We start from the raw sequence: 57,671 nt of genomic DNA, 5'->3' as shown, positions 1-57,671 counted from the left end.
AACGCTTCCGTCGCGGTCTGACTTCTTTTCTCCTCGAACATTGTTCGACACGAAATTTGCGAAAGGACAACTCACGTGAAGAACGCGGTGGTTGTAGGACACGGCATGGTAGGTCACCGATTCGTGGAGGCGCTCCGCGCGCGAGACACCGCGTCCGACTGGAAGGTGACAGTGCTCTGCGAGGAGGCATTGCCCGCCTACGACAGAGTGGGGCTTTCGTCCTATGTGGGCGCCTGGGATCACCGGGAGCTCGCACTGGCGGGCAACGACTATCTCGACGACACAGCCGTCGATCTGCGAATCGGTGTGCGAGCCGAGCACATCGACCGCGCAACGAAGACGGTCACGACATCGACCGGAGAGACCGTCGACTACGACGCCCTCGTATTCGCTACCGGTTCCTACCCTTTCGTTCCTCCGATTAACGGGCACGATCGCCCGGAGTGCTTCGTCTACCGCACGCTCGACGACCTGGACCGGATCAGGACCTGCGCGGACGCCGCGGGTCCAGGCGCGGTGGGTGTCGTGGTGGGGGGAGGTCTACTCGGACTCGAAGCAGCCAACGCGCTGCAGAAGATGGGCATGTCACCCCATGTCGTCGAATTCGCTCCGCGACTGATGCCGCTTCAGGTCGACGAGGGTGGTGGCGCGCTGTTGGCACGTCTGGTCACCGACCTCGGGCTGACCGTCCACACCGGTGTCGGCACCTCGTCGATCACCGAGAACGCCGATGGGGCAGGGCTTTCGGTGGAGTTGTCCGACGGCAGTGTCATCGATGCAGCGTTGCTGGTGTTCTCGGCCGGTGTGCGGCCACAGGATCGACTTGCTCGGGACTGCGGCCTCGAACTGGGTGAGCGCGGCGGAGTTTTGGTGGACGTCGGTTGCCGCACGGTCGATCCCGATGTCTATGCCATCGGTGAATGTGCCGCGGTCGAAGGGACTTCCTACGGGCTCGTCGCCCCTGGCTATTCGACGGCAGAGGTCGTGACCGACCGCTTGCTCGGCGGTGCAGCGGAATTCCCCGGTGCCGATATGTCCACCAAGCTCAAGCTCATGGGTGTCGACGTCGCCAGCTTCGGCGACGCCATGGCTCTCACGCCGGGAGCGCTGGAGGTTGTCTTCAGTGACGCTCCGAAAGGGACGTACGCCAAGTTGGTCGTGTCCGACGATGCGAAGACTTTGCTCGGTGGAATCCTCGTCGGGGATGCTGCCGCGTACTCGATGCTTCGCCCGTTGGTCGGACGGGAACTTCCCGGCGATCCAGCATCGTTGATCTCTCCTGCTGCCGAGGAAGTCGGGATCGGTGCGTTGCCGGATGATGCGGAGATCTGTTCGTGCAACGGCGTGAGCAAGGGTGCGATCTGCAACGCGATCGCGGAGGGGGCCGGTGATCTTGCGTCGGTGAAGAGTTGCACGAACGCCGGCACGACGTGTGGGGGATGCCTTCCGTCGATCAAGGCGCTTCTTGCCGCATCGGGTGTGGTGATGTCGAAGGCGCTGTGCGAGCACTTCGGTCAGTCTCGTGCCGAGCTGTTCGAGATCGTTCGGGCGACGAACACCCGCACGTTCTCCTCGCTGATCGTCAAGTACGGCAAGGGGATTGGATGCGACATCTGCAAGCCGGTCGTAGCTTCGATCCTGGCCTCGACGTCCTCGGACCACATCCTCGACGGTGAGCAGGCATCTCTGCAGGACACCAACGATCATTTCCTGGCCAACATTCAGAAGAACGGCACGTATTCCGTTGTTCCACGTATGCCGGGAGGGGAGTGCACGGCGGAACAACTCATCGTCATCGGTGAGGTGGCACGAGATTTCGGTCTGTACACCAAGGTCACCGGCGGTCAGCGAATAGACATGTTCGGAGCCCGCGTGGAGCAGCTACCTGCGATCTGGAAGCGGTTGGTGGACGCCGGCATGGAATCCGGCCAGGCTTACGGTAAGTCGTTGCGCACGGTGAAGAGCTGCGTCGGATCGAGTTGGTGCCGTTACGGCGTCCAGGATTCGGTAGGGATGGCCGTTGACCTCGAGAATCGATACCGAGGTCTGCGCTCACCCCACAAGATCAAGTTCGGTGTCTCCGGTTGTGCTCGCGAATGTGCGGAGGCACGGAGTAAGGATGTCGGCGTCATCGCTACCGAAGGTGGTTGGAATCTGTACGTCGGCGGTAATGGTGGCCAATCGCCGAAGCATGCGCGGTTGCTCGCATCGAATCTCGACGACGCCACCCTCGTCAGCTACATCGACCGGTACCTCATGTTCTATGTCCGGACCGCGGACCGTTTGCAGCGGACGGCGCCGTGGCTCGACGCGCTCGATGGTGGTCTCGAGCATCTGAAGGCCGTCGTCTGCGAAGACAGCCTGGGGATCGGCGCCGAACTCGAGGCCGATATGGACCGCCATGTGGCCGGTTACAAGGACGAATGGGCAGGCGTTCTCGAGGACGAGGAGAAGTTGGGCAGATTCGTCTCGTTCGTGAATGTGCCCGAGGCGATCGATCCGACCATTGCGTTCGACGAGTCGGGTGAGCGCAAGGTTCCGGTGCTGATGGGGATGCCGACATCCGAACGGATGTGCACATCTGAGTAACCGCTACTTAACGACCAAGAAACACGGGCAACGTGCAATAGCACCAGGAGGTACGTGATGACTGTCATCGAGTCTCGAACCAGCACCACCAGAAACAGGAACCAGCAGCTGCCCACGACATCGGGCACCGAATCCGCGCGCTCGTGGACTGCCGCGTGCACTGTCGACGCGCTCGTTCCTGGACGAGGCGTCGCCGTTCTGCTGAGAGGAGGCACCCAAGTGGCGTTGTTCGCCTTGCCCGATGCGCGCGTGTTCGCGGTCGGCAACATCGATCCGTTCGGCCGGGCAGCAGTCATGTCCAGGGGTCTCGTCGGCGACCGGAGCGGTGAACCCACCGTGGCCTCGCCGTTGCTCAAGCAGGTCTTCTCTCTTCTCGACGGGCGATGCCTCGACGTCAGCGACATCTCGCTCGGATCTTTCGAGACCAAGATCTCGGGCGGCGTGATTTTCGTGCGTGGCGCATCGACATGAGCTCGACTGCCGAGACCGGGGAACCTCTGGCAGGATTCGCCGTCGGTATCACCGCGTCGCGGCGCGCCGAGGAGTTCGCGACGCTACTCGTTCGGCGTGGGGCCTCGGTAATGCACGCACCGGCCATCCGGATCATTCCGCTGTCCGACGACGCCGAACTGGAACGCGTCACCGCCAGCATCATCGCCGATCCGCCGACGATCACCGTCGCAACGACGGGAATCGGATTTCGAGGCTGGATCGAGGCAGCCGACGGTTGGGGGCAGGCCGAAAGCCTTGGAGCAGCACTTGCGTCGTCGCGACTGCTGGCTCGTGGGCCGAAAGCCAAGGGGGCAATCCGTGCAGCCGACCTACGCGAAGAGTGGTCACCGGCATCGGAATCTTCGACAGAAGTGCTCGAACATCTTCTCGCAGAGGGAGTCGAAGGCAAACGGATTGCGGTGCAACTCCACGGCGCAACAACGGAGTGGGAACCGGTTCCGGACTTTTGTAAGGCATTGCGTTCCGCCGGAGCCGAAGTGGTGCCCGTTCCGGTGTACCGCTGGATCGCACCGGACGACAGCGTTCCGATGGACCGCATGATCGAAGCAGTCATCGTCGGAGATCTCGACGCCATCAGCTTCACGAGTGCGCCCGCAGTGGCGTCCCTGCTGATGCGAGCACACGAGAACGGCGTTCTCGAACCTTTGCTGCAATCGATGCGTACCCGAGTGCTGCCGGTATGTGTAGGACCCATCACCGCCGCGCCTCTCGAACAACTGAACGTCGCGACGACGCAACCGGCCCGTGCTCGCCTCGGGGCGCTGGCGCGTCATATTGCGGAGGAACTACCGCGACGCGCCCAACTCATGAGGGCGGGCGGCCACATGCTGAGCGTGCGCGGTAAATGTGTCGTGGTCGACGGCGAGGTGCGTTCGGTATCCCCGGCGGGCATGGCACTGCTCAAGACTTTGTCGACGCGCCCTGGGCGAGTGGTATCCCGGGAAGATCTACTCGCATCGCTACCCGGCGGCGGGGGAGATACTCACGCCGTCGAAACGGCCATGACTCGGCTCCGCTCTGCCCTCGGCGCACCGAAGGCCATTCACACCGTGGTCAAACGAGGCTACCGGCTTGCGGTCGACGAACCCGAGGTCAGCGAAAAGCCCGAGATGCCCGAACGAACTTCCATGTCCGCCATGCCCATCTGCGAAGGGAGCAAGTACTAGATGAAATCAGATCCTGCCCTCGTCCTGGTAGCCCACGGGACCAGAAATCCGCGCGGCGTGGAGATGATCGCCGAATTGGCCGATGCCGTGAGCGGACAGGTCGGCCCGTCGAGGGTTGCTTTCGTCGATGTACTCGGACCCTCTCCATCCGAGCTTCTTCGCGAGGTCCATGGTCCTGCCGTCGTGGTCCCGGCATTTCTGGCCTCGGGTTACCACGTACACACCGACGTACCCCGTGAGGTCACCGACAGCGGTCACCGGAGCGTGAAAGTCACTCGCGCACTCGGACCGGATCCGGTGCTCGCCAGGGTGCTGCTGGAACGACTGAGCGACGCAGGATGGCGCCCAGGGGACGCCGTCGTCCTCGCCGCAGCAGGTTCGTCCGATGCACGGGCACAACTCGAGCACCGACGTGCCGCTGACATGCTCGCGCGGATCGCCCGCGTCGAAGTCGCCGTGGCCCATATCGCCATCGCGTCCCCCGCAAACAGGGTCGTCCCAGACACAGTCACCGCCCTGCGTGCACAGGGACACGGCCGAGTGTTCCTGGCCTCGTATCTACTTGCGCGCGGCCTCTTTCACAATCGACTCGCCGAGGCAGGCGCCGACGGCGTCGCCGAACCGCTGGGTGTGCACCCCGCCATCGTCGACCTCGTCGTGGATCGATACCACGAAGGTGCTCGGCAGTTCAACGCACGATCGGCAGCAGTTCCACCGGTTCGGTCGAGCTGACGTCGGCCGGCACCACGGCCAAAGCGTCGTGATCGATCAGGTGGAGCAAATGTGCTGTGCGAACAGCGGTGTCCGCACGCCATCCGGTGCCGTCGCGCATCACCGGAACGATCCGAGCCGTCGGCGAAGCTATGGCTTCCGGATTGGTCAGGTAACCGAGGCGAGGGGCGCTCGGAGTACGTCCGGTCAGTGCTTCGACCACAGTGGGTGCGATGAGCAGCAGAGTTCCGATGGCAGCCAACGGATTACCCGGTAGCCCCAGCACCACTCGCCCGCTCGGCAGTACCGCGGTAATCTGAGAGCCGCCCGGGCGCAACAGGATTCGACCGACCACAGTGTCGGCATCTGCGTGGACCAGTGCCGTGCGGAGTTGATCCGCGGCACCTGCTCCGGTCGCTCCGACGACGATCGTGATGTCCGCTACCGTCGACGTGGTCAACAAATCCTCGAACGCGGTCGGTGAATCGGGGAGGTACACGGTGTCGACGACCGTGATGCCGCACCCGTGAAGAAATAGGGGCAGAATTGGTCCGAGCGCGTCGCGGGTCTGCCCCGCGTCGAGTGGCCCGGATGCTTGTATCTCGTTGCCGCTCAGCACAATCTGCGCGCAAACCGGGCCGCGGACCGTCAGTTCGGCGACCTCCGCGCTCAAGGCGACCGACATGACTGCAGGCGACACGGAGGTGCCGGCAGGCGCCAGCTCGGCACCGGTGTGCCAATCCTCACCGCGGCGTCGCGTGTCGTCCTGCTGCGTGACGTTCGGTGACAGTCGCAACTGTCCGGCAGAATCGAGCTCGACGAATTCGTCGCGGACCACCGAGGTTGCGCCTGCGGGAACGTGTGCGCCGGTGGCGATTCGAACAGCGTGGCCCTGCGCAATGGCCGCAAGTCCACTGGTTCCCGCATAGGCGATGTCCCCTCGAACAGTCCACGGGCCGTTGCCGGACACCGCATAACCATCCATCGCCGATATATCGACGTAGGGGAGTGGACGGGTAGCGATCATCGGTGAGGCCAGTACCGCGCCAAGCGCCTGCAACGGTGGTACTCGTCGGGGCGCGCCAGGGGCGATTCTTTCCCGAATCCGCTTGCGGGCCTGGCCGACGGTGAGAGCCGGCGGTACGGAATCGGCGACGGCGCGTTGTGCTCGTGCCCGGTAGAGATCCTCGACGGTGTCGCAATCGGCGGATACTCCGGAAAGGTCGAGGACTGCATGGTCGTCAGGGGCGATCGATCTCATGGATCGGTTCACAAGTGTGTCTACTCGGGCTAGTGTCGCGACCAACTTCGAGCGATCCCATGCACCGAAAAGGTATTGGGTTCGGCCTGTTTCGTCACTGGCGAACATCGCACTCGCCGAGTTGATCAGTGACGCAGCGAGAAGGGCGTCGACGCTGTTCGCGTCGACGAACGGCAGGTCGGCGGCAAGAATGACCACCACATCTGACGATGATTTCTGCAGTGCGCTCAGACCGGCTGCGACCGCAGCGACCGGCCCCGATCCGGCCGGCGACTCCTGTGTCTGGTGGACACGAGAATCCAGGTCGTGCCGCGTCGGTCCCACCGTCACGATCAGATCGGCCCGCTGCACGGCCTCCACTGCGATCCCGATCATGCTTCGGCGTCCGACGGTCAACGCAGGTTTGTCGACCCCACCCATCCGCGAGCCGCGTCCGCCGGCCAGGACGATCGCGTCGAATTTCGGATCCTCGCTGTTCACGCCGGTAGTGGGACGTTCTGCAACCGAACCTGGCCACGTGCAATTGCTTTCCCGCTGTCGGATGCAGTGATGGTGACGAGCCACAGTTGCTGAATTCTGCCTTGCTGCAACGGTTCCGCCAGTACATCGACGCGGCCGCCCTTGCTGGCGCGAAGGAAGTCGGTTGCGTTGTGGACCCCGACGGCGAACTCGCCTCGTTCTTTGACCGCTTCGCTGGCTCCGATACTCGCAGCCGACTCCACTGCGGTCGTGTAGACCCCACCGTGCACCACACCCCATGGGGTGAAGTGTTCCGGGGTGAGCTCGATATGACCCACGACGCGTGTACCGGAGACCTCGTCGACGACCAATCCGGCGCTCGCGACGAATCCACTCGCAGTGGCAAGTGCGTACTTCGCGGTCGGACGCGGATCGAATTGTCCCAGGTTCATTCTGTCAGGTTAGTGCGCGAAGTCGATTCGGGTAGCCGATGACTACGGGGTGGGCCGTCGAGACCGCACCGGCCACCACTTCGCACAATGACGGGGAGCCAGGCCAACGAGGCAACAGGGATCATCAGAAGCAGTCCTATTATCAACATGACTCATTATTGGACTGTGATAGGCGAGATTTACTAGGGCCTGTGTGTGAAACTGGACTGATGTCATCCCGAGTCGGCTCGTCCTCCAATTCCGCCGATACCCAATCCGAGGTTGATGCGCGCACGCTGGCGGGACTGATGGGATCGGTCAAGATCGAGGGGATGCCGCTCTACCGTTCGTTGGCCGATCAGCTGCGGAGAATCATCGCCGACGGCACGGTCCCGGCGGGCAAGAGACTGCCGCCCGAGCGGGTGATGTCGGCCCAACTCGGCGTCAGCCGTGTGACGGTCACCTCCGCGTACCGGGAATTACGCGAGCAAGGTTGGGCGGCAGCGATACGCGGGGCAGGCACCTTCGTCGCGGTCCCCAGTGACGGGAGTTCCTGGGTATCGATGATGGGCTCGGAGGGTTCGAGCGTCCTCGATTTCGTCAATGCGGCGCCGGAGGCCTCGCCGTTCCTTGCGGACGCTCTCGTCGATGCGGTGTCGTCACTGGCGAAGGCCATGGCAGGGCACGGCTACGCCCCACCGGGCACCTCCGATCTACGCAGAGCGATCGCGGACAGATACTCCCGTCGTGGCCTGCCCACCACGCCGGATCAGGTGTTGGTCGTCTCGGGTGCGGGCGACGCAATGCATCTCGTACTGGATACGTTCGTCAGTCCCGGCAACCGCGTCTTGATAGAGCACCCGACATATCCGGGGGCACCGGAACTATTGGAGAGCTTCGGCGCTCTTCCCGTCCCGGTGGCGGTCGACGCGGGGAACCCCGACGCGTTGGTCGACGACGTGGACCGTGCCGCGCGGCAGAACGCCCCGACACTTGCCTACTTCATGCCGGACTTCTCCAACCCGTCGGGCAACCGGATGACAGCCGATGGCAGGCGCAGACTGGCGGCGACGTTGGCTCGGCACGGCGTGTTGACCATCGTGGACGAAGTCGCCGCCGATCTGACACTGGATCATTCGGATCCACTAGAGCCCTTCGGAGTTCCCGTTCCAGGTACGGCAACCATTTCGATAGGCTCGTTGAGCAAGACGGTGTGGGGTGGGCTCCGGGTCGGATGGGTCAGATCGGATCAGCAGCTGATCTCCCGCATGGCTCGGGTGTACAACCGCCGCCAGTTGTCGGTCTCCATGGTCGAGCAAGCCACCGCTGTCCGATTGTTCGCGGTGTTCGACGATATTGTGGCCGAGCGTGTTGCGGGGTTACGCGAGCGCAGAGATCTGCTCGTCTCCCGGGTGGCTACCCAGTTGCCCGACTGGACATTTCGCGTTCCCGATGGGGGATTGTCGCTGTGGTGCGGACTGCCGCAGGGGTTGTCCTCGCAGGATCTGGTTCGTCGTGCGGCCACCCGCGATCTGCTTCTTGTCTCGGGAACCCGATTTGGAACCGGCTATGCCTTCGACGACAGGCTGCGCATTCCCTTCACCCGATCCGCTTCGGAAATCGTTGCGGCGGTGGACGTACTGGCCAAGGTGGTAACAGGAGATGTCGGCCTGCGGGCCGACGCGCCTGCCGTCGAGCACATCGTCTGAAGTTGTTCTACCCCAGATCGAAGCGGGCAGTTCGCAGGTCGACACGGCCGTCGCGAATCTCGACTCCCTCACCCTGTAGTTCGGCGAGTTGCCGTGTCGCCAGATGCGCGGCCGGTCTTCCGTCGGCGGGCACGACGCGGTGCCAAGGCAGGTCCGCCGAGTCGGTGCGCATGATCCACCCGACGGTTCGAGGACTCGACAATCCTGCGGCCGCTGCGATATTGCCGTAGGTCACAACCCTTCCCGGCGGAACCGAGGCAACGATCTCGCGTACCCGCTCGACGTGTTCCTCCGTGATCGCAGCCATCTACAGCAATTCGAGGACCAACTTGGCAACCTCTTTGGGTTTCGCCTGGGCCACCATGTGATTGCAATCCAACTGGACAAGAGTGAGATTCTCGCCCAGTTGCGCGCGGAATGCGGCCTTCAGTTCCTTGCTGACGTACGGCGGCTGCACCCGCTTTGCCTGCACGACGACGGTCGGTGTATCCGTCGGCGGTACCACTAGCGGCCTGGCCAGTTCGCCCCAGGACGCGACTATTGCTGCGGTGGATATCCGCCACTTGACTCGGCCGTTGTCCATCGTCTCGAGGTGCTGTTCGACCTCGAGATCGAGTAGCGCCTGCGGTACATCGGCCCATGCACCGTTGATCTTCTCGGCTTTTGCTTCCTCGGCGTCCGTGTAGTCGGAATGCACCGCAGTCAGCTCTGCCACGTCGAGCAGGTCGACGGGGTCGAGTTCGATCGCGGGATCGAGCAGAACGAGCCCGCGGACGAGCTCGGGGTGCTTCACGGCAAGGTGGACCGCCAACGCACACCCGTACGAATGGCCGATGACGAGAACAGGACCGTGGGCATGGTTGTCGAGAAGCGTCTTGAGCCCATCGACCTGCGCACCGATATCCCACGGCGGCGTCCAAGGCGAACGGCCGTGGCCGATCAGGTCTGGCGCGAGCATCCGGACCTGCGGAAGATAGTTGTCGGCAAGGTCACCCCAGCGAGCACCGTGGCCGGTCATCCCATGGATTGCGAGGACCTCGGGTCCGGTGTCCGGGCCGTACTGGTGAAAGTTCAATTCTGGCACTGCTGACACTATGCCGCATCGCGGCCCGACCCACATCACGTGGACGAGAAACCGAGCATCGAACACGCGGCCGGTGAGGGTCTGTCGGTGGCGCATGATCGAATCGAATCCATGACTACGGCGAATCCGAGCGGAGTACCGACCATCAGCGGCGGCGGTACCACCACACTCGTTCGGGCGCCCAAGGTGAAGTCCCCTCGCCGGATCTGGACCGGGCCCGCTGTCCGTCTTCTTGTCAGCGATGAGAATGCGGCCCAAGCCGCTTCGACCGGATCGCCCGGATGGAACCCGTGGCAAGTCCTCGGTGGCCCGGGTACGGGAAAGACCGCGCTGGTCGCCGACTACGCGGTGTCACGGATCGAGCGAGGCGACCCAGAGTCGGTACTGGTCTTGACACAATCGAAGCGCGCTGCCACCACGGTCCGGGAAGAAATAACTGCTGGACTGTTCGCCGGGGAGCGGGCACCACGTGCAACTCGTGAGCCACTGGTTCGGACCGTTCACTCGTATGCCTTCGCCGTTCTCCGCCTGCAGGCAGCCATCTACGGCAATCCGCCACCACGCTTGCTCACCGGCGCCGAGCAGGACGCAGTGGTTCGAGAGATGTTGCGGGGAGACATCGAAGACGGGGCCGCTGATTGGCCCGAGCGCGTGCGTCCTGCTCTCGGCATGTCGGGATTCGTCACCGCGGTTCGTGACCTGATGCTCCGCTCGGCCGAGCGTGGCCTCGGCCCGGAAGATCTCGTCAAGCTCGGGCGTCGGCACACCCGCCCCGAGTGGGTCGCAGTCGGAAAGTTCGCAGCCAGGTACGAGCAGTCGATGTTGCTGCGCGGTGCTGTCGGGGTAGAAGCAGCGGGAGCGACGGCACCTGGCCTCGATGCTGCCGAGCTCATCGGCAGCGCACTCATGGCGTTCGCCACCGACCCCGAGTTACTGGCGTCGGAGCGCGCTCGGATCAGACATCTCGTGGTGGACGATGCCCAACATCTGGACCCCCAGGCGGCGCAGCTGGTTCGGCTCATCGGCATCAACACCGAGAGCACTGTCATCGCCGGAGATCCGGACCAGTCCGTGTTCACATTCCGCGGTGCCGATCCGTCGTTCGTCGCCGATCTCGCCGAGCCTGGTTCGGAGCGACGGATCGTCCTCGATCGAAACTTCCGCAGCAGCAGCGAGATTGGCGAGATCACCGGACCGATCGCGGGCAGGCTCTCCGGAACAGGGAGACACCGAGGTGCCGAAGCGGTGGGAGAGCCACGATACGGTGCAACTCGCACCCTCGTGCAGACCCTGCCGTCAGTGGCCAAGGAAGCGGCACTGATCGCCGACGCCATGCGAAGAGCGCATCTCGACAACGGAATGCCCTGGTCGGACATGGCCGTCGTAGTGCGATCCGTGCCCAGGACGATTGCGCCACTGCGACGGGCGTTGCAGTCCGCGGGTGTACCGATCGTCACCCCTGCCTCCGAAATTCCCGTCCATCGGCAACACGGGGCGGTCGGTCTGCTGCTCGTGCTGCGTGCGATCGTCGACGAATCCTTCGACGGCGAAGACGCTTTGGCATTGTTGTCCGGCCCGATCGGCGGTGCGGATCCGGTGAGCCTGCGCCGGTTGCGCCGCGGAATACGCCGTATCGAGCTTTCCTCTGGAGGCGAACGCGACTCCGCCGAACTGCTGCGCTCCGTGATCGTCGAGGCTGCACAACCCCCTGAGTCTGCACAACCGACTGACTCCGACGACCGCGACGCGTCGGCCCGTCCCAGTGCCCGCTTTGTCGCAGCGTTGTCCGATGTCGAATCCGCGCCGGTGCGCAAGGTACTCGGTGTCGTCCGTAAAGCGTCCGCGCGCCGAGGTCGCGGAGTCGAGGACGTGCTGTGGGCAGCGTGGCAGGCATCGGGGTTGGAGAGGCGCTGGGCCGCCAGTTCGACGCGGGGTGGATCCACTGGTGCGCAGGCCGATCGGGATCTCGATGCCGTCGTCGCGTTGTTCGAATCAGCCGCCTCGTATGTCGACCGGTTACCCCAGGCGGGACTCGCAGGGTTCGTCGATTACATCTCCGGACAGCAGATTTCGACGTCCAACTCCATCCGTTCGACCGTGCAACCCGATGCCGTCACGGTGCTGAGTGCGCACTCGGCAGCTGGTCGGGAGTGGGAACTGGTCGCTGTCGCGGGCGTTCAGGAAGGCTTGTGGCCGGGTCTGCGCTCGCGGGGAAGTCTTCTCGGTACCGAGGCCCTGGTCGACCTCGCTGCCGGAATCGCCGATGCCGGCGAGCTCATCGATGACAAGCTGTCGAAGACCGCACCCCTGCTGGCAGCGGAACGCAAGCTGTTTCTCGTCGCCTGCTCCCGCGCGCGGTCGGTGCTACTGGTGACCGCCGTGGATTCGAGTACCGGAGACACCGATCTGGTGAGGTCCCGGTTCATCGACGAGCTCCAGGGGCGGGGAGAGCCGGACCTCGATGCGCCCCACACCCCGCCGGCATACGTGTCCGGTCGCATCCTGGCACTGCCGATGCTCGTCGCCGAATTACGCAGCGCGGTATGCGATCCGATTGTCGCAGAACAGGATCCAGCCAAACACGAGCGGGCTGCGCAGCAACTTGCTCGGCTGGCACGGGCGGGTGTCAAAGGGGCGGACCCGAAAGAGTGGTTCGGTATCGGCGGGGTCAGTACCGACTCTCCGCTGTGGACCATCGAAGACGGGCCGGTACCGCTCTCACCCTCCACGGTCGAGCAGCTCACCACGTGCCCTCTGCGTTGGATGCTCGATCGACACGGCGGAAACGACGGTGCCAATTCGCACGCCGTCACCGGCACCCTGGTGCATACCCTCGTGCAGGCTGTGGCAGGCAAGATGCCACCGGAACAGGTTCGGCAGGCACTCGAAACTGCCTGGGATGGCGTGGACTTGGGCTCACAATGGTATTCGCGCCATGAGCTCCAAAGAACCGAAGCCATGTTGAATACCTTCGAGGCATGGCTTCGCGGTACTCGCGGCGAACTCACCGAAATAGGCGTCGAAGTCCAGGTCGAGGGAATCCTGGAGTCACGGTCCGAGGGAGAGCCGTCGGTTGCTCTTCGCGGACGGATCGACAGACTCGAGCGTGATGCCGACGGACGGCCCGTGATCATCGACGTCAAGACTGCCAAAACCGTGATGTCGAAAGAAGACGCCCGCAGACATAGTCAGCTCGCGACGTATCAGGTCGCCGCCGCGGCGGGTGCCATCGAAGGTGAGCCTGCGGGAGAACCCGGGGGAGCGCGATTGGTGTTCGTGGCCAAATCCCACAACAAGGATGGGGCGACGCAGCGAATCCAGCCGGCACCGACACCGGAGGTCCTCGAGGAATGGCGAAATGCCGTGCACGAGGCCGCGTCCGCGACACAGGGGCCGACGTTCGTCGCGTTCGTCAACGACGGGTGTCGACACTGCCCCGTGAAATCGAGTTGCCCAGCGCACGAGACCGGCAGACAGGTGACCGACCGATGATGGCTCGTTCCAAGAATCGGGCTCCGATCGACGTCGGTTCGGCTCGGATCGATCCGATCGAACTGGCGAGCGCTCTCGGTCAGAAGCATCCACCGACACCTGAACAAGCCGCTGTCATCGCATCTGCGTTCGGACCGACACTCGTGGTCGCGGGAGCCGGCGCCGGTAAGACCGAAACGATGGCGGCCCGAGTGGTGTGGATGGTGGCCAACGGCTTCGTGGACCCGGACAGCGTCCTCGGGCTCACCTTCACCAGAAAGGCTGCCCAGCAACTGACGTCGAGAATCCGAGCCCGCCTGGCGCGGCTGGCCGGATCGGATGTCGTGCGTGCACTCGACCCCAGTCTGCAGCTGCGCGACCGTATCGTGAGCGGAGAACCGGAGGTCAGCACCTATCACTCGTACGCCGGACGATTGTTGACCGAACACGGACTCCTGTTGCCGATCGAGCCTTCTGCCACGTTGCTCTCGGAAACCGAACTGTGGCAACTCGCCCACCGCGTCGTCAGCACCTGGGACGGCGACCTCGATACCGACCGCAACCCGACGTCGATCACCGAGACCGTGTTGGCGCTGTCGGGGCAACTCGCCGAGCACCTTGTCGATCCCGATGATTTGCGACAGGCGCACACCGATCTGGACAAGCTCGTGCACACTCTCGCGCCAGGTGCTGGTCAGCGCGGCGGACCCACTAAAGAACTTCTCGACATTCTCGATGCGCAACATAAGCGAGTTGCGTTGTTGCCCCTAGTGAGCCGTCTCGCCGAGACACTTCGACGTGAGGGGGCACTCGACTTCGGGAGTCAGATGTCCATGGCTGCACGAGTGGCTGCTGAGCATCCCGAGGTAGGCCGATCCGAACGGGAACGATTCCGCTTGGTGCTGCTCGACGAATACCAGGACACCGGGCACGCTCAAAGAGTCTTGCTGTCTTCACTGTTCGGAGGAGGTTCCGATTCCACCCTTGCCTTGACAGCAGTGGGGGATCCGATGCAGTCGATCTACGGTTGGCGTGGTGCTTCGGCGGCCAACCTTCCGCGTTTCGCGACGGATTTTCCGTTGGTGGGAGGTGCACCTGCCCCGCGGCTCGAGCTCTCGACCAGTTGGCGCAACCCACCGGAGGCGCTCGAGCTGGCCAACCTCGTCACGGCGCCGCTCCGGCAAACAGGAGTCAGTGTGGCGACACTTCGCGCCCGACCGGGGGCCACACCTGGTGATGTTCGATTGACGGTCACCGACACAGTGCTCAGTGAACGTGAGTGGGTGGGCGATCGGATAGCAGCGGAGTATCGGGCCGCTGCAGAGAACGGACGCACGCCCCCCACAGCGGCGGTACTGGTGCGGCGCAACGCGGACGCCGAACCGATTGCCGAGGTTCTGCGTGAACGAGGCCTCCCGGTGGAGGTCGTGGGGCTCGGCGGCTTGCTCCACATCCCCGAAGTCGCCGACGTGATCGCGATGCTCAGGGTCGTGGCCGATCCGTTGGCAGGGAGCGCAGCAATGCGAATTCTCACCGGGTCCCGCTGGCAAATCGGTGCCGCGGACCTTCGTGCGCTTTCTCGCCGGGCCAGAGAACTGGGCATCAGGTCCGGCTATGGGGCAGTAGGACGCGTCGAGGATGCCGCCGAACTGGATGCTGCGCTCGGGAGCTCGTTGCCCGGCGAGCACTCCGAAGATGCGGGTCTGGCGGACGCAATCGCCGATCCAGGCCCGGCAGAGCACTATTCGGAGGTCGGCCGACGACGTATCACTGCACTCGCAGCAGAGCTGCACACGTTGCGTGACCGTATCGGTCAGCCGTTGACCGAGCTCGTCGCAGACATCGAACGGCTGATGGGAATCGGGACCGAGGCTCAGGCGCGCACACCGTTCGCAACCGGTGGAGACGTCGGCCGGGAACATCTCGACGAGTTCGCCGGTGTCGTTGCTGATTACGCAGACAACCCCAAGGCGACGATTACAGGGTTTCTTTCGTTCCTCTCGGCCGCGGAAACAGTCGAGAACGGTTTGGCTCCCGGCGAGGTCGAGGTGTCTCCACATCGCGTGCAGGTGCTCACGGTGCACTCGGCGAAGGGGTTGGAATGGGAAGTCGTTGCTGTCCCTCATGTCTCGAAAGGGGTGTTCCCGTCGTCGACTGCGTCGTCGACCTGGCTCGGCGCAATGGCCGAGCTGCCGCCTGCCCTCCGGGGAGACAGAGCGCTCGATGCGGAGGGTTCCGACGGTGTGCCCGTGTTGGATCTGAGTGAGCTTTACACCAGGAAGGATCTCCAGGAAGCTGTCGGTCGGCACAAGGACGCGCTGGCACGTCGCCGTCTCGCCGAGGATCGACGATTGTTCTACGTTGCGCTTACCCGAACGGAGCGCGCGCTGTTCGTTTCCGGCCACCAGTGGGACGAGAGCAGTTCCAAGCCTCGTGGTCCGTCCCCGTTCCTGGACGAGCTGAAGAAGTTCGTCGACGAGTCCGCCGTCACAGGATCCGAGCCGGTTGCGGTGATCGACGGATGGGCTCCAGCACCCGAAAGCGGTACCACCAATCCGCTGAGCGCAGAACCGCATTCAGCGATCTGGCCACGCGACCCACTCGGTGCACGTCGCCCTGCCGTGGAGAACGGTGCGCGATCGGTGATCGCGGCGCTTTCGGCATCAACGTCGCAGCATGAGGCGGAGTCAGATAGCCTCACAGATCCTGAGGATTGGGCTGCCGATGTGGATGCCCTCCTGGCCGAACGCGAGGAGCGCTTTCACCCGGCAGTGACCGTTGCGTTGCCCGAGAATCTTTCGGTGAGCCAATTGGTCGACCTCGCCGCAGATCCCGATGCGTTGGCCGAACGGCTCCGACGACCGCTACCGTTCCCGCCGAACCCACTCGCGCGGCGCGGGACAGCCTTTCACGCGTGGATCGAACGGCGTTTCGGGGCAACTCGATTGCTCGACCTGGACGAACTTCCAGGCTCTGCGGACAACGGCGCGGCGGCCGACATCGATCTGGAGACTCTGCAGCACGCGTTTCTCGCGTCCGATTGGGCGCTCCGGAGCCCGATCGAAGTCGAGGTTCCCTTCGAAACATCTGTCGCGGGCACAGTTCTGCGCGGTCGCATCGATGCGGTGTTCGCCGATTCGGACGGAGGCTGGACGGTCATCGATTGGAAGACCGGAAAGGAACCGACAGCCACCGAAGAGGAGTCGGTGGTCATGCAGCTGGCGGCCTATCGAATTGCCTGGGCCGAATTGATGTCCGCTGCGCGCCCCGAATCGGACCCTGTCCCGCTCGACAAGGTTCGTGCGGCGTTCCACTACGTGCGCAGCGGCCGTACTGTCGCCCCGAGTGACCTGCCGGATGTCAAGACGCTCGCCGCGCTCATAGACGGAACCGCGCACGTGGAATTGGGCAGTGAGGCATAGGCTTTCGACGCGATCTAGGATGCGTTACGGCGCGCCTCCAGTGCTTGGGTCACCAACGGTATTTGAAGGGGGAGCCGGGCTATCAACGCAGCCTTGACCACGGGGGAGGTCTTCGGATTCTGGACATACCGTCGTGCAAGGTCGATGTTCGCGGGGAATACGGCTACGAAGAGCGCGGCGGCCAGTGCACCGCCGAGGCGTCTGGTCCGCGGCACCGCGAGCGTCGCGGCGACGGCGAGTTCGGCCACCCCCGATACCTGGGTGTAGGTCCGTGCTTTGCCCGGTAATGCAGCAGGAACCTGAATGTCGAAGTACTGGGGCGTAACGAAGTGGAGAACACCTGCGCCGCCCAATATCGCTGCGAGGCGGACTGCTGCAGCCTGGCTTTTGTGCTCGCTCATGCATATACCGTCCCACACTGGTACGAGGGAAACTCTCCGCAGCGGTACTACGAAGCACTCGAACAGGGTTACGCTGCCAGCCGTGGATGACATCGACGTAGGTAGCCGACGTGGCAGGTAGGCTACGAGCGCGTCTGAGCGCCGGGGACACGCTGACCGACAGACCCGACTTTGCACTCGTGGGTGTACTTCGCGTGCCCGAACTACAGAGCAGTCCGTGGCGCGCAATCTACCGACGCATTCTGGTCGCACTGGCAGTGTTGCTTTTCGCGGCGTTGGTCGTATGGGTCGATCGTGACGGATACATAGACGCGCAGGGCGACGAACTCTCGTTCCTCGACTCCCTCTACTACGCAACCGTCTCGCTCTCCACGACCGGCTACGGTGACATCACACCGATCACGCCGTCGGCGCGACTGGTAAATATTCTCGTCCTCACGCCGCTACGAATCTTCTTCCTCATCTTGTTGGTCGGTACGACGCTCGCGGTACTCACCGAGCGCTCCCGGCAGGCATTCAAAATCCAGCGTTGGAGGCACAAAGTGCGCAATCACACCGTGGTCATCGGCTTCGGAACCAAGGGCCGCACTGCTGTGGACGCCATGCTGGGTGACGGTGTCCCTGCGTCGGAGATCGTGGTGGTCGATACCGATCCAGCCGTGCTGGAATCGGCGTCGAGCATGGGGCTGGTGACCGTGCACGGTTCGGCCACCAAGTCCGATGTTCTGCGGTTGACCGGTGCTCAGCACGCGGCTGCGATCATCGTCGCCACCAACCGGGACGATACCGCGGTCCTGGTGACGCTGACTGCGCGCGAGATCGCGCCCAAAGCGAAGATCGTCGCGGCGATCAGGGAAGCAGAGAACACCCACCTGCTGCGGCAATCAGGTGCCGACTCGGTGGTCGTGTCTTCCGAGACTGCGGGCAGACTGCTGGGAATCGCAACGACGACGCCGAACGTCGTGGAAATGATCGAGGATCTTCTGACTCCCGAGGCGGGCTTCGCCATCGCCGAACGTGAAGTCGAACGCGACGAGGTCGGGGGTTCTCCTCGCCACCTGACCGACATCGTTCTGGGGGTTGTCCGCAGCGGCAAGCTCTTCCGTGTCGGATCGCCCGAGGTCGATGCAGTCGAGGCGACCGACCGGTTGCTCTACATTCGTCGCGTCGGCGACTGACGGCGAGATGTCGAGCACGCGAACCTGCGTAGTCGCTCGGCGTAGTCGCTCCAGTCCTACGGCAGGGTCCGATGCCTCCACGATAGTGTCGTCGTTGTGCCACGATTCGAACTTGCTCAACCCCCGCTTCTGTCACGGTCGCCGCTCGATCGCGCCGAGGAGTCGAGAAAAGATACCGAAACTCTGCGGGCGGGCTGGCCGACCGCGAAAGTAGTGCAGATCGATCACCGAGGTCGGTTCCGGATCGATGCATCGCGCCTCGTCTACACACCTACCTCCGAGGTTGCGGCCGAGCCTGCCTTGGATGCGGTCTTTCTCGGAATTCGAGACGGCCACCATCTTTGGGCTCAGCGCGTAGGCGCCCTGACCGGTGAGTTGGGGGATCTACGAACAATTGGAGAGCGTCTCGACGAGACCGAGTTGTCGATTCTCACCACCGCGCTCGCAATCCTCAACTGGCACGCCAGAGCGAGTTTCAGCGCCATCGACGGGGCGGCGACCACACCGTCGGCCGCAGGATGGTCGAGGACGAGCACGTCCGACGGTCACGAGGAGTTTCCTCGCACGGACCCCGCGGTCATCTGTCTGGTTCACGACGGCGCCGACCGGGTCCTCCTCGCTCGTGCACCGACGTGGCCCGAGCGAAGGTTCTCCATTCTGGCGGGATTCGTCGAGGCGGGGGAGTCCCTGGAAACATGTGTCGTCCGTGAGATCTCCGAAGAGGTCGGCATCACCGTGTCCGACATCACCTACCTGGGAAGTCAGCCGTGGCCTTTTCCCCGGTCGGTGATGATCGGCTTCTCGGCAGTTGGCGACCCGGAAGTGCCCCTGCAATTTCTGGACGGCGAAATTGTGGAGGCTCATTGGTTCGACCGTGAGGAAGTGCGAGCGGCGCTGAAGTTGGGGGACTGGGCAGCCGATTCCGATTCACGGTTGCTACTCCCCGGATCCATTTCCATCGCACGCGGAATGCTCGAGGCCTGGGCCGCCGCCGATTAGCGGTCTCGACCCGGGCGCCTTACATCGACAAAGCGCTTTTCACAGCCGCGAGTGAGGGATTGGTTGCAGTGGTGCCGTCGGCGAACAGCACGGTGGGGACGATGTGGTTGCCTCCGTTGACACTGCCCACGAACTCTGCCGACGCCGGATCTTTCTCGATGTCGATCTCTTTGTACTCGATACCGGCTTCGTCCAGTTGGGTCTTCAGTCTGCGGCAGTAGCCACACCACGTAGTGGAGTAGACGGTGAGAGCGGCCTGGGTTTCGGGGGTAGTCACGAGGATATTCAACACCGTCCGGTGTGTGATTGTTCCATCGCAACACTCGGGCAGCCGGCGTCCGTAACCGCGCTCCAAGAACCGTCGGTGCCTCCTGACATGATGGTCGGCATGCCAGTGGACTCGATGATCGCCGGGTTGGATCCCGAACAGTCTGCTGCCGTGTCGGCGCCACGTGGTCCCGTGTGTGTTCTGGCAGGTGCAGGAACAGGTAAGACTCGGACCATCACCAGGCGGATTGCGCACCTGGTCTCGGCCGGGCACGTCTCGGCGGGCCAGGTGCTTGCGGTGACCTTCACCGCACGCGCGGCAGGGGAGATGCGTGGCCGCCTCCGCGAGTTGGGTGTCGGTGGTGAAGGCCCGCCGGTGCAAGCGCGAACCTTTCACGCTGCTGCGCTCAGGCAGCTCAAATACTTCTGGCCGCAGGTTGTCGGTGACACCGGCTGGCAACTGCTCGATCGCAAGTTCGCACTGGTGAGTCAGTCCGCCCATCGTGCGGGTGTGTCGACGTCCACCGATTCGATCAGGGACCTGGCGGGCGAAATCGAATGGGCCAAAGGTTCGCTCGTTGCGCCCGAGGACTATCCCGCGGTAGCGGCACGCCTGCATCGAGAAGTTCCCATGGATGCGTCGAAGGTCGCATCGGTCTACGCAGGCTACGAGGACCTCAAGACTCATGGCGGCGACGGCATGTTGCTCGATTTCGACGACCTGCTGTTGCACACTGCGGCTGCTCTCGAGGAGCACTCCGCGGTCGCTGACGAATTTCGCGAGCGATACCGATGCTTCGTGGTGGACGAGTACCAGGACGTGACGCCGCTTCAGCAGCGAGTCCTCGATGCTTGGCTCGGAGAACGCGATGATCTCACCGTCGTCGGAGATGCGAATCAGACTATTTATTCCTTCACCGGTGCAACCCCGCGATACCTCCTCGACTTCTCCCGACGCTTCCCCGACGCCACAGTTGTCCGACTCGAGCGCGACTACCGTTCGACACCCGAGGTCGTGTCGTTGGCCAACCGAGTCATCGGCGCAGCGCGAGGACGCATCGCCGGTACCCGGTTGCAGTTGATCGGGCAGCGGCCGTCAGGGCCGGAACCAGAGTTCTTCGAATACGACGACGAGCCGGCCGAGGCCGACGGAGTCGCCCGCGCTGTGAAGAGATTGATTTCTTCGGGTGTGGCACCTTCGGAAATTGCGGTGCTGTATCGGATCAACGCTCAGTCGGAGGTTCACGAGCAGGCGTTGACGGAAATGAAGATCCCGTATCAGGTTCGAGGCGGCGAAGGATTCTTCAACAGACCGGAAGTTCGCCAGGGTATTTCTGCTTTGCGCACGGCGTCGGGTCGAGACGATCTCCCGATGGAGTCCAAGTCGGGTAAGGGTGTGCCCGCACTCGTGCGCGCTGTTCTCGCACCGCTCGGTCTGACCGCAACCGAACCAGCAGGTGCTCAGGCTCGTGAGAAATGGGCGTCGCTAGGCGGTCTGGTTCAGGTGACCGAGGAACTGCTGGCGCAGGATCCCGAGTTGGACCTCGATCGTCTCTTGGGTGAACTCGCAGCGCGTGCCGAGGCGCGGCATCCACCGGTTGTACAAGGCGTCACCCTTGCCTCCCTGCACGCAGCGAAAGGTCTGGAATGGGATGCAGTGTTCCTCGTCGGACTTGCCGACGGAACGCTTCCCATCTCGCACGCGCTGGGCAATGATCCGAGTTCGAGCAATGATGCTGCCATCGAAGAAGAGCGGCGGCTCCTCTACGTCGGTGTCACGCGCGCGAGGGAGCATCTTCACCTGTCGTGGGCGTTGGCCCGCAACGAGGGCGGGCGGAAGTCGCGTCGGCGATCTCGCTTTCTCAACGGATTGATTCCGGAGGACTCACCTGCGTCTCGGATTGCAGCACCTGCCACGAAGAAGTCCGGCCCCAAGTGCCGCCTGTGTGGGAAGCCGTTGATCGGTTCCGCCGCAACGATGTTGGGTAGATGTGAAAGCCATCCGTCGGATGTCGATGTCGAGCTTCTCGACGCGTTGAAGTCGTGGCGGCTGGACAAGTCCCGCGAGTTGAAGGTGCCCGCATACGTTGTGTTCAGCGACACGACTTTGACGGCGATCGCAGAACAGCTTCCACAGGACGATCGCGGTCTCGTCGCCATCCCCGGCATCGGTGCCAAGAAGCTCGAGCGGTTCGGTGAGGATGTGCTGACGGTGGTTCGCTCCTCGGCCAAGTAAATGGTGTCGCTACCGCAAAACTGCAGGTAGAAAATAGCTTGTGCCGTTCGAAGCGTGGGGTTTAGTCTGTTTCCACCGCCCGTGGTAGACCGCGAGCGGTAAATATTCACTTGGTGAACGAATTATCCATTGGTCGAAGAGGAGGTGGGAGAAACAATGAAGAATCACATTGTCGTTGCTGATGAGACGCGCGCTGTTCGGTCCGTGCCTCTGGCTCGTGTTTCTGCCTACCTCGCCACAGCCGGAGCAACCATTGGTGCCGGTGCCACCCCAGCAGGGATTGACACGATGACTGCGCACTGGCCAGTCCAGGTAGCAGGCGCAGCAGTACGTCCCGCAGCGGCAGCAGCCTTTCATCGCCGAGCACACAGTACGTCCGTGATCGAAGGTCGATATCGAGGAAAGTCTCGATAGGAACGCTTCGAGAATCGCCTCCGAAGGCCACGGACCCGCTCACGCGGACCGTGGCCATTTTTGTTCGAGAAGACCCCCTCCTGACTCGAACGTTCGGCCCAGGGTTCGCACAGAAGTCGCAGAACCGCACATACGCCGTACGACAAGTAGAGGAGACTGACGTGTCTACCGTCATAACCCGGACGACATGCCGATACGAGGTCGAGAGTTCGACCGAGTCACATTCGAGCGCAGCACGTATCGCTGCGTCACCGCAGCATGTAACGATATCGACTGATAATGGAATTCTCTTCGGAGTCGAAGTACCCTGCCGGGCAGACGATCCCGACTTGTGGTTCGCGGACAGTCCACATGAACTGGAGCGAGCCAAGGAGTTGTGCCTCGAGTGCCCCATCCGCCGCATGTGTTTGAGTGCCGCACTCGATCGCGCCGAACCATGGGGTGTGTGGGGCGGCGAGATACTAGATCAGGGTGTCGTCATTGCCCGTAAACGTCCGCGTGGTCGGCCCCGGAAAGACAGGAGCAACCAACGGGAGGTTGCGTGAGATCGGTATAGGATGCCCGGCGTGTGCGTCGGTTCGATCAGCCTTCGCTCGACTGAGCGTCGTCGTCGGTGAAGCCGGGCATCCATTCGGTCAAGATCGACATGTAGGGCGCGTATGCGTCCAATTGTGCACAGATACCGACCAGGCCACCGAGAACTCGGAAGATCATGATGTATTCGGCAGGCATATTCAGTGCGCGAACTGTTTTGAGCTGCGCGCTGTCGAATTCAGCTGCGGAACCCGCTGCCTTCTGAAGCCATGCGCGCGTGAAGTGGAATGTATCCGTGCGAATCGGATCTGTGAACGGCCGTAGATAGTCCGATATTTCCGTCGCGGTCACAGTGCGCCCCGGAATGACGAATCCATTGTCGGTACACAGTTCGACCAACTCGTCGAATCGTTCCTCGCGCGCCAACCGAACCATCCTGCCCAGCACCGGCGGCAAGCCGTTCGGCATCGGTGCGGTCGCACCGAAGTCGATGACGCCGAGTCGGCCGTCGGGCAGCAGCATGAAGTTTCCAGGGTGCGGATCGGCGTGTAGTAGACCTGCCCGTGCCGGAGCCGCAAAAGCGAACAACGCCAGCAGAGCTCCCGCGTCGTTGCGTTGCTGTGCTGTTCCGCCCGCGATGATGGTGGCCAGCGGTGTACCGCTCATCCACTCGCTGACCAGGACCTTCGGCGCGCTGGCGACGACACGGGGTACCGCGAATTGTGGGTCACCGTCGAATTCTTGCGCGAAAGCCCGCTGGTTGGTTGCCTCGATACGGTAATCGAGTTCGTCCTCGGTCCGAGCTATCAATTCTTCGAGAACGGGCTTGACGTCTGCGCCGGTGAAGATGGCGCTGAAGGTGTTGGCAAAACGCGACAACGTCTTCAGGTCCGCACGCAAAGCGTCGTCTGCGCCTGGGTACTGAACCTTGACCGCGACGTCTCGACCGTCCGCCCAGACCGCGCGGTGAACCTGTCCGATGCTCGCCGACGCCACCGGAGTGTCGTCGAAAGAAATAAATCGGGATCGCCACGTGGTGCCGAGCTGCCGGTCGAGCATCCGATGCACTTTGTCCGCTGGTAGGGGCGGTGCATCCGCCTGGAGCTTGGTGAGCGCCTCGCGATAAGGCTCAGCGAACTCCTCTGGGACGGCGGCCTCCATCACGCTGAGTGCCTGCCCGAACTTCATTGCGCCACCCTTGAGTTCGCCGAGCACCGAGAAGAGTTGCTCGGCTGCTTTGGCGGCTAGTGCGCTGTCGATTTCTTGGCGATTGCCGCCGGCAAGCTTCTTCCCGAAGCCCACCGCGGCCCGCCCGGCGATACCGATCGGAATTCGTGCGAGCTTGGCAGTTCGGGCTGAGCCGCGGCGAGGAATGTCTGACACATACCCATCATGGCTGAACGAAGAACTTCTTGCCCACCTAGCAGGTGAGAGCACACATGTGACTGCTATACGAGGGCGCAGTCGCATCCTGGGTGCCGAACCCAGTGGCGCGAGTCCATGGTGTGCGCCACGAGATCGAGCTCCAGCGACATGTCCCCAAGCGCCGCGTCATGTCCGGCGACGAATGCTTCGATCTGGGCGAGCGCGACGGCAGCGGTTGCCAGGACGGTGGGCTTGGTGGCTTCACCGACACGGCCGAGGAGTTGCGCCGACACGTGCGGCCACTGTGGATCCAAGCTGCAGCGAATCAACTCCGCGCACCGAAGGCAACTGGTATTACCGGGGTCGACGAACGGACCCACAATCCCCTTGCCGTCGCGGATTCGGACCTGAAGATGGGGGGTGCGTGAACGCACGAGCGAAGTGATCACGCGCGGATCGGGCGCCATATCGTCGGCGAGAACGACAATGTCACAGGGCCACCCGGCGTCGTCCACTTGAAGTAGTTGTGCAGGCGCGACACTCGAACGCTCTACGACGAGGATCGAGGAAGGGGTCAGCCCCGCGGCCAAGGCGTCCGACAGCGGTCCTCGTCCGAGTATGTGGACGGTCATCACACTGCTTGCAGTTCCGTCCGTCGACGGAAGGACTCCCTCGCTCAGCAGTCCGGCCTCGTCGAGTTCGGCGAGGAGAGTGGACATCGAGTTGCCCGTCAACCCCACTGTGCACCCGAACCACACCACGTGAGCACGAGAATGGGCGCCGTCGAGCTGGCCGAGGATATCGAGCAGCACCTTCGGTTCGACCCCTGATGGGGGAGTGAGGATGTACGACCGGTCGGGATCCCAACCGACACGAACGGTCCCGTCCCGTTGTACGAACGCCGATACACGAAGCTTCGGTCGACGGATCGCTGATGTGCTCATGAATCGAACGATGACACTCCGGCACGGTCCCACCGCGTCGCGAACCGTCGGTTATCCACAGGCCGCCAACGCGGCTGAACAGCGAATAGAGCAAAAAACTGGGTGGATCGAAGAATTTCGATCCACCCAGTTTCCGGCAGCGTTCTTCCCCAGCGTGTATTACTAGGAGGACTTGTCGCCGTCCTTCTTTTCCCGTTCGGATCGTTCCTGAGCCTCGGTAGCTTCGAGTTGCGCGATCGGGTCGTCGAAAGTGCTCGATCCGCCGCCCACGACGCCGTCGATGAATCCGGCGGGATCGTCGAGATCTGCCGATACGGGCAGCAGATCGGGGTGAGACCACACACCATCGCGTCCATCGATGCCTGCCGCGGTGGTGAGTCGACGCCACAGCTCGCTCGCCTCGCGAACCTTGCGGGGGCGCAACTCGAGACCGACCAACGTTGCGAAGGTTTGTTCCGCCGGTCCACCCGATGCGCGACGGCGTCGAATGGTCTCGCCGAGCGCACCTGCGCCCGGAAGCCTCTCGCCGAGAGCTTCACCTACGACGGTCTCGACCCAGCCCTCGACGAGCGCCAGCATGGTCTCGAGGCGTTCGAGCGCGTGCTTCTGCTCAGGCGTCGTCTGCGGCTCGAACGCGCCTTGCTGCAGAATTTCTTCGATCTTCGACGGATCGGTGAGGGATGCGGGGTCGAGGCCTGCCGCCGCCTCCTCGATTGCCGAGAAGTCCATCCGAATGCCCCGGGCATACTCTTCCACCGTGGCGAGCACGCGCTGCCGCAACCACGGAACATGGCTGTACAACCGGTGATGTGCAGCTTCGCGGGCAGCCAAGAACACGAGAACTTCGCGTTCGGGTTGTTCCAGACCTTCGGAGAACGCTGCGATGGCCTCTGGCAGTAACGCTCCGACCCCGCTCGGTCCGAGCGGAAGGCCGATATCGGTAGAGGTCAGTACTTCTTTGGAGAGCTGGCCGAGAGCCTGACCCAGCTGAGACCCGAACGCCATCCCACCCATCTGAGTCAGCATGCCCATCATCGGCCCGGCCGCCTGCTGAGCTTCACTCGGAAGACCGGAAGTCCACATTCCGGAGATCTGCTCTGCGACTGGATCGCACAACCGCTTCCAGGTTTCGATGGTGTTGTCGAGCCAGTCGCCAGGAGTCCACGCAAGGGTCTTGCTCGCCCCGGCAGGCAGCGTCGTAGCGCCGTCGAGCCAGAGTTCGGCGAGGTGTGCGGCGTCCGCGACAGCCCCGGACTTTCCCGCGGCCACCGGAGTGATCGTGCCGATCTGCTGACGAGCGAGCTGCAAAGCCAGGTCGTAGTTCACCGGCCCCGCATTCGCGCCTCCCTGTCCTTGGGCGCCCATTCCGCTCAGCATCTGCCCGAACTGGGTAAGCATCTGGCCCAGGGCCGCGGGGTCGAAACCCTCACTGCCGAATCCGAAGCCGCCGGGCGTGCTGTTTCCGCCCTGATCCTTCTTCTTGTCCGGATCTTCGTCGGAGCTCTCGAAACCAAAATTGCTCATGGGTCAACGGTACAAGGCTGCAGCGCTCGAGGGTATCAAGGGCGATCACGCTGTCGGCGAACACGCGCACCCGCCCGCCGAGAATACGGAAAGGAGGGGTCTCGCACCTGCCGTCATTCGATCGGTTCTACTGTTTGTCGGGTGAATCGTAGGATCGCTACTCTGGTCGCCGCCCTTGTGCCCGTTGTCGTACTCGGTGTCGCGGGGACGGTCGTCACCGTTCCGTTCGCTGCGCTCGGTCCGGGGCCCACCTACAACACCCTCGGTGATGCAGACGGGGTGCCCGTAGTCGAGATCGACGGCGTGGGCGTAGACCCCACCACCGGCCATCTGAACATGACCACCGTCGCGGTGCGTGATCAATTGAACATCTTCGAGGCGTTCGGCTACTGGGTGAGCGGACGGCAGGGACTGGTGCCGCGCGAAGAGGTGTATCCACCGGACAAAACGAAGGAAGAAGTCCAGCAGAGTAACGAGGCGGATTTCGAGCAGTCGGAGGCCAGCGCAGAACTTGCCGCGTTGCACCACCTGGGCTTGCCTGTGGTGCTCACGGTCGGATCGGTCGCCGCCGACGGGCCGGCAGCGGGGAAGCTGACCGAAGGTGAAGGCCTGATCTCGATCGACGGCGTTCCCGCCGACACCGTTGCGGGGGTTCGTGACGCCGTCAGTGCTCGAGCACCCGGTGCCGTCGTCGAGATCGTGGTGTCGAACGAAAACGGCGAACGAACCGAAACCGTGACGCTCGGGGCCCGACCGGACGACCCGGAAAAGGGGTATCTCGGTGTCACACCGGCCGAGAAACCCGATGTCCCGTTCACCGTGAAGTTCAACCTGGCGGATGTCGGCGGACCCTCTGCCGGCCTGATGTTCAGTCTCGCGGTGGTCGACAAGCTCAGCCCCGGCGAATTGAGCAACGGTGACTTCGTGGCAGGCACCGGCACGATCGACGCAGCCGGGACGGTGGGACCGATCGGCGGCATCCCGTACAAGCTGATCGCCGCGAGGGAAGCTGGTGCGACGACATTCCTCGTTCCGTCGAGCAACTGCGACGAGGCGAAACAGAACGTTCCCGATGGCCTCCGGCTGGTCAGGGTCGACTCGCTCGACGGCGCTATCGAGTCACTGCAGGCGATCGGCGACGGGGGAGACGCACCTGCCTGCTGAGTGAGGCCTAGTCCACCCGTTCAGTCCTCGTCGACCCCGTCAGTCCTCGTCGACCCCGTCAGTCCTCGTCGACGTTGTCGAATGTCGAGTACAACGCGTGCACGACATTGGGTGCGAGGTTGTCGTAGAGGAGCAGTTCGATCGGAGCGAAGGGATCGGCGTCGTCGTCCGGCTGCATCTGTAGCAGCGTCAACGTGGGGCCGTCCTTGATCACCGCGGCGATGAGTCGGCCGTCCTTGCGATCGGGGTGGGTCCGAGCGGCGATCCGCGCTGCCTCGTCTGCTGCGTCACTGTTCGCGAGCAACGGCACGAGTGCTTCGTCGAGCGCTGATTCGGCTGCCGGTGGTAGCACGACGATCTCTTGGACGAGTGCGCATCCGACGACTCCCTCCGGCCAGCTGGTTGTGGCGAGAAACTCGTCCAGTGCCGGCGAACCGCCCTTGATGTCGTCGGGAAGCGAGTGCTGCTGAATAGGAGTGAGCTTCGAACCGTCGGCCAGTTCCTCCAGTAGTCCAGGCTCCGCGGCAGCCAATACCGAGGTCGGGACCAATGCGAACAGTTGCGGTGGCTGTCCCCACCCTTCGGCGTCGACGAAATCTGCCACTTCGTGCGCGCATCGCGCCAGGGCGGCACCGAGCTCTTCGGGGTCGTTTTCGTGGTCTATGCCGTCGCCGTACAGGTCGTCACTGAAATCGCTCACGTATTCATCCTCCCACCGAGCAGAAAATGCACCTCGCAGGGCTACGAAAGAGTCGACGGGTGTGGGCGAGTCGGTGACGTCTTCCGTACAGTGGTTCTCAAATCGGACATGGCGGCGCACGATGTGTGCCGCCGAAGCCATCTGCGGTACAGATTTGTACCGCCCGAAGTTGGAGTGTGGCACGTGGGCATGAGGGCCCCCTCCGGACTACCGTCGCTGTCGCGGCGGAGCCGAATTCTACTTGTCCTGGCCTTGGTCCTCGCAGCGTTGCTGCTGATCGGCCCACGCCTTATCGATACCTACACGAACTGGCTGTGGTTCGACGAAGTCGGCTTCCGCCAGGTCTTCACCACGACAGTGCTGACTCGCTTGGTGATCTTCCTGGCTGTCGGCTTGCTCGTCGGTGGCCTCGTATTTCTGTCGATGTGGTTTGCCTACCGGAATCGTCCCGTCTTCGTTCCCGTTGCCGGGCCGAACGATCCGATTGCTCGGTACCGCACGACAGTCATGAGCAGGCTCCGTCTGTTCGGCGTCGGAATTCCCCTGATCTTCGGTCTCATCTCCGGTCTCATCGCGCAGACCAACTGGGTCACGGTCCAGTTGTTCATGCACGGCGGCGATTTCGGAGTTGCCGATCCGCAGTTCGGTCTCGACGTCGGCTTCTACTCGTTCGACCTTCCGTTCTACAGATTCATTCTGAACTGGTTGTTCGTCTCCACCCTCATCGCGTTCTTTGCGAACTTGGTGACGCAGTACATCTTCGGTGGCATTCGTCTAGCCGGCCGCGAGGGCGCGCTCACTCGGTCCGCACGTATTCAGTTGGCGGTCCTTGCCGGTTCGTTCGTGCTGTTCAAGGCAATTGCGTACTGGTTGGACCGATACTCACTGCTGTTCAGTAGTCGGAAGGAACCGACGTTCACCGGACCGGGATTCACCGACATCAATGCGGTACTTCCGGCCAAACTGATTCTGTTGGCCATTGCATTGATCTGTGCCGCAGCTTTCTTCGCGGCGATCTTCCTCCGCGATTTGCGTGTTCCAGCGCTCGCAACGGCATTGCTGGTGCTGTCGTCGGTCCTCGTCGGCGCTGTGTTCCCGCTGCTGATGGAGCAGTTCTCGGTTCGTCCCAACGCTGCAGTCAAGGAGCGGGCGTACATCGAGAGGAACATCGCGGCTACCCGAGATGCCTATGGCATCGGGGACGACAACGTCGAGTATCAGGATTATTCGGGCGAAGGTTCGCAGTCTCCGCGGGAAAGCCCGGCGGACATCACCACTATTGCGAACACGCGTCTGCTCGATCCGAATGTTTTGTCGCGCACCTTCACTCAGCAGCAACAGCTGAAGAACTTCTTCGGGTTTCCGACATCGCTGGATGTCGATCGGTATGAGATCGACGGCCAGCTGCAGGATTACATCGTCGCTGCACGTGAGCTGTCGCCCGAGAGTCTTACAGGTAACCAGACGGACTGGATCAACCGGCACACGGTCTACACGCACGGAAACGGTTTCGTGGCGGCGCCGGCCAACCGCGTAAACAAAGCGGTGCAGGATCCGACTGCAGAGGGGTCCAACAGCAACAGCGGCTACCCGATCTACACCGTCAGTGACATTGCTTCGCAGGGCACCGATCAGGTCATTCCAGTGGATCAGCCCCGCATCTACTACGGCGAGGTCATTGCACAAGCCGATCCCGATTACGCCATCGTCGGTACCGGCGGTTCGAGCGGAGATCGCGAATACGACACCGATACTTCTCGCTACACCTATTCCGGTGCGGGCGGCGTCCCAATCGGTAACTGGTTCAACAGGTTGGCCTTCGCAGCCAAGTACGCCGAGCGCAACATCCTGTTCTCGGGCGCTATCGGCGACGATTCCAAGATTCTGTTCAATCGTGATCCCCGCGAGCGTGTTCAGAAGGCCGCTCCTTGGCTGACCACGGACAGCGACTCCTACCCAGCTGTTGTGGACGGAAAGATCGTCTGGATAGTCGACGGTTACACCACGCTGGAGAACTACCCTTACGCGCAGCGTGCGTCGTTGGACGGTCTCACTGCGGACAGTGTGGAGCCGACGACAGGTCGGCCGCTCCCCAAGAAAGAAGTTTCCTACATTCGGAACTCCGTCAAGGCGACGGTGGATGCCTACGACGGCTCGGTCACCTTGTACCAGGTGGACGACAAGGATCCGGTGCTCAACGCGTGGATGGGTGTTTTCCCCGACTCGGTCCAGCCGGAATCTTCCATCCCTGACGACCTTCGGTCCCACTTCCGGTATCCGGAGGACCTGTTCAAGGTTCAGCGCGAGATGCTCGCCAAGTACCACGTCGACGATCCGAACGAGTTCTTCACCAACAACGCGTTCTGGTCTGTTCCGAGTGACCCGACCGTCGACGGCGGTACCGATCTCAATCAGCCTCCGTACTATGTACTGATCGGCGATCCCGAGACCGGCAAGCCCTCGTTCAGATTGACCAGTGCCATGGTCGGATTCGACCGGCAGTTGCTGTCGGCGTACATATCGGTGCGTTCCGATCCCGAGAACTACGGCAAGTTCACGATTCTCCAATTGCCGACCGACACTCAGACACAGGGTCCACAGCAGGCACAGAACTCGATGACGTCGGATGCACGAGTTGCATCGGACAAAACGTTGTTGCAGCAGTCCAACAAGATCCAATACGGAAACCTGTTGACACTGCCGATAGCCGACGGCGGAATTCTGTACGTGGAACCGTTGTACACGGAGCGAAATACTGCTTCCACATCGACGTTCCCACAGCTGACCAGGGTTTTGGTGAGCTACCGCGAACCGGGTTCGGGAGGTGGTGTGCGCGTCGGATACGCAGCGACGTTGTCGGAGGCGCTCGACCAGGTCTTCGGGTCGGGTACTGGAACTGCGGCAACCGCACCCGGTGGTGATCCCGAGAATCCTCAGCCCACCGTCGAGCCAGGTGCGGCGGCTGGGGCGACTCCGCCACCCGCCACTGCGCCACCGGCTCAGGGCCAGCCGAGTCAAGCTGCTGTGCAGCGATTGAACAGTGCGCTCAACGATGTGCGCACCGCTCAACAGAGCGGTGATCTCGGACGATTGGGAACTGCATTCGACGCACTTCAGCAAGCTATCGACGCGTATAACAACGGCGGCAGCTGACGAAAGCTGCGAGTACCCGAACTATCGGGTACTCGCAGCTACAGGGTGAGGGCACGACCGGTAACAGCTACATCGGTGACAGAGATCTGAAGACGAAAACCAACGCGAACGGCGCCGTCACTCATATGAGTGACAGCGCCGTTCGCGTTGGTGCGAAGCTATGTCGCGTCGATCAGCGCTGACGAATCAGCCATGCCGAACGCGCGATCGACTACCGGCCGATCGCGCTGAAGATCGGCGAGTTGGCTGCAACGAGCTGCTGGAACTGTGCACTGACTCCGTACTGTTCGGCGAGCTTCGACGCAGTATCGAAGCCCTGCTGTGCAACGGTGGTGGCCTGATCGACGTACTGGTCTGCGGTCGCCTGGTACTGCGGCGCAACGGGAAGTTCCGGTGTGACGACGGGCTCGACCGGGGCGATGTACTCGGCCGGTGCTGCTGGTGCCTCCTGGACGGGCGCTACTGGTGCAGGCTCGACCTCGGCGACGGGTGCCGGAGCCGAGACGCCGGTGGTCAAGTTCTGACCACAGACCGGCCATGCTCCGGGTCCCTGGCTTTGCAGGGTGTTCTCCGCTACGCGGATCTGCTCGGCCTTGGATGCGCTCTGGGGTGATCCGCTTCCACCGTTGGCCGTCCAGGTGCTCTGCGAGAACTGCAGCCCACCGTAGTAGCCGTTACCGGTGTTGGTGTTCCAGTTGCCGCCGCTCTCGCACTGCGCGACACCGTCCCAGTTGTGCTCTGCAGCGTTCGCGGTGCCCATCGAGAGGCCGAGGGGGATTGCAACGACGGCGCCGGTGACGGTCGCCCATCCGAGTGCACGCTTGCCGAAATTAGTTCCATTGGACATGTGGGGTAAATCCTCTCCGCGCATGCTGACGCAACCGGCCGTACTGGACTTTGCGAGTGGTGAGTGTCCAAGGCACCGTGTACGAGGCTCTGTGTTCGAGTAACTCGCACATGTTGCGGCTCTGCCCCCGTTCGTATTCGGGGATCCATCCCCCGCGGGGCAGAGCGACGCTAGCGGCGGGGGTGGTACTGGCCCTGTGTTTTAGGACCGAGAGCGAAGGTAGTCGAGGATTTTCGTGACGTCACACTAAGAATTTCCTGCACGACCGTCCACCTGTTGGGACGGATCACGGCGTTTCCGCTGCTGGGGGGCGGTCGGGACCATTTCGTATCCACATCGTTACGTGCTCGTTATGTGCTATACATCACGTAGTTCGAGTGACTCAGGGCACCGTATTGGTCTACTGAATCGGCGTGTCCGGCAAGTTTCGGACTCGACGTGTCGGATGACTGGCATGAAGGGACCGCACGTCCGGTTTTCTCGTCGAGCCGAGAGCGTAGGTCTCGGTTCATCGGTAGCAGCGATTTGCTTTAGTTCCAGATGTTCCGGTAACTTAGCTACTGCATCGCGGGGTGGAGCAGCTCGGTAGCTCGCTGGGCTCATAACCCAGAGGTCGCAGGTTCAAATCCTGTCCCCGCTACTAAGAACAAAAGCCGGTACCAGTCTTGGGTACCGGCTTTTGTTGTTTCTGGCTATTCTCGGTCCGTTCGGCATTTCGGTTGGGCATAAAGTCGATCTGTTACCAGGTCTTCTCGGTCCGTAGATCGTTCACGTCGGTAACCGGGCCGGCATGCTCTGCCAGCGCGCGCCGCAGGATCTTGCCGGTAGCGTTTCTGGGTAACTCGTCGAGGAACACGATTTCGCGTGGAACCTTGTACCGAGCCAGGTTCGACTTCACGTAGCTCACAATCTCGTCTGCATTGCGCGTCGAGTCGTCCTTTGGGACGATGAAGGCCTTGAGGCGATGTCCGAAATCTGGATCAGCGACTCCGATCACGGCGGCTTCGACGACATCTGGACGTTCGGCGAGCAAGTTCTCCACTTCCAGTGGGTAGACGTTCTCACCACCCGAGACGATCATGTCGTCGTCGCGTCCGTCGACGAACAGCAGACCGTTCTCATCGAAGTGGCCCACGTCGCCGGTCGACAGCATTCCGTCGATCCGCTCCTTGTCACGTCCATCGGTATAGCCGGAAAAGCTCAGTCCGCTCGAGACGAAGATTCGGCCGACTGCTCCGACGTCGGTTACGCGTAGTCCGTCGTTGTCGAACAATTCGACATGGCACGTAACCGGGGGCCGACCCGCGGTGCCGGGTGCCACAGCCAGATCCTCGGGTGTTGCGACGGTGGCAACTGCGACCTCGGTGGACCCATAGAGATTGTGCAGAACGTGTCCGAATGCCTCGGTCGTACGACGGCTCAAGTCGGGTGATATTGCCGATCCTGCTGCGAAAACTATTCGTAGAGAAGAGGTGTCGTACTTTGCGAGTACAGCTGGCGGGAGGTCGACGATCCGTTGCAGCATCGTCGGAACCAATACCAGGGAGTCCGCGGAATGACGGGCGACCAGTGCGAGGGTGTTTTCTGGATCGAATTTTCGATGCATCACCACGGTGTTGCACAGCGCCAGAGCCAACGCGAATTGTGAGACGCCGGTTCCGTGAAAGGCAGGAGCTGCCATCACCATCGTCTGTCCGCGGCGCAGTGGAACCCGATCCAGGAACTGCGCCGACGCGAGCGGCGACGTGTGATTTCGGGGAGCGCCTTTCGGTGTTCCGGTCGTGCCACTTGTCAGTAGAACGAAACCTCCCTGCGTCGTCGGTGCAGGCACAGATGAGGTGGCTTGCCCTTTCGCGACGTCGGCCAGGGTGGCGATTGTGGGATTCGACGAGCCGGACCAGCTTAGAAAAGTTTTCACCTCGGGTGCGAGAACGGCCGCGACAGGGGCGAACTCCTCGTCGTACACAAAGGTGCCGACCTGCTCGCGGACTGCGACGTCGGCCAATTGCGGGGGAGCGAAACCGGTGTTCATCATGACGAGCCGGATGCCTCCCTTCGCGGCGGCCAGCATCGTGAGCACCAACCCCCGGTGATTGCGAGCCATGACGCCCATGACGGATCCCGCTCCGACGCCTGCATTCATCCAGCCTCGGACGAGCGCGTTGGACTGCTGCTCGAGGTCGATGTACGACATCGACCCCAACTCGTCGACGAGAGCGGTTGTGGTGACGCCCGCCGTGGCGTGTGCGTGGACCGGACCGGCGAACGGTCCGTACTTACCTACTGCACGGATCGATGCGATTCCTCGATCCAATCGCGGAAACGGAATGAGTCCCGCTCGATTCATGACGCGTACTGCACCGGCTCCTTCGATAATGTGTGACAGCGTGCGGTGTCGAACCATGCTTTGCTTCACCGACATGATCATCCCCTCGAGATCGTGCGTCGTGCCGAAACTGCTTCGCTTGCAGGCGGGTCGAAGACCGTGGACCAGCACCCTGCGGCCTCGATCATAGTGTGATTCAGTTCACTCCGAGGGTAAAGTGACGATCCAGCAGTCGCACTGGTGTTCGATCTGCAGACGCGGACAAGCGTCAGAATTCAGGGGTGTCTTTCGGAGTCGGCGGTGCGTTGCGATAGCACGCGGCCAGTCTGCGCTGTACATACCTTTTCTCGGGTTCGGAGCCGGCAAGGCCGAGTGCGCATTCGAACCATCGAGCAGCTTCCGACCAGCGTTCGAGCCGTGCGAGGAGATCCGCTCGGGCGGCAGGATATGGATAGTAGTTCTGTAGCAGGGGCTCGGTGGACAACGCTTCCATCACTTCGAGGCCGGCGCTGGGACCATCGGACATTGCGATAGCCGCCGCCTTGTTGAGAGAGACGATCGGCGACGGCGTGATCGTCTCCAGCACGCCATACAATTCGGCGATCTGAGGCCAATCCGTGCTCTCGGCGTCGGTGGCTTCGTCGTGCAGGGCCGCAATGGCTGCTTGAACGCCGTACGGTCCGGGGGAGCCGCCGGTGAGAGCGAGTATCACCAAGGCGCACCCTTCGTCGATCATTTCGCGGTCCCATAACCGACGGTCCTGCTCTTCGAGCATCACGATCTCGCCGTCTTTTCCGGCGCGTGCCGAACGCCGGGCGTGAGTGCAAAGCATGAGCGAGAGCAGCCCGGTAACTTCACGCTCGGCCGGAAGCAGGCCATGCAGAATTCGGCCGAGCCGTATCGCTTCTTCGGCCAGATCTGTGCGGAGCAGGTTTTCACCGGACGACGCTGAATAACCCTCGGTGAAGATCGAATACACAACCTGCAGAACTCCCGGCAACCGTTGCGCCATTTCATGTCGATCCGGGACGCGGAAGGGAATTCGTGCGACCCGGATCTTGTTCTTGGCCCTGGAGATTCGCTGTCCGGCCGTCGACGAAGGAATCAAGAAGGCCCGAGCGACTTCCGTCGTCGTCATTCCAACCAGGCAGCGCAATGTGATCGCAATCCGATCATCCGGTGCCAGCGCGGGATGCGCACATGTGAAGAAGAGTTGAAGACGTTCGTCGGGCATACCGCCGTCGGCGGATTCGGGGTTCGGTGACAGAAATGTGCGATCTTGCTCAACTTGAAGTAAGGCGAGTTTGGCGGCATAGGCCTGATCGCGTCGAAGTCTGTCCACCGCCCGGCGCCGGGCTGTGGTCAGTAGCCAAGCGCCGGGTTTCGAGGGGACGCCATCGACCGGCCACCGACTCAAAGCAGCCTCCATCGCATCGGAGGTAGCGTCTTCGGCCAAATCCAGATCGCCGAATCGTCCCATGAGCGTTGCCAGAAGTTGCCCGTATTCTTCGCGGAACACTGCTTCGAGTGACAGTGCCGGTCTGCGGCTCATCAAGCTAGCTTTCAGAAGTCGGCGATCGGTCGTACGACCACGGAACCGCCTCCGCGAGAACCTGGGCACCGTTCGGCCCACTCGAGGGCGGCGTCCAGATCCGGCACATCGATGATCTCGAAACCGCCCAGGACCTCTCGCGTTTCCGCGAACGGTCCGTCCGTGATGCTGCGCTGCCCGGACGAGTCGACCTGCACTGTTGTCGCCGTCGTGAGGTCTGCGAGAGCGTGGCCGGTGACCCACACGCCTGCATCCTGCATTTCCTTGCCGAACTGTATCCAGTCCTCCACCGAACAGCCGTTGTCGAAATCGGCGCTCGGCGCGTTGATCAGCAGCATGTACTTCATGGTTCGTCTCCTTGAATAAGCGGTGCCTCGTTCGGCACGTTCGTTGTCTTACATGGTGACGACGAACGGCGCTCCGCGTTTTCGACACGGCGACAGAAAAATATTCCCGCCACACATCTAGACGATACTTCTGCAGAGACGCAAAGAACCCGTGGTCGATTCGAGTCGACCACGGGTTCTTCGGAGAGATGCTGTCTGGAACGACTACTTCAACGTTGCCGACGTCTTTCCCAGTACGCGACGGGCGACGATCAGTTGCTGAATCTGCTGCGTTCCTTCGAAGATGTCGAGGATCTTCGAGTCTCGGCTCCACTTTTCCAGGAGAAGTCGTTCCGAGTACCCGGATGTCCCGGCCAGCTCGACGGCTTTGAGCGTGATATCGGTGGCCGAACGGCCGGCTTTGGCTTTGGCCATCGAAGCTTGGAGTGAGTTCGGCTGCTTGTTGTCGGCCATCCATGCTGCCCGAAGTGCCAGGAGATAGGATGCCTCCCAGTCTGCTTCGAGTCGCAAGAACTCGGCTGCGGCGGCATGTTGGTTGTATGCCGGAGCTGTGTACGAAATATCGACACCGGCGTCGGCCAGAATCGACCGCAGTTCTTCCAGAGCCGCCCTGGCTACACCGATCGCCATCCCGGCTACCAGTGGGCGCGTGTTGTCGAACGTCTGCATGACGCCCGCGAACCCCTTGTCCACATCCACTTCCGGGTTTCCGAGGAGATTGTCCTTCGGAATCCGACAGTTTTCGAAGAGAAGCGCTGCTGTGTCGGAAGCTTTGATTCCGAGCTTGTGTTCGAGGCGCGCAACACTCAGTCCTGGCGCATCGCGCGGTACGACGAACGATTTGATCGCTGCGCGTCCCTTCGACTTGTCCACGGTCGCCCATACAACGATGTGGGTCGAACGCTCGCCAGCGGTCACGTAGATCTTCTCGCCGTTGAGAACCCACTCGTCGCCGTCGAGCACTGCAGTTGTGGTCACGGCTGCCGAGTCGGATCCGAAGCTCGGCTCGGTGATGGCCATGGAGGCCCACACCTTGCCGAACCGTTCGAGTTGTTCGTCGGTGGATACTGCTGCGATCGCCGAGTTGCCGAGTCCCTGATAGGGGATGGACAACGTCAATCCGACGTCGCCCCAGCAGGTCTCGATGACATTGATCAGTGCGGACATGTTTCCGCCGTTGGCATTGGCGGTCTTGCTGGGCTTCGGCGAGGACTCGCTGTCCTTTTGCCGTCCACCGGCTGCGCCACCGATATCGTTGCCTGCGTCGGACATTCCTTCGACCATGGACGCCATGGTGTCGAGTTCGACCGGGTATTCGTGCTCGGCGAGGTCGTACTTGCGCGAGATCGGACGGAAGATCTCGGCCGCCACCTGGTGCGCTTGATTCGCCTGTGCCCGAAGTTTTTTGGGTAGTTCGAGATTGATCATCGTGTGTGTCCTTGGGTCATTTCCATCAAGGTGGGTGCGAATCAGATGAGGACGATGCCTTCGGCAGTGCCGATGGCGCGAAGATCGCGGTACCAGCGTTCTACCGGGTGCTCCTTGGTAAAGCCGTGCCCGCCGAGGAGTTGAACTCCGTCCGAACCGATTTGCATACCCTTTTCCGACGCGAGACGACGAGCAAGGGCGGCTTCGCGGGCGAACGACAGTCCCTGCTCTGCACGCGACGAACCACGAAGGGTGACCAACCGCATGCCGTCCAACTCGATGGCAATGTTGGCGACCATGAAGGCGACGGCCTGGCGATTGCTGATGGGCTCACCGAAAGCCTCACGCTCGTTGACATATGGGATGACGTAGTCGAGAACGGCTTGGCTGGTACCGACTGCGAGGGAGGACCATCCGAGGCGAGCCAGGCTGATGGCGTCCGCGTAGTCGAGCGCATGCTGGTCCGAGTCACCGTCGCCGAGTAGTGCGGATTCAGGGAGGGCAACGTCGGTCAAGATCAACCGTCCGAGGCCTGCGGCCCGCAGGCCCATGCTCGGATCAGCTTCGACGACAAGGCCTTTGGAATCGGACTCGACGATGAAGAAAGCCGGACGGCCCTCCAATTCGGCGGCGACGATGAACAATTCGGAACTTGCTGCCGCGGGAACGAGGCTTTTGACGCCGTTGAGCTTGAAGCCGCTGGGCGAGCGAACTGCCTTGGTGGCCAATGCAAATGGGTCGAACAGGGCGCGAGGCTCGTTGACGACGACGGCTGCATTGGGCACCTTGTCCCCGACGAATGCGGGAAGATAGGTTTTCTGCTGGACGTCGGTGCCCCACTGAGTGAGTGCAACCGCAACACCGCTGGGCGCGAGAATGGGTAGTGCCAGGCCCATGTCTCCGTGTGCCAGTGCTTCGGCAACCAGAGAGTTGGTCACGGCACCGCGCTCGGAGGCTGCGCCGTCGAGTTCCTCCGGCACGTTGATCAACGTGATGCCTAGTTCTGCGGACCTGCGAACGAGGTCCTCCGGAGACGATGCGGAGGCATCCGAATCGAATGCTGCCGGCCGCAGAATTTCCTCGGCGAATTCCTTGACCGTCTCGACGATCATGCGTTGCTCGTCGTCTGGAACCAGATCGAAGTATCCGAGGTTCTTGGTAGCTGAGTCCTCGAGGCGCTTCGGCTTCTCGTTGCCGGTCGCTTTCGCGAACGTGCGAGTCGCGGCACCCAGGGTCTTGAACCCGGTCTTGGTGCTCTCGTAAGTGACGCGGTCGATGGTTTGGCGGAAGTTGTACTTCTCTGCCAACCCGGATCCGGTGATTGCCGTGAGCACACGCATGGCGGTGCCGATGGCATCTCGTTTGAACGGATTGAGGCCAACCGCGGAAGTGTCGCGAGGCGCTTTGCGCTTCGTTTCGATCACACTGTCTTGCTTGCTCATGATCACCAGCTGTTTCTCGGTGTCGGGCTCGGACCTGCACTATCTTACTCCCGGGTAAGATAGCTGTCTACTTTTGAGTAAGTTGTTGGGTGTCGTCGCATGTCAACGCCCGTGCGGCGGACTCCGATCACCGCAGCACCTGTCACCCTCCGTGTCTCAGCTCAGACGGCGAACCACCTCGTCCTGCAGAAGTCCGTTGGTCGCGATGGCACTGCCGCCGTGGGGGCCGGGTCGGCCGTCGACCGAGGAAAACCTGCCTCCGGCTTCGCGGACGAGAATGTCCAGCGGTGCCAAGTCCCACAACGAGACCTCCGGCTCGGCGGCAATATCCAGAGCACCCTCGGCCACCAGGCAATAGGAGAAGAAGTCGCCGTAGCCACGCACGCGCCACACATCGTCGGTCAACGAGATGAACTCCTCGCGTACCCCACGCTCCAACCAGCCCGACAGGCTGGCGAAGCTCAAACTGGCCGAGGACAATTCCCGCACCGCCGAAACACCGAGTCGCCGGGGCGAACCGTTGTCGAAGGCCGTGAATGCCCCTGCGGACTCCGAGGCCCACCACCTCCGGTTCAGTGCCGGCGCGCTGATGACGCCGACGACGGGGACGCCGTCGACCAGCAGTGAGACGAGTGTTGCCCAGATCGGCACGCCGCGAACGAAGTTCTTGGTGCCGTCGATGGGGTCGATCACCCACTGTCGTCCATTCAGCGCCACATCACCGCCGAATTCCTCACCTAGCACCGCATCATCGGGGCGTTGCTCGGTAAGAACCGCCCTGAGTTGATGTTCGACGGCCAGATCCGCGTCGCTGACCGGGGTCAGGTCCGGTTTGTCGTCGACCTCGAGGTCCAGGGCGAGAAATCGATTCCGCGTAATGGAGTCGGCGTCGTCGGCCAAAGCAAGCGCGAGTCGGAGGTCGGCAGCGTAGTCGGTCACGCGGACAAGACTAGAGGTGTCGACGCAGTCGCCGTCACCTCGTCAGTCGATGCCTCCGTAGAGTCCGGAGTCGTGGCGGACATGGCGATGCAGTCAGAGCGGCGTCGCGGAAACGAAGTCCTCGACTCTGTTGCGAGCCTGCTGGGGGCATGATCGGGGTCGAGTTCCGCGATGCCGAGTCCAGGTGCCGCACGGCCCGGACCGGGCGGCGGTCTCCACGCCGTCGACGGTGCCGGTAACCTTGGCTCTCGTGCATCCTGACGTTTCCGCAGACCTAGCCGAACTCGACATCACCCTCACCACGATCGAGTCTGTCCTCGACATCGAGGAGCTGCGCAGACGGATCAACGAGTTGGAGCATCAAGCTGTGTCGCCGGACCTGTGGAACGACCAGGACCACGCTCAGCAGGTGACCAGTGCGCTCTCGCACGCACAGGCGGAACTGCGTCGTGCGGAGGCACTGCGACAACGGCTCGACGACCTCCCGGTTCTGTACGAACTGGCAGAGGGCGAAGAAGGTGAGGCCGAGGTGACTGCAACAGCGGATGCCGACGCCGAGCGCGCCGCGTTGCGAGAAGACATTGCTGCCGCCGAAGTTCGGACGCTACTGTCCGGTGAATACGACGAGCGTGACGCGCTCGTCAACATTCGTTCCGGTGCCGGCGGAATCGACGCGGCCGATTGGGCCGAGATGCTCATGCGCATGTACATACGATGGGCCGAAAAGCATGGATACGGTGTCGAGGTCTACGACACGTCGTACGCCGAAGAAGCGGGAATCAAGAGTGCGACGTTCGCAATCAAGGCCCCGTACACGTACGGCACGCTCTCGGTCGAGCAGGGAACGCACCGGCTGGTTCGGATCAGCCCGTTCGACAACCAGGGACGACGTCAAACTTCCTTCGCCGAGGTAGAGGTCCTGCCGGTAGTCGAGACCACCGACCACATCGAGATTCCCGAGAACGACATCCGTGTCGACGTCTACCGATCCAGCGGTCCGGGTGGTCAGTCCGTCAACACCACCGACTCCGCCGTCCGACTGACACACATTCCGACCGGCATCGTCGTGACGTGTCAGAACGAAAAGTCGCAGCTGCAGAACAAGGTGTCCGCGATGCGCGTGTTGCAGGCCAAACTCCTCGAGGTCAAGCGCAAAGAAGAGCGGGCCGAGATGGATGCGCTCAAGGGCGACGGTGGAAGCTCGTGGGGCAACCAGATGAGGTCCTACGTCCTGCATCCATATCAGATGGTCAAGGATCTGCGTACCGAATACGAGGTGAACAACCCCTCCACCGTGCTCGACGGCGACATCGACGGCTTCCTGGAGGCCGGAATTCGCTGGCGTATGCGGGGGGAGTAAATCGACATGATGTCCGCCACGACCGTGAGCGCTCTATCGTTCGGAGTGCCGCCAGATCTTGCACTATGGCTCAGTGGCCGAGGTCTGGAGATCGTGCTCTACGTGCTCGGCGGCATGCTGGTGGCCAGATTGATCAGCTGGACCGGATCGAGAATCACTACGCGGATCGACTCGAACTACCAGCACAGCGACGCGCTGGTCCGATCCGAGGCAGCCAAGCACCGGCACGCGCTCGCTCAAGTGATCACCTGGGTTGCCGTCACCATCGTCTACATACTCGTCACCATCGAAGTTCTCCGACGGTTCGGATTCGCCGTCACCTCGCTCGTCGCACCCGCAACCGTCCTGGGTGCAGCCCTCGGCTTCGGCGCGCAGCGCGTGGTGCAGGACATTCTCGCCGGGTTCTTCATCATCACCGAACGGCAGTACGGGTTCGGTGACGTCGTACAGATCGCCGTCCTCGGCTCGGCGGAAGACGCCGAAGGGACCGTCGAGGACGTCACGCTGCGTGTCACTCGGGTTCGTAGCGTGGACGGTGAAGTGATCACCGTCCCGAACGGGCAGATCGTCAAAGCGATCAACCTGTCGAAAGACTGGGCACGTGCGGTGGTCGACGTCCCGATTCCGTCCACTGCCGACCTCACGCACGTCAACGAAATTCTGCGACGCGTCGGGCACGCTGCCTTCGCCGACGCCAGACTGAGGAAACTTTTGCTCGACGAGCCCACAGTGATGGGGGTGGAGAGCATCGAGGTCGATCTGGTGCATGTGCGCCTGGTGGCGAGAACGTTGCCGGGCAAACAATTTCAGGTCGGACGCGAACTGCGTGTCCGAGTGGCCGCCGCGTTGCAGCCAGAAGGAATCAGTGTGGCCCCGGACATCTCGACCGCCGGAGTCGCAACCGACTCTGCCCAACGTGATCGGGGGGCAGACAGGTGACCGAAGAGAACACCGACGCCGATCGGCCGACTCGCCACTGGAAGATTCCGTCGCGTCTCTTCGGGCGCGCGCGGACGTCGACGGTGGCGCTCGGAATCTGTTTCGTGCTGACCGCTTTGCTCTACGGTCAGGTACGGCCTGAGCCGGAAGGTGCGGTGAACGGCCCGACTCCGATCGACACCGGTCAATACCAGAACCGTCTTCCGAGCGATGTTCCCGAATCCTCGACTCCGTCGACCAGCGTCCCACCATCGTCGAGCGCCGACTCCACGACATCGCAGGACCCGTCGGACTCGAGCAGCACACCGGGGGAGACAGGGCAGCAAGGGCAGCAACGGGAACCCGGGGAGCCAGGGTCGTCGACCGGAGAATCGGGTAGTGCGACCTCGCAGGCTCCGACCTATTTGCCTGGTATAACCGTTCCTCCACAACTGCGATCGCTGTATCCGCAGGCGCCCGCCCCCTCAGCCCCTTCGAGCACCCCCTGACTTTCGAATCGCGGTCCTCGCTTCGGTCGGCTACCCGCCGGTAAGGACTACACTGCGAGCCGTGATCAGCACCACGAATGTGTCCAAGTCGTACAAGACGTCGACCAGGCCTGCACTGGACAACGTGACCGTTTCCGTGGACAAGGGCGAGTTCGTCTTTCTCATCGGACCATCGGGTTCGGGCAAGTCGACGTTCATGCGTCTGCTCTTGAAGGAAGAGAGCCCGACTTCAGGGGACATCCACGTAGCGGACTTTCACGTCAATCGGCTCGCGTCACGGCGGGTTCCACGGTTGCGGCAGAGCATGGGTTGCGTCTTCCAGGACTTCCGGCTGCTGCAGCAGAAAACCGTCGTCGAGAACGTCGCCTTCGCCCTGGAAGTCATCGGCAAGCCGCGCTCGATGATCAAGCGGACAGTGCCCGAGGTACTCGAATTGGTCGGACTCGGTGGTAAGTCCGATCGTTTGCCCTCCGAACTGTCCGGCGGCGAACAACAACGCGTCGCGATCGCACGCGCATTCGTCAACCGACCTCTGGTTCTGCTGGCCGACGAGCCGACCGGAAACCTCGATCCCGACACCAGCCAAGACATCATGATGTTGCTCGAGCGGATCAACCGGACCGGCACGACAGTCCTCATGGCCACCCATGACAATCACATCGTCGACTCGATGCGACGACGCGTCGTCGAACTGGACAACGGCCGAGTTGTGCGAGACGAGGCGCGCGGGGTCTACGGCGTGGGCAGATAGCCTCCCCGGGTCGTTCCGCAGGCTCCACTCCCGGACCTCGGGTCGTTCCGCAGGCTCCACTCCCGCCGGCACCCCGGCTGACATGACCTTCTCGACCGCACACACCGAAGGGCCCGGATTCCGCGATGCGCGCAAGTTTCATTTTCAGTGAGGTTCTGACCGGACTTCGCCGCAACATCACCATGACCATCGCCATGATTCTCACGACCGCAATCTCGCTCGGCCTCTTCGGAGGCGGACTGCTGGTCGTGCAGATGGCAGGAAAAACGCAACAGATCTTTCTCGATCGCGTCGAGGTGCAGATATTCCTCACCGACGACATATCCGCGACCGACCCAGAATGCGCGCAAGAAACATGCGCGGCGCTTCGTAGCGACCTGGAGTCGACCCCCTCAGTCGTATCCGTCGAATACCTGAACCGGGATGACGCGGTCAAGGACGCGACCGAGCGAGTCTTCAAGGACCAACCCGAGTTGGCACAGTTGGTCAGCCCGGACAGCTTCCCGGCGTCGTTCAAAGTGAAGTTGAGCGACCCCGAACGGTTCGGCGTCATCAACGACAACTTTGCCGACCGTCCAGGAGTACAGAGCGTGCTCAACCAACGCGACCTGGTCGAGCGGCTCTTCAGTGTGTTGAACGGGGTACGTAACGCCGCCTTCGCTATCGCCATCGTTCAGGCGATCGCCGCAGTTCTCTTGATTGCCAACATGGTTCAGATTGCCGCGTTCACCAGGCGTACCGAGGTCGGGATCATGCGACTGGTCGGCGCAACACGGTGGTACACGCAGTTACCGTTCCTGCTCGAGGCCGTCGTCGCCGCGATCATCGGATCGGCACTCGCAATCGCAGGACTCTTCGGCGCCAAGAACATCTTCATAGACGACGTACTCGCCGACGTCTACGAAGCCAACATTCTCGCGCGCATCTCCAACAGCGACGTGCTGCTGGTGTCGCCGTTCCTGGCCCTCGTCGGTATCGGAATGGCAGCCGTGACCGCCTACATCACGCTGCGCCTCTACGTCAGAGAATAGATTTGCTCTATTCACTTACCCTGGTCACTCCGCAGGCTCCGCTCCGGCCAATCCTGGTCACTGCGCAGGCTCCGCTCCGGCCGGAAGAAAACCGATTGCGCACCGGTTCTATGCTGGAGCGGCTGTGTACACGAGCGCACACGCCTTCCCGCGCTCGAGAAAGGGCCCTGCAGTGAGAGAGAAGGGCCGTAAGGCCATCGCGACCAACCGAAAAGCGCGACACAACTACGCGATCCTCGATGTCTACGAGGCCGGTGTCGCCCTAGTCGGAACCGAAGTGAAGAGCCTTCGCGAAGGCAAAGCATCCCTGGCCGACGCTTTTGCGACTGTAGATGACGGTGAGGTGTGGCTGCGCGGACTGCACATCCCCGAGTACACGCAGGGCAGCTGGACCAACCATGCACCGAGGCGCACTCGGAAGCTTCTGCTGCACAAGCGAGAAATCGAACGCCTGGCGGGCAAGGTCAAGGAAGGCAGCCTGACGATCGTCCCGTTGTCGATGTATTTCTCCGATGGCAAGGTCAAGGTCGAACTTGCTTTGGCCAGAGGTAAACAGGATTACGACAAGCGTCAGGACCTGGCGCGCCGCACCGCCGAGCGCGAGGTGACGCGCGAACTCGGACGCCGTATCAAGGGCATGCGCTGACAGCAATCCTGCTCGCGCTCGTCGCGGCCGTCGGCTACGGGGTCAGCGACTTCGTCGGTGGAGTCGCATCGAGGCGGGTAGCCGCACTTCGAGTCGTCATCGTCTCGTACCCGTTCTCTTTGGTCGTCGTCTTGCTGATAGCCCCATTCGTCGGTGGGACCGTGTCATTGGTTCCGATGTTGTGGGGGCTGGCGTCCGGGGTCGCCGGGGGACTTGCGGTCTGGTGGTTCTATCTCGCCTTGGCGTCGGGACCGATGGCCGTCGTGTCGCCGCTGACGGCCGTTCTCGTCGCCGGTATTCCAGTGCTCGCTGGGCTCATGATCGGGGAAAGACCCGGCATACTCGCGTTCTGCGGAATTGCTCTCGCGCTCGTTGCGGTCGTTTTGGTGAGTAAGGAATCGCCGGACGAGGCGACCGGTGAGGTCGCGGGCGGTCGCGACATGAAATTCACGCGTACGGTCGCCTGGCTCACGGTCGGCTCGGGTATCACTTTCGCGTTGGCGTTCATCTGTCTCCATCAGATCGGCGAAGGGTCTGGGTTGTGGCCACTGGCCGCGTCGCGAGCCTCGGCGACCGCCGTGGTGTGGAGCGTCGCCTTGGCAACCGGTCACTTTTCCGCCCCCCATGGAAGTGTCCTGAAACTCGCGGCGTTCGTCGGCGTGCTCGACGTCGTCGCGAACGCCGCACTGCTCTACGCCTACCAAGGTGGAATGCTCTCGCTTGTCAGCGTCATCGCGTCGCTGTATCCGGCGGCGACGGTGCTGTTGGCGATGGTGATGCTCGGCGAGCGTGTTGGTCGTCTGCAGCAGATCGGAATGGTGATAGCTCTCGGCGCGGTGGGGATGATCGCCGTCGCGTGATGATCCGATCCCGGCGGGTGCACATGATTGCCTTGCCGATCCCGGTTGAATCACCTACTACGGGGGTATCAGGGGTTGATGACCGCCAACATCAACTCGACCCCGCTTCGCGTGCTTGTCACCGGAGCGACGGGCTATCTCGGAGGACGCCTCGCTCCGCGGCTTCTCGACGCCGGTTACACAGTGCGAGTGTTGGCGCGTAACCCTGACAAGCTGGACGGTGTTCCATGGGCAGATGACGTTGAGATCGCGCAGGGTGACCTCAACGATCGAGATTCTCTGAAGGCTGCGTTCGCGGACGTGGACGTCGTCTACTACCTCGTTCACTCGATGGGCTCGGTGGGCCACGACAATTTTGCGGACGCCGAGCGTGCCGGCGCGGAGAACGTCTCCGACGTCGCTGCGGAAAGCGGAGTGGGAAGAATCGTCTACCTGGGCGGATTGCACCCCACCGACGGCGAGCTGTCGGAGCATCTCCAATCGCGCGCCGAAGTGGGTCGTATTCTCATCGAATCCTCGGTCCCCACCCTGGTGCTGCAGGCCGGTGTCGTGATCGGTTCCGGTTCGGCGTCCTTCGAGATGATCCGTCACCTGACGAACCGTCTACCGGTCATGACGACGCCGAGATGGGTGCACAACAGGATTCAACCGATCGCGGTGCGAGACATGCTCCACTACCTCATCGGTGCTGCCGAGGCCGATCTGAAGGAGAGCCGAACGTTCGACGTCGGAGGCCCCGACGTCATGGAATACGGCGAAATGATGAACATTTACGCGGGAGTCGCCGGGCTGCGCCAGCGTCGAATGGTGGTACTGCCGGTTTTGACGCCGCGTCTCGCCGGCCATTGGATCGGATTGGTCACCCCGATCCCGCGCGGACTGGCCATGCCGCTCATAGAATCTTTGCAATTCGACGCCGTCGCACACGAAATGGACGTCGATTCGATCATCCCTCGACCTGCGGGCGGGCTGACTTCGTATCGCGAGTCCGTGCGTCTCGCGCTGCGGAACATCGAGGAGGGGGAGACCGAAACGACGTGGTCCGACTCCGACTCGGCGCAACCGTCCGATCCGCTGCCGACCGATCCGACGTGGGCCGGGGAGGTCGTCTATTGCGACAGTCGCAGCGTATTTCTCGGTAGTGGGCCGAGCGAGATCCGTAGTCGACTGCGAGGCGCTGTCGACTCGGGTGAATTGAAGGGTTGGCGTCGGGAGGATCGTGAAGAGGAAAACTCGGGTGAGGTGCGGTTGCGGTCTACCGCATCACTGCCTGGCGACGCGCGGATGCAGTACCAGGTCATCTCGGCGGGTGGTGGTACGCGACTCGAACAGCGAACCTACTTCTTCCCACGCGGACTCGCCGGGAGGGTGTTCTGGTACGGGTCTCTGCCGGCCCGCAAGGTCCTGTTGGGCCGTACGCTGCAGGCGGTTGTGCGGCAGGTCGACCGCGCCTGACACACCGCGGTTTGTATCGGGATGGGTATCGGGATGATTCTGCTCGGCGCACGCGTTACACTTACGAGCCGGAGCACAGTGCTTCGGAACATACGGGGCTGAACGGTTTCGACTTTGTATGTTGAGTCAGGGGAAGCGTGTCGGTGCAGGCGAGAGACCACCGTAAGCGTCATCGCAAAAATATAAGCGCCGATTCCAATCAGCGCGACTACGCACTCGCTGCCTAAGTAGCGACTGCGTGTCTGTCAGTCCGGGCTTGCCCTCGGTCCGGGTACTGGCATCAGCTAGAGGGCTTACCGATTCACTCGGCCACGGAGTGATGAGGAAAATCAAACAGTGGCTGGGATCGTCATCCCGGCTTGTTTGCGAGATCGGGAGATCCAAGTAGAGGCATAGCAGACTGCACACGGAGAAGCCCTGGCAATGCAGCAGAGGACCCGGGTTCGATTCCCGGCAGCTCCACGCACACGCCGGGCCGCTCGAGAGCATCAGCTCTGGAGCGGCCCGGCGTTTTTCTGTTTACCGTGCGCCGTTGCTCGATACGCGCCGACGGATCGCAGGTGCGCCGACGCGAATCATCGACGGGCAACTAGTGTTGTCTCCGGGTTTACTCGGCGACATGAAGGAGGCGCATCGTGGCGCACGAACGAGCTGGTTCCATTGCTCTGCCCGAGGATCTCGTCGATCTCGCGCAGCTGGTCACGGCCTACTACTCGCGTACTCCGGACATGTCGGATCCGGGCCAACACGTCGTTTTCGGGACGTCCGGTCACCGTGGATCCAGTCTGGATACGGCGTTCAACGAGGCCCATATTCTCGCAACGACGCAGGCGATCGTCGAATACCGCACGGCGCAGGGCATCACCGGTCCGATGTTCATCGGCCGTGACACGCACGCACTGTCCGAGCCTGCGTGGACTACAGCGTTGGAAGTTCTTGCCGCAAACGATGTTTCGGTACTCGTCGACTCCAGAGATCGGTACACGCCGACGCCCGCGGTCAGTCACGCGATTCTGCGCTACAACTCGACCGGATCCTCGGCCAAGGCCGACGGCATCGTCGTCACACCTTCGCACAATCCGCCGCGTGACGGCGGATTCAAGTACAACCCTCCGCACGGTGGTCCCGCGGACAGTGACGCTACGTCCGTGATCGCGGACCGTGCGAACGAGCTTCTGCGCGGTGGACTGGCAGGTGTGAAGCGTGCGTCGCTGGCGACCGCTCTGAGCACCTCGGTGGACAAATACGACTTCCTTGGAACTTATGTCGAGGATTTGCCGAACGTGGTGGACCTCGACGCGATCAGGTCGGCCGGGGTGCGCATCGGCGCCGATCCGCTCGGTGGTGCGAGTGTCGACTACTGGCAGGCGATCGCCGAGCGTCACAACCTCGATCTCACTGTCGTCAATCCGCTCGTCGATGCGACTTTCCGCTTCATGACGCTCGATACCGACGGAAAGATCCGAATGGATTGTTCGTCTCCCAACGCGATGGCGTCGTTGATCGCGGCACGGAACTCGTACGACATCTCCACGGGAAACGACGCCGACTCGGACCGCCACGGCGTGGTGACACCTGACGGTGGTCTGATGAATCCCAATCACTATCTGGCAGTTGCAATCGACTACCTCTTCACGCACCGGACCGGCTGGTCGCCGAGCTGCAAAGTCGGAAAGACTCTGGTGTCGTCTTCGATGATCGATCGTGTCGTCGCAGGCCTCGGCCGAGACTTGCTCGAGGTCCCTGTCGGATTCAAATGGTTCGTCCCAGGACTCCTCGACGGCAGTCTTGGATTCGGCGGCGAGGAATCGGCAGGAGCGTCGTTCCTGCGAACCGACGGGCGGGTATGGACGACGGACAAGGACGGCATCATCCTTGCGTTGCTCGCTTCCGAGATCACCGCTGTCACGGGCAAAACGCCGTCCCAGCGCTATACCGACTTCACCGCGCAGTACGGCAGTCCCGTATACGCACGGGTCGATGCGCCCGCTTCACGTGAGGACAAAGCCGTCCTGGCGAAGCTCTCTGCTGATCAGGTCACGGCAACCGAACTTGCGGGGGAGAAGATCACGGCCACACTGACGACCGCACCCGGCAACGGCGGCGCGATCGGGGGATTGAAGGTGACCACCGAAAGCGCGTGGTTCGCCGCACGTCCATCGGGCACCGAAGATGTCTACAAGATCTACGCCGAATCGTTCAAGGGCGAAGATCATCTCGCGCAGGTTCAGACCGCGGCGAGAGAACTGGTGTCGCAGGCACTCGACCGATCGTGACGGCTCCGAAACCTACCGACGGTGTGAAGGACGGCGCACTGCCGTCGGAGATCTGGGTGCTGATCTCGGCGAGCTTCGTGATTGCTCTCGGATTCGGCATCGTCGCACCGGTGATTCCGCAGTTCGCGACCGAATTCGGTGTCGGTGTAGTCGCTGCGTCAGCGGTCATCAGCGTATTCGCAGGGATGCGACTGGTGTTCGCGCCTGCCAGCGGTCTTCTGGTGCAGAAGCTCGGTGAGCGACCGGTGTACTTGACCGGTCTGCTGATCGTCGCCGCATCGACCGGTGCTTGTGCTTTCGCCCAAACCTATTGGCAGCTCCTGATCTTTCGAGGGCTCGGCGGCATCGGTTCGACAATGTTCTCGGTGTCGGCACTGGGACTTCTCATCCGAATGAGCCCGGCGAACAGCCGTGGACGTGTATCGGGGTTCTACGCGACGAGCTTCCTGATGGGATCCATCGGTGGTCCGCTCGTCGGCGGTGCGGTCGTTGGATTGGGTTTACGAGCGCCCTTCATCATCTATGCAACTGCCCTGGTCATCGCTGCTGCTGTCGTCTTCTTCAGCCTCGGCAATGTCGATTCGACCGAATCCGAGCACGATTCGTCAGTACCGATCATGTCGCTACGCGCTGCTTTGAAAGTGCCTGCCTACCGGGCCGCTCTTTCCTCGAATTTCGCCACGGGGTGGGCAGTGTTCGGTGTGCGCGTCGCGTTGGTTCCGCTGTTCGTCGTTGCAGTTCTCGACCGCTCGGCTGCGGTGGCTGCAGTGGCGCTGGCGGTGTTCGCCGTCGGAAATGCCCTCGTACTGATCACCTCCGGACGGCTGTCCGACGTCCGCGGGCGAAAACCGTTCGTCGTGGCCGGCCTCATCGTTGCCGGGGTGGGAACCGCCGCGATCGGTCTGACGGATGACGTGGTGCTGTTCATGATCGCCTCCTTCGTTGCGGGTTTCGGATCCGGTTTGATGACACCGGCGCAGCAGGCGTCGGTGGCTGACATCATCGGCTCCCGTGCACGCGGCGGCCCGGTTCTCTCGACATTCCAAATGTCGTCCGACGTCGGGGCAATCCTCGGTCCCATCGTCGCGGGAATGGTGGTCGAGTATTACTCCTACGGAACGGCCTTCGTGATGTCCGGGGCGATTCTGCTTGCGGCCGCGGTGTGGTGGATGTTCGTAACGGATACGGCGAGCGCGGCAAAAGCAGCTGCCCGTAAGCAATGAAGTACTCGCGGTGCCTGACGCCTCGGCTGGGTAGCACTCCGTACTATTTCCACCGTGAGCCAAAAACGAACATCGAGTGCGAAGTACACCCCACAACCGACGTCCAGTACCTCTACGTACGTTCTGGCCGCGGTGGCGGTACTCGTGGTCGCTGTGGTCGTGGTCGTGGCGGTCATGTGGCAGCGCGGCAGTGACACCCCGCGTAACGACGGTTACGGCACGGTCAAAAATGCAAATGTGGAATTGACGGTTCTGCCCGATGGTGTCGTCCAGCTGGCAACCGCACATGCCGCGCCGGTGGTGGATCTGTTCGAAGATCCGATGTGCCCCTTCTGCGGTGATCTGGAAGTCAAGCACGGCCAGGAGTTGGCACAGAAGATCGACGACGGTGCGGTAGCGGTTCGATATCACCTGGTTGTGCTTCCTCAACTGGACGCTTCTTCGGCGAGCGGGAGTTATTCGAGCCGGGCGGTTGCTGCATCGCATTGTGTCGCCGCATCGGAAGACGCCATTGTCTATTCGGCATTTCACGCAGGCCTGTTCGGCGCAGAATTTCAACCCGAAGAAAACGGTGATTCCGACCGGACCGACACCGAACTCGCCGACCTCGCCCAGAAGAGTGGCGCAGGAGAGGCGTCGACGCAGTGCATTCTGTCCGGGGCGATGACCGATGTCGCCGCAGCAGACGCGGCGAGCGCCCGCGAGGCCCTGTCCGCGGCAGGTGCAGCCGGAACCCCCGGTGTTCTCGTCGATGGTCAGGTCGTCGATGCTCTCCGCGACTCGTCCTGGATCGAATCGATCGGCTGACCGAACATTTCCGGTTCCAGCAGCGGATTTGTAGCAGTATGCGGCCATGGTGTAACTTCGTTCGAGCAACCGCAAAACAGCGCGGCTGTGAAGTACGGGGCTATGGCGCAGCTGGTAGCGCACCACACTGGCAGTGTGGGGGTCAGGGGTTCGAGTCCCCTTAGCTCCACCGAGTTCGTCCTGAAAGAAGTACACGCAAGCCCTGACCGGTGATCCTGGTCAGGGCTTGCGCTGTTTGTGGCGATGAACGAAGAAAATGGGGGCCACCTCGTGGTGGCCCCCATTTACTTGCCCAGACGTGCCGCAGCCCCGGTCAGTGGGCAGCGTCGAATGCGTTCTCGACGTCCGAGGGAATTCGGCCTCGAGCCGAAATGGTGTATCCGTTGGATTTTGCCCACTCGCGGATAGCCTTCGTCTGATTGGCATCGCGCTTCTGGCCGGACGAGGTGGAACCGACGGCCTTCTTGACCCGCTTACCGCCGACACGGGCCGAGTGCTCGATGTAGTAATCGAGCTTGCGGTGGAACTCTTTGGCGTTTTTGTCGCTGAGGTCGATTTCGTAGCTGACGCCGTTGACGGAATAGCTTATGTGCTCTCCGCCGGAGTCGATCGGCTTGTCGTCGATATCGTCGACCAGTTGAACATAAACTTTCTTGGCCATTCTGGAGGTCTCCAATGATCAATCGGGATGAATCCGCGTAGAACTCAGGAAACTATACGACCGAACACGCGAATAATCCATGTCAGCGACTGTGTATCGGAAATTCATGTATTCGACTGTCCAGTAGGAATCTACGATATCGACGAAACAAGTTCTCGGCGCCGGATAGTTGGAATCAGGAAAGATCTGTACTCGGAGGCTGAGCTGCGAGCCTCATCTCGTCCAAGCCCACGAACTTCACGCGAGGACGCCCGGTGTCTTTTCCAGCCGAAACCTCTGCTTTGTCGATGCGTGCCCAAGCAGGAAAGTCGAGCGCGTCGGGCGCTTTCTTCTCCAGCAACAGGTCGAGTTCCGCTCGATCCGCGCGGGCATGCGGAAGACGGTCAGCAGCTATGTCTTCGAGAAGGCTTCGAACGGTCTCGGCTGCACACTTCTTGTTGGTTCCGATCACGCCGGTGGGCCCGCGCTTTATCCAGCCCGTTGCATAGGTTCCGGATACCGGCTCGCCTGAATTGTCGATCACGCGGCCTTCTTTGTTGGGAATCACGCCGACACCGGAATCGAACGGCACGCCTGGTATCTCGCTTCCGTGATAACCGACCGAACGCAGAATCAGACCGGTGTCGAGCATCTCTTCGGTCGAGGTTCGCTCGGCTTTCACCGTGCCGGACTCATCGGTTCGAAGCTCATTGTGTATCAGACGAACAGAGGTGACCGACTCTTCTCCGAGTATCTCGTCAGGGGAAACACAGAAACGGAGCACAATGCGCTTCCGGTTCTGGTCGGATCCTGCGCCTTGGCCGTCTCCGGCTGCAATTTCGCGAGCCAGTTCTACCTTCAACGCGATGGAGGGTTCGGCGGTGCCTGCTTCCAGCGCTGCGAGTGTGGTGGCATCTGGTTCGGCTTCGTCGGCTGACAACACGATGTCGATGTCGGCAGCATTCATCAACCCGATCAATTCGGGATTCGTGTATGCAGCCTGGGCGGACCCGCGTCGACCCAGAACTACCACCTCGCGGATCTTGCTGCCTCGCAAGGCCTCCAGCGCGTGGTCGGCGATATCGGTATTCTCGAGTTCGGCCGGCGAAACCAGCAGAACACGAGCGATGTCGAGGGCGACGTTTCCGTTGCCGACGAGGACTGCTCTTTCGCTGCTCAGGTCGTAGCTGCGGTCGGCGTAGTCGGGGTGGCCGTTGTACCACCCGACGAATTCGGCTGCTGCGTGAGAGCCGGGAAGATCTTCCCCTGGAATCCCGAGACGTCGATCGTTGGAGGCACCCGTCGCGTAGATGACCGCGTCGTGGTGTTCGAGAAGTTCTTCGTGAGAGATATCGGAGCCGATCTCGACGCCGAGATGGATCCGTACCGACTTCTTGCCGCCGACCGCGCGGAAGAGATCGGTCACTGCCTTGGTGCCTGGATGATCGGGTGCTACGCCGGCCCGAACCAGCCCGTACGGGGTCAACAGGCGGTCGTACATCTCGACCTCGATACCGCGGATGGACGCGAGTTCGGTGGCGGCGTAGAACGCCGCAGGGCCTGATCCGACGACGGCAATTCTTCGGCCCGTGAAGTCGACGCCTTTGAACGGCGAAGCAACCGCGTTGTACCCACTGCTCTGCATCGGGTGAAATTGGAAGTAGTTGGCATTTATCCCGAGGTATCGCTCTTGCTCGGGCTCCAATTCGTGGTCGGCGCGGATGGCGTCGACGGGGCATTCGTCCACACACGCACCGCAGTCGATGCAGGTATCCGGATCGATGTGCAGCATCTCCGAGGTCATGAAGCCAGGTTCGTCCGGCGTGGGGTGAATACAGTCGACTGGACACACATCGACGCATGATGCGTCGTTGCAGCAGGGTTGAAGAATCACGAACGTCATGAACCTGTTCTACCGCGAGACGCACCACTCCGTGGCCGGTTCACTACTCCTACTGCAACGGTTAGGTGTCGACTTGCTCACATTCCGCTTGCGGATTCGGATCAGCCGGTATCGCGCGACCGTGACGAGCTCACCTTCTGCTTAACTTGTGACGAAAGTGTCTGCTGTTGCTGGTGTGTGCCACAGAGGCTGCTGATTCGCAATGTGGAAGGGGAGTGGCACGCTCGACTCCGTCAGAGTGTGCCCAACTGCTTGATGAATAGAATCTCCATGCTCGGCGTGCTGTCCGCAGGTGTGATGGCCGGCGCGCTGATGATCCCTGCAACAGCGTCGGCTGCCCCATCGGGCGTAGAGCTCGACGGCAAGACGGTCTTCGTGGATCCCGGTCACCAAGGCGCCGGCCACGCCGAAGATCTGACTGCGCAGGTCGACGACGGTCGCGGTGGCACCAAGGACTGCCAGACAACAGGGATGACCACCGTCGACGGAGTTTCCGAACACACCATCAACTGGAACGTCGCTCAGCTGGTGAAATCGAGTCTGGAAAGCCTCGGTGCCTCGGTCGTCATGAGCCGCGCCGACGACTCTTCGTGGGGCGGTTGTGTCGATGATCGAGCACGGGCGGCCAGTGCGTCCGGAGCGGACGTCGCTGTCAGCATCCATGCGGACTCGACGGCGGTGGGCACCGATGCCGACAAGCACGGGTTCCACCTGATCGTTCCCACGCTCCCCATTCCCGACGTAGCTGCCAATGCCGCCCAGTCGGACGGTGGCCTGGCCGCATCGAACCTGATGCGCGACGCGTACGAGCGAGCCGGGTTCAGTGCGGCCAACTACGCGGGGGTTGTGGACGGACTGCAGGAGCGGTCCGACATCGCCGGGCCTGCGCTGACCAGTGTGCCTTTGGTTTTCGTCGAGATGGGAAACGGCTCCAATCCTGATGACGCTGCTGTGCTCGAGAGCCCGGAGGGGCAGCTGAAGCACGCCATCGCTATCTCCACCGGGCTGATCGACTATCTTCTCGGCCCTGACACCACTGTTGCGGCCTTACCAGTGGAGGGACCGGGCGCACCGTCAGACTCGGCCACGGCGACCCCTGCGGCAGGTAAGCCGAAGCTCGAAGCCGCCCCGAGTTCGACCGGGGGGAGTCCGCTCGCGCGCCTGCTCGCCGGGATCGCGCCGTACGTCGATTCCGTCGGGATCGACGGATTGTCGGATCTGGTGACCGACGACAACGTTCGATCGGTGTCGAACTTCGCGCAGGGCCTGCTGAAGCGGATGCTCGCAACCGAGTAACCTCACGATTCGTGGCGCGCGCACTCGGAGACCGAAGGATTCCCGTAATTCTCGTCTCGGGATTTCTCGGCGCAGGCAAGACGACGTTGCTCAATCACCTGCTTCGCCACAATCGAGGAATTCGCATCGGAGTCATCGTCAACGACTTCGGCTCCATCAATATCGATTCGATGATGGTTGCCGGTCAAGTCGATTCGATGGTGGCCCTCGGTAACGGGTGCATCTGCTGCGCCGTGGACATCGAGGAGATGGATTCGATGTTCGACCTTCTGTCCGAGCCCGCGAGGGCGCTCGACGTGATCGTCGTCGAGGCCAGTGGCATTGCGGAGCCGAGAAGTCTCATTCGAATGGTGCTGGCCAGCAACAATTCTGCGATCGTCTACGGCGGCCTAGTCGGAGTCGTCGATGCAGTCGAATTCGGCGGCACCGTCGAACGGCATCCCGAGATCGAACAACACCTCCGCCTCGCAGACCTCGTGGTACTCAACAAGACCGACCGACTCGACGATGCCGAGACGGCTGCGGTTCTCGACAGTGTCCGCGAGAGAGTCGGAGACGTCCCGATCGTGGTGACCAGACATGGCCGCGTCGACGCAGCGTTGCTTTTCGATGTTCCGACTCGGGCTGACGATAGAAGCTCGGCACGGCAATTGTCGTTCGACGAGGTGCTGTACGAGGACGAGGATCCAGGCGATCACTCGCGGCATCTGCATGCCGCCTATACGACTACGAGCTTCGAGACCGAAGAGCCGATGGACCCGCGCCGCTTCATCGAGGTGATGGAGAATCCGTCGGGAGAGGTCTACCGTGCCAAGGGTTTCGTGTATTTCGGTGTGGATGGCTACGCGGGAAAATATGTACTCGGTACGGTCGGTCGGCACATCCGACTCGAATCGACCGCGTGGGGCCGCGGCGAGCGAAGAGCGACCTCGCTGGTGTTGATCGGAACGGATATCGACGAAGAGTTGGTCGAGGTCCGCCTGCTCGACTGCATCCGCCGGGCCGGGGACCCGACCGATCGACCGGCGATGCTGCCGGTTCATCGATACACGCCGAATCCAGCGTGAACTGGCGCTCCGATGCAGCAGTCAGAGACCGACCCATTCCGAGGTACCGGTGGCGAAATGCTGACGCTTCCAGATGGGAACTTCGGACTTGATGCGTTCTACGAGCGTGGCGCACGTCGCGAAGGCCTCCGCGCGATGTGGGGACGCGACCGCGGCGACGAGCGCGATATCGCCGACGACCAGGTCCCCGACGCGATGTACTGCCGCGACGGGCAACCCTGACTCCGCCGCCACTTCCGCGCAACAGGCGCGGAGGAATTTCTCTGCATCGGGATGCGCCTGATATTCGAGTGCGGAGACGGCTTGTCCGCCATCGTGATTGCGCACCACACCGCTGAAGAGTACGACTGCGC

At 62.2% G+C, this 57,671-nt stretch carries 47 protein-coding genes, 2 tRNA genes and 1 other RNA gene (2 of these 50 cut by a window edge); 30 read left to right on the top strand and 20 right to left on the bottom strand.

The annotated features are described in order from the left end of the window. The 5 genes in view from ABIB36_RS11590 to ABIB36_RS11570 are tightly spaced (at most 57 nt apart) and all read left to right on the top strand, a layout consistent with a single transcriptional unit that may run on beyond the window. Window positions 1-21 carry the 3' end of a nitrate/nitrite transporter gene (locus ABIB36_RS11590; protein ID WP_354559696.1) on the top strand. It extends 1,392 nt beyond the left edge of the window, so the window shows 21 of its 1,413 coding nt (coding positions 1,393-1,413); the start codon falls outside the window, past its left edge; it ends in the stop codon at window positions 19-21. Between the two features lie 54 nt (window positions 22-75). Next, window positions 76-2,589 carry a nitrite reductase large subunit NirB gene (gene nirB, locus ABIB36_RS11585; RefSeq protein ID WP_354559399.1) on the top strand — a complete coding sequence of 838 codons (2,514 nt, stop codon included), beginning with the start codon at window positions 76-78 and terminating at the stop codon, window positions 2,587-2,589. Window positions 2,590-2,646: 57 nt separating this feature from the next. Further along, entirely contained in the window at window positions 2,647-3,060 is a 414-nt protein-coding gene (gene nirD, locus ABIB36_RS11580) for a nitrite reductase small subunit NirD (RefSeq protein ID WP_084346886.1), read from the top strand. After that, entirely contained in the window at window positions 3,057-4,268 is a 1,212-nt protein-coding gene (locus tag ABIB36_RS11575) for a uroporphyrinogen-III synthase (RefSeq protein WP_354559400.1), read from the top strand. Before nirD ends, ABIB36_RS11575 begins: the two co-directional genes overlap by 4 nt. Next, a complete protein-coding gene (locus ABIB36_RS11570) occupies window positions 4,269-5,000 on the top strand; it encodes a sirohydrochlorin chelatase (RefSeq protein ID WP_084346888.1) in 732 nt (243 codons plus the stop codon). Here ABIB36_RS11570 and ABIB36_RS11565 read toward each other — a convergent pair. Together ABIB36_RS11565 and ABIB36_RS11560 are read right to left on the bottom strand one after the other, a co-directional pair. Then, a complete protein-coding gene (locus tag ABIB36_RS11565) occupies window positions 4,957-6,720 on the bottom strand; it encodes an NTP transferase domain-containing protein (protein WP_354559401.1) in 1,764 nt (587 codons plus the stop codon). The genes ABIB36_RS11570 and ABIB36_RS11565 overlap by 44 nt on opposite strands. Next, window positions 6,717-7,151 (bottom strand): PaaI family thioesterase, encoded by a 435-nt coding sequence (locus ABIB36_RS11560; RefSeq protein ID WP_084346890.1) that lies wholly within the window; start codon window positions 7,149-7,151, stop codon window positions 6,717-6,719. Before ABIB36_RS11560 ends, ABIB36_RS11565 begins: the two co-directional genes overlap by 4 nt. Window positions 7,152-7,360: 209 nt before the next feature. On the opposite strand from ABIB36_RS11560, the gene yczR reads away from it, so the two are divergent. Further along, window positions 7,361-8,839, top strand: coding sequence for a MocR-like transcription factor YczR (yczR, locus tag ABIB36_RS11555; RefSeq protein WP_354559402.1), 1,479 nt, complete (start codon window positions 7,361-7,363; stop codon window positions 8,837-8,839). Window positions 8,840-8,846: 7 nt separating this feature from the next. Here the strand turns inward: yczR and ABIB36_RS11550 are convergent, their stop codons facing one another. Continuing rightward, window positions 8,847-9,146 (bottom strand): MGMT family protein, encoded by a 300-nt coding sequence (locus tag ABIB36_RS11550; protein ID WP_354559403.1) that lies wholly within the window; start codon window positions 9,144-9,146, stop codon window positions 8,847-8,849. After that, window positions 9,147-9,923 (bottom strand): alpha/beta fold hydrolase, encoded by a 777-nt coding sequence (locus ABIB36_RS11545; RefSeq protein ID WP_354559404.1) that lies wholly within the window; start codon window positions 9,921-9,923, stop codon window positions 9,147-9,149. It abuts the gene before it with no gap. A 111-nt stretch (window positions 9,924-10,034) separates the two neighbouring features. Between ABIB36_RS11545 and ABIB36_RS11540 the strand changes: the two genes are divergently transcribed. Together ABIB36_RS11540 and ABIB36_RS11535 are read left to right on the top strand one after the other, a co-directional pair. Next, window positions 10,035-13,415: an ATP-dependent helicase gene (locus ABIB36_RS11540; RefSeq protein WP_354559698.1), complete on the top strand. Its 3,381-nt coding sequence runs from the start codon at window positions 10,035-10,037 to the stop codon at window positions 13,413-13,415. Beyond that, on the top strand, window positions 13,412-16,816 hold the full coding sequence (locus ABIB36_RS11535; RefSeq protein WP_354559405.1) for an ATP-dependent helicase: 3,405 nt from the start codon (window positions 13,412-13,414) through the stop codon (window positions 16,814-16,816). The genes ABIB36_RS11540 and ABIB36_RS11535 overlap by 4 nt, the downstream gene beginning before the upstream one ends. A gap of 14 nt (window positions 16,817-16,830) precedes the next feature. On the opposite strand, the gene ABIB36_RS11530 is transcribed toward ABIB36_RS11535, so the two are convergent. Further along, window positions 16,831-17,217: a DoxX family protein gene (locus tag ABIB36_RS11530; RefSeq protein WP_354559406.1), complete on the bottom strand. Its 387-nt coding sequence runs from the start codon at window positions 17,215-17,217 to the stop codon at window positions 16,831-16,833. A gap of 110 nt (window positions 17,218-17,327) precedes the next feature. Here ABIB36_RS11530 and ABIB36_RS11525 point away from each other — a divergent pair, with 110 nt between their 5' ends. Continuing rightward, the gene (locus ABIB36_RS11525; RefSeq protein ID WP_084346895.1) at window positions 17,328-18,395 is read left to right on the top strand and encodes a potassium channel family protein; all 1,068 of its coding nucleotides are present in this window, start codon (window positions 17,328-17,330) and stop codon (window positions 18,393-18,395) included. A gap of 96 nt (window positions 18,396-18,491) precedes the next feature. After that, window positions 18,492-19,394: an NAD(+) diphosphatase gene (gene nudC / locus ABIB36_RS11520; RefSeq protein WP_084346896.1), complete on the top strand. Its 903-nt coding sequence runs from the start codon at window positions 18,492-18,494 to the stop codon at window positions 19,392-19,394. 19 nt (window positions 19,395-19,413) lie between these two features. On the opposite strand, the gene ABIB36_RS11515 is transcribed toward nudC, so the two are convergent. After that, window positions 19,414-19,671, bottom strand: a complete 258-nt coding sequence (locus ABIB36_RS11515) for a mycoredoxin (protein ID WP_084346956.1) — start codon at window positions 19,669-19,671, stop codon at window positions 19,414-19,416. Window positions 19,672-19,773: 102 nt separating this feature from the next. Here ABIB36_RS11515 and ABIB36_RS11510 point away from each other — a divergent pair, with 102 nt between their 5' ends. Further along, window positions 19,774-21,897 (top strand): ATP-dependent DNA helicase UvrD2, encoded by a 2,124-nt coding sequence (locus tag ABIB36_RS11510; protein ID WP_084346955.1) that lies wholly within the window; start codon window positions 19,774-19,776, stop codon window positions 21,895-21,897. Between the two features lie 680 nt (window positions 21,898-22,577). Then, window positions 22,578-22,856: a WhiB family transcriptional regulator gene (locus tag ABIB36_RS11505; RefSeq protein WP_179142296.1), complete on the top strand. Its 279-nt coding sequence runs from the start codon at window positions 22,578-22,580 to the stop codon at window positions 22,854-22,856. Between the two features lie 37 nt (window positions 22,857-22,893). Here ABIB36_RS11505 and ABIB36_RS11500 read toward each other — a convergent pair whose 3' ends face one another. From ABIB36_RS11500 to ABIB36_RS11490, 3 genes are all read right to left on the bottom strand, one after another. Next, window positions 22,894-24,228, bottom strand: coding sequence for an ABC1 kinase family protein (locus ABIB36_RS11500; protein ID WP_084346898.1), 1,335 nt, complete (start codon window positions 24,226-24,228; stop codon window positions 22,894-22,896). A gap of 65 nt (window positions 24,229-24,293) precedes the next feature. Further along, entirely contained in the window at window positions 24,294-25,154 is an 861-nt protein-coding gene (locus tag ABIB36_RS11495) for a TOMM precursor leader peptide-binding protein (RefSeq protein ID WP_354559407.1), read from the bottom strand. Between the two features lie 162 nt (window positions 25,155-25,316). Continuing rightward, window positions 25,317-26,678: a zinc-dependent metalloprotease gene (locus ABIB36_RS11490; RefSeq protein WP_354559408.1), complete on the bottom strand. Its 1,362-nt coding sequence runs from the start codon at window positions 26,676-26,678 to the stop codon at window positions 25,317-25,319. A gap of 141 nt (window positions 26,679-26,819) precedes the next feature. On the opposite strand from ABIB36_RS11490, the gene ABIB36_RS11485 reads away from it, so the two are divergent. Continuing rightward, window positions 26,820-27,842 (top strand): YlbL family protein, encoded by a 1,023-nt coding sequence (locus ABIB36_RS11485; protein ID WP_354559409.1) that lies wholly within the window; start codon window positions 26,820-26,822, stop codon window positions 27,840-27,842. A gap of 58 nt (window positions 27,843-27,900) precedes the next feature. Here the strand turns inward: ABIB36_RS11485 and ABIB36_RS11480 are convergent, their stop codons facing one another. Next, complete coding sequence (locus ABIB36_RS11480) at window positions 27,901-28,506, bottom strand: PPA1309 family protein (protein ID WP_179142297.1); 606 nt, start codon at window positions 28,504-28,506, stop codon at window positions 27,901-27,903. Between the two features lie 219 nt (window positions 28,507-28,725). On the opposite strand from ABIB36_RS11480, the gene ABIB36_RS11475 reads away from it, so the two are divergent. After that, on the top strand, window positions 28,726-31,695 hold the full coding sequence (locus ABIB36_RS11475; protein WP_179142290.1) for a UPF0182 family protein: 2,970 nt from the start codon (window positions 28,726-28,728) through the stop codon (window positions 31,693-31,695). Between the two features lie 211 nt (window positions 31,696-31,906). Here ABIB36_RS11475 and ABIB36_RS11470 read toward each other — a convergent pair whose 3' ends face one another. Beyond that, window positions 31,907-32,542 carry a transglycosylase family protein gene (locus tag ABIB36_RS11470; protein ID WP_084346903.1) on the bottom strand — a complete coding sequence of 212 codons (636 nt, stop codon included), beginning with the start codon at window positions 32,540-32,542 and terminating at the stop codon, window positions 31,907-31,909. A gap of 566 nt (window positions 32,543-33,108) precedes the next feature. Here ABIB36_RS11470 and ABIB36_RS11465 point away from each other — a divergent pair. Further along, a tRNA-Met gene (locus tag ABIB36_RS11465) sits at window positions 33,109-33,182 on the top strand. A gap of 99 nt (window positions 33,183-33,281) precedes the next feature. Here ABIB36_RS11465 and ABIB36_RS11460 read toward each other — a convergent pair. From ABIB36_RS11460 to ABIB36_RS11435, 6 genes are all read right to left on the bottom strand, one after another. Beyond that, complete coding sequence (locus ABIB36_RS11460) at window positions 33,282-34,964, bottom strand: acyl-CoA synthetase (protein ID WP_502944877.1); 1,683 nt, start codon at window positions 34,962-34,964, stop codon at window positions 33,282-33,284. Window positions 34,965-35,136: 172 nt separating this feature from the next. Continuing rightward, the gene (locus ABIB36_RS11455; RefSeq protein WP_354559410.1) at window positions 35,137-36,420 is read right to left on the bottom strand and encodes an RNA polymerase sigma factor; all 1,284 of its coding nucleotides are present in this window, start codon (window positions 36,418-36,420) and stop codon (window positions 35,137-35,139) included. Between the two features lie 11 nt (window positions 36,421-36,431). Further along, a complete protein-coding gene (locus ABIB36_RS11450) occupies window positions 36,432-36,767 on the bottom strand; it encodes a YciI family protein (protein ID WP_084346905.1) in 336 nt (111 codons plus the stop codon). 204 nt (window positions 36,768-36,971) lie between these two features. Then, a complete protein-coding gene (locus tag ABIB36_RS11445) occupies window positions 36,972-38,195 on the bottom strand; it encodes an acyl-CoA dehydrogenase family protein (RefSeq protein ID WP_084346906.1) in 1,224 nt (407 codons plus the stop codon). A gap of 41 nt (window positions 38,196-38,236) precedes the next feature. Further along, on the bottom strand, window positions 38,237-39,643 hold the full coding sequence (locus tag ABIB36_RS11440) for an acyl-CoA dehydrogenase family protein (RefSeq protein ID WP_354559411.1): 1,407 nt from the start codon (window positions 39,641-39,643) through the stop codon (window positions 38,237-38,239). Between the two features lie 150 nt (window positions 39,644-39,793). Then, window positions 39,794-40,576: an inositol monophosphatase family protein gene (locus ABIB36_RS11435; RefSeq protein WP_354559412.1), complete on the bottom strand. Its 783-nt coding sequence runs from the start codon at window positions 40,574-40,576 to the stop codon at window positions 39,794-39,796. Between the two features lie 250 nt (window positions 40,577-40,826). Here ABIB36_RS11435 and prfB point away from each other — a divergent pair, with 250 nt between their 5' ends. The 13 genes from prfB to ABIB36_RS11370 all read left to right on the top strand — a co-directional run bounded on the left by prfB (window position 40,827) and on the right by ABIB36_RS11370 (window position 52,581). Next, window positions 40,827-41,936: a peptide chain release factor 2 gene (prfB, locus tag ABIB36_RS11430; protein WP_354559413.1), complete on the top strand. Its 1,110-nt coding sequence runs from the start codon at window positions 40,827-40,829 to the stop codon at window positions 41,934-41,936. 9 nt (window positions 41,937-41,945) lie between these two features. Further along, window positions 41,946-42,875, top strand: coding sequence for a mechanosensitive ion channel family protein (locus tag ABIB36_RS11425; protein ID WP_084346961.1), 930 nt, complete (start codon window positions 41,946-41,948; stop codon window positions 42,873-42,875). Further along, window positions 42,872-43,363 carry an Rv3103c transmembrane domain-containing protein gene (locus tag ABIB36_RS11420; RefSeq protein ID WP_354559414.1) on the top strand — a complete coding sequence of 164 codons (492 nt, stop codon included), beginning with the start codon at window positions 42,872-42,874 and terminating at the stop codon, window positions 43,361-43,363. Before ABIB36_RS11425 ends, ABIB36_RS11420 begins: the two co-directional genes overlap by 4 nt. A 61-nt stretch (window positions 43,364-43,424) precedes the next feature. Further along, entirely contained in the window at window positions 43,425-44,114 is a 690-nt protein-coding gene (gene ftsE / locus ABIB36_RS11415; protein WP_084346910.1) for a cell division ATP-binding protein FtsE, read from the top strand. Window positions 44,115-44,239: 125 nt separating this feature from the next. Continuing rightward, entirely contained in the window at window positions 44,240-45,145 is a 906-nt protein-coding gene (gene ftsX / locus ABIB36_RS11410; RefSeq protein ID WP_084346911.1) for a permease-like cell division protein FtsX, read from the top strand. 172 nt (window positions 45,146-45,317) lie between these two features. Further along, a complete protein-coding gene (gene smpB, locus ABIB36_RS11405) occupies window positions 45,318-45,791 on the top strand; it encodes an SsrA-binding protein SmpB (RefSeq protein WP_084346912.1) in 474 nt (157 codons plus the stop codon). After that, window positions 45,788-46,651 (top strand): EamA family transporter, encoded by an 864-nt coding sequence (locus ABIB36_RS11400; protein ID WP_502944886.1) that lies wholly within the window; start codon window positions 45,788-45,790, stop codon window positions 46,649-46,651. The genes smpB and ABIB36_RS11400 overlap by 4 nt, the downstream gene beginning before the upstream one ends. 78 nt (window positions 46,652-46,729) lie before the next feature. Then, window positions 46,730-48,106, top strand: coding sequence for an NAD(P)H-binding protein (locus tag ABIB36_RS11395; protein ID WP_084346913.1), 1,377 nt, complete (start codon window positions 46,730-46,732; stop codon window positions 48,104-48,106). Between the two features lie 94 nt (window positions 48,107-48,200). After that, window positions 48,201-48,571: a transfer-messenger RNA gene (gene ssrA, locus ABIB36_RS11390) on the top strand. A 170-nt stretch (window positions 48,572-48,741) separates the two neighbouring features. Further along, entirely contained in the window at window positions 48,742-50,382 is a 1,641-nt protein-coding gene (pgm, locus tag ABIB36_RS11385) for a phosphoglucomutase (alpha-D-glucose-1,6-bisphosphate-dependent) (protein ID WP_084346914.1), read from the top strand. Further along, window positions 50,379-51,605 (top strand): MFS transporter, encoded by a 1,227-nt coding sequence (locus tag ABIB36_RS11380; protein ID WP_256895613.1) that lies wholly within the window; start codon window positions 50,379-50,381, stop codon window positions 51,603-51,605. Before pgm ends, ABIB36_RS11380 begins: the two co-directional genes overlap by 4 nt. Window positions 51,606-51,659: 54 nt before the next feature. Continuing rightward, a complete protein-coding gene (locus ABIB36_RS11375; protein ID WP_354559415.1) occupies window positions 51,660-52,412 on the top strand; it encodes a DsbA family protein in 753 nt (250 codons plus the stop codon). A 96-nt stretch (window positions 52,413-52,508) separates the two neighbouring features. Continuing rightward, window positions 52,509-52,581 (top strand) — tRNA-Ala (locus ABIB36_RS11370). A gap of 144 nt (window positions 52,582-52,725) precedes the next feature. On the opposite strand, the gene ABIB36_RS11365 is transcribed toward ABIB36_RS11370, so the two are convergent. Further along, complete coding sequence (locus ABIB36_RS11365) at window positions 52,726-53,073, bottom strand: histone-like nucleoid-structuring protein Lsr2 (RefSeq protein ID WP_084346915.1); 348 nt, start codon at window positions 53,071-53,073, stop codon at window positions 52,726-52,728. A 175-nt stretch (window positions 53,074-53,248) separates the two neighbouring features. Further along, complete coding sequence (locus ABIB36_RS11360) at window positions 53,249-54,955, bottom strand: FAD-dependent oxidoreductase (RefSeq protein ID WP_084346916.1); 1,707 nt, start codon at window positions 54,953-54,955, stop codon at window positions 53,249-53,251. A gap of 255 nt (window positions 54,956-55,210) precedes the next feature. On the opposite strand from ABIB36_RS11360, the gene ABIB36_RS11355 reads away from it, so the two are divergent. Then, complete coding sequence (locus ABIB36_RS11355; RefSeq protein WP_084346917.1) at window positions 55,211-56,251, top strand: N-acetylmuramoyl-L-alanine amidase; 1,041 nt, start codon at window positions 55,211-55,213, stop codon at window positions 56,249-56,251. A gap of 11 nt (window positions 56,252-56,262) precedes the next feature. Further along, on the top strand, window positions 56,263-57,318 hold the full coding sequence (locus ABIB36_RS11350) for a CobW family GTP-binding protein (RefSeq protein WP_084346918.1): 1,056 nt from the start codon (window positions 56,263-56,265) through the stop codon (window positions 57,316-57,318). 21 nt (window positions 57,319-57,339) lie between these two features. Here the strand turns inward: ABIB36_RS11350 and ABIB36_RS11345 are convergent, their stop codons facing one another. Further along, window positions 57,340-57,671: the 3' portion of a molybdenum cofactor biosynthesis protein MoaE gene (locus ABIB36_RS11345; RefSeq protein WP_084346919.1), read on the bottom strand. The gene runs 82 nt beyond the window's last position; the window shows 332 of its 414 coding nt (coding positions 83-414); its start codon lies off the right edge, out of view; its stop codon occupies window positions 57,340-57,342.

Source organism: Rhodococcus sp. UYP9 (genome assembly GCF_040547235.1).
In the GTDB taxonomy this organism is placed as follows: Bacteria; Actinomycetota; Actinomycetes; order Mycobacteriales; family Mycobacteriaceae; genus Rhodococcoides.
This window is presented reverse-complemented; position numbering and strand designations above follow the sequence as displayed.

What these genes read in the sequence shown, in the direction of transcription:
- ABIB36_RS11460 (WP_502944877.1), bottom strand. Translation starts at nt 34,964, where the DNA reads ATGTCGGTGAAGCAAAGCATGGTTCGACACCGCACGCTGTCACACATT.
- ABIB36_RS11510 (WP_084346955.1), top strand. Translation starts at nt 19,774, where the DNA reads ATGGTCGGCATGCCAGTGGACTCGATGATCGCCGGGTTGGATCCCGAA.
- ABIB36_RS11495 (WP_354559407.1), bottom strand. Translation starts at nt 25,154, where the DNA reads ATGAGCACATCAGCGATCCGTCGACCGAAGCTTCGTGTATCGGCGTTC.
- nirD (WP_084346886.1), top strand. Translation starts at nt 2,647, where the DNA reads ATGACTGTCATCGAGTCTCGAACCAGCACCACCAGAAACAGGAACCAG.
- ABIB36_RS11490 (WP_354559408.1), bottom strand. Translation starts at nt 26,678, where the DNA reads ATGAGCAATTTTGGTTTCGAGAGCTCCGACGAAGATCCGGACAAGAAG.
- ABIB36_RS11570 (WP_084346888.1), top strand. Translation starts at nt 4,269, where the DNA reads ATGAAATCAGATCCTGCCCTCGTCCTGGTAGCCCACGGGACCAGAAAT.
- ABIB36_RS11445 (WP_084346906.1), bottom strand. Translation starts at nt 38,195, where the DNA reads ATGATCAATCTCGAACTACCCAAAAAACTTCGGGCACAGGCGAATCAA.
- ABIB36_RS11365 (WP_084346915.1), bottom strand. Translation starts at nt 53,073, where the DNA reads ATGGCCAAGAAAGTTTATGTTCAACTGGTCGACGATATCGACGACAAG.
- yczR (WP_354559402.1), top strand. Translation starts at nt 7,361, where the DNA reads ATGTCATCCCGAGTCGGCTCGTCCTCCAATTCCGCCGATACCCAATCC.
- ABIB36_RS11535 (WP_354559405.1), top strand. Translation starts at nt 13,412, where the DNA reads ATGATGGCTCGTTCCAAGAATCGGGCTCCGATCGACGTCGGTTCGGCT.
- ABIB36_RS11455 (WP_354559410.1), bottom strand. Translation starts at nt 36,420, where the DNA reads ATGAGCCGCAGACCGGCACTGTCACTCGAAGCAGTGTTCCGCGAAGAA.
- ABIB36_RS11530 (WP_354559406.1), bottom strand. Translation starts at nt 17,217, where the DNA reads ATGAGCGAGCACAAAAGCCAGGCTGCAGCAGTCCGCCTCGCAGCGATA.
- ABIB36_RS11450 (WP_084346905.1), bottom strand. Translation starts at nt 36,767, where the DNA reads ATGAAGTACATGCTGCTGATCAACGCGCCGAGCGCCGATTTCGACAAC.
- ABIB36_RS11470 (WP_084346903.1), bottom strand. Translation starts at nt 32,542, where the DNA reads ATGTCCAATGGAACTAATTTCGGCAAGCGTGCACTCGGATGGGCGACC.
- ABIB36_RS11560 (WP_084346890.1), bottom strand. Translation starts at nt 7,151, where the DNA reads ATGAACCTGGGACAATTCGATCCGCGTCCGACCGCGAAGTACGCACTT.
- ABIB36_RS11425 (WP_084346961.1), top strand. Translation starts at nt 41,946, where the DNA reads ATGTCCGCCACGACCGTGAGCGCTCTATCGTTCGGAGTGCCGCCAGAT.
- ABIB36_RS11575 (WP_354559400.1), top strand. Translation starts at nt 3,057, where the DNA reads ATGAGCTCGACTGCCGAGACCGGGGAACCTCTGGCAGGATTCGCCGTC.
- ABIB36_RS11395 (WP_084346913.1), top strand. Translation starts at nt 46,730, where the DNA reads ATGACCGCCAACATCAACTCGACCCCGCTTCGCGTGCTTGTCACCGGA.
- ftsX (WP_084346911.1), top strand. Translation starts at nt 44,240, where the DNA reads ATGCGCGCAAGTTTCATTTTCAGTGAGGTTCTGACCGGACTTCGCCGC.
- ABIB36_RS11355 (WP_084346917.1), top strand. Translation starts at nt 55,211, where the DNA reads ATGAATAGAATCTCCATGCTCGGCGTGCTGTCCGCAGGTGTGATGGCC.
- ABIB36_RS11550 (WP_354559403.1), bottom strand. Translation starts at nt 9,146, where the DNA reads ATGGCTGCGATCACGGAGGAACACGTCGAGCGGGTACGCGAGATCGTT.
- ABIB36_RS11540 (WP_354559698.1), top strand. Translation starts at nt 10,035, where the DNA reads ATGACTACGGCGAATCCGAGCGGAGTACCGACCATCAGCGGCGGCGGT.
- ABIB36_RS11360 (WP_084346916.1), bottom strand. Translation starts at nt 54,955, where the DNA reads ATGACGTTCGTGATTCTTCAACCCTGCTGCAACGACGCATCATGCGTC.